This window comes from Tahibacter soli, assembly GCF_025717065.2.
Classification (GTDB): Bacteria; Pseudomonadota; Gammaproteobacteria; order Xanthomonadales; family Rhodanobacteraceae; genus Tahibacter; species Tahibacter soli.
On sequence record NZ_JAOVZO020000017.1, the window covers coordinates 519,045 to 575,445 of the forward strand.

Annotated in this window: 51 protein-coding genes, 2 tRNA genes and 1 pseudogene (1 of these 54 running past the window's edge); 34 read left to right on the top strand and 20 right to left on the bottom strand. The window is 69.1% G+C overall.

Annotated features, from left to right (window positions below; translation table 11 throughout):
- The 5 genes from OD750_RS13425 to OD750_RS13445 form a co-directional block, all read right to left on the bottom strand.
- Positions 1–350 carry the 5' portion of a GNAT family N-acetyltransferase gene (locus OD750_RS13425; RefSeq protein WP_263545746.1) on the bottom strand. Its footprint begins 292 nt before the window's first position, so 350 of the gene's 642 nt are visible here — the first part of the coding sequence; its start codon is at positions 348–350; the stop codon falls past the left edge of the window.
- A 182-nt stretch (positions 351–532) separates the two neighbouring features.
- Positions 533–608, bottom strand: a tRNA-Ile gene (locus tag OD750_RS13430).
- A gap of 124 nt (positions 609–732) precedes the next feature.
- A tRNA-Ile gene (locus OD750_RS13435) sits at positions 733–805 on the bottom strand.
- A gap of 234 nt (positions 806–1,039) precedes the next feature.
- Positions 1,040–1,990, bottom strand: coding sequence for a GAF domain-containing protein (locus OD750_RS13440; RefSeq protein ID WP_336407561.1), 951 nt, complete (start codon positions 1,988–1,990; stop codon positions 1,040–1,042).
- 150 nt (positions 1,991–2,140) lie between these two features.
- The gene (locus OD750_RS13445; protein WP_263545747.1) at positions 2,141–3,586 is read right to left on the bottom strand and encodes a choice-of-anchor Q domain-containing protein; all 1,446 of its coding nucleotides are present in this window, start codon (positions 3,584–3,586) and stop codon (positions 2,141–2,143) included.
- A gap of 112 nt (positions 3,587–3,698) precedes the next feature.
- Here OD750_RS13445 and OD750_RS13450 point away from each other — a divergent pair, with 112 nt between their 5' ends.
- Positions 3,699–5,147 (top strand): S41 family peptidase, encoded by a 1,449-nt coding sequence (locus tag OD750_RS13450; protein ID WP_263545748.1) that lies wholly within the window; start codon positions 3,699–3,701, stop codon positions 5,145–5,147.
- Here the strand turns inward: OD750_RS13450 and OD750_RS13455 are convergent.
- On the bottom strand, positions 5,144–5,908 hold the full coding sequence (locus OD750_RS13455; RefSeq protein ID WP_263545749.1) for a DNA alkylation repair protein: 765 nt from the start codon (positions 5,906–5,908) through the stop codon (positions 5,144–5,146). The genes OD750_RS13450 and OD750_RS13455 overlap by 4 nt on opposite strands.
- Before the next feature lie 128 nt (positions 5,909–6,036).
- On the opposite strand from OD750_RS13455, the gene OD750_RS13460 reads away from it, so the two are divergent.
- The 3 genes from OD750_RS13460 to OD750_RS13470 all read left to right on the top strand — a co-directional run bounded on the left by OD750_RS13460 (position 6,037) and on the right by OD750_RS13470 (position 7,405).
- A complete protein-coding gene (locus OD750_RS13460) occupies positions 6,037–6,420 on the top strand; it encodes an ArsR/SmtB family transcription factor (protein ID WP_263545750.1) in 384 nt (127 codons plus the stop codon).
- Positions 6,417–6,914 (top strand): SRPBCC family protein, encoded by a 498-nt coding sequence (locus OD750_RS13465; protein ID WP_263545751.1) that lies wholly within the window; start codon positions 6,417–6,419, stop codon positions 6,912–6,914. Before OD750_RS13460 ends, OD750_RS13465 begins: the two co-directional genes overlap by 4 nt.
- A 62-nt stretch (positions 6,915–6,976) precedes the next feature.
- Positions 6,977–7,405, top strand: coding sequence for a hypothetical protein (locus tag OD750_RS13470; RefSeq protein ID WP_263545752.1), 429 nt, complete (start codon positions 6,977–6,979; stop codon positions 7,403–7,405).
- A gap of 70 nt (positions 7,406–7,475) precedes the next feature.
- On the opposite strand, the gene OD750_RS13475 is transcribed toward OD750_RS13470, so the two are convergent.
- Positions 7,476–8,111, bottom strand: a complete 636-nt coding sequence (locus OD750_RS13475) for an FMN-binding negative transcriptional regulator (protein WP_263545753.1) — start codon at positions 8,109–8,111, stop codon at positions 7,476–7,478.
- 128 nt (positions 8,112–8,239) lie between these two features.
- On the opposite strand from OD750_RS13475, the gene OD750_RS13480 reads away from it, so the two are divergent.
- The 4 genes from OD750_RS13480 to OD750_RS13495 are packed head-to-tail and all read left to right on the top strand — an operon-like array spanning position 8,240 to position 9,800.
- Positions 8,240–8,707: a tetratricopeptide repeat protein gene (locus OD750_RS13480; protein WP_263545754.1), complete on the top strand. Its 468-nt coding sequence runs from the start codon at positions 8,240–8,242 to the stop codon at positions 8,705–8,707.
- Positions 8,708–8,734: 27 nt separating this feature from the next.
- Positions 8,735–9,154, top strand: coding sequence for a VOC family protein (locus OD750_RS13485; RefSeq protein ID WP_263545755.1), 420 nt, complete (start codon positions 8,735–8,737; stop codon positions 9,152–9,154).
- Between the two features lie 56 nt (positions 9,155–9,210).
- Complete coding sequence (locus OD750_RS13490) at positions 9,211–9,492, top strand: type II toxin-antitoxin system RelE/ParE family toxin (protein WP_263545756.1); 282 nt, start codon at positions 9,211–9,213, stop codon at positions 9,490–9,492.
- 26 nt (positions 9,493–9,518) lie between these two features.
- Complete coding sequence (locus OD750_RS13495) at positions 9,519–9,800, top strand: HigA family addiction module antitoxin (RefSeq protein ID WP_263545757.1); 282 nt, start codon at positions 9,519–9,521, stop codon at positions 9,798–9,800.
- Positions 9,801–9,806: 6 nt separating this feature from the next.
- Here OD750_RS13495 and OD750_RS13500 read toward each other — a convergent pair whose 3' ends face one another.
- The gene (locus OD750_RS13500; RefSeq protein ID WP_263545758.1) at positions 9,807–10,385 is read right to left on the bottom strand and encodes a TetR/AcrR family transcriptional regulator; all 579 of its coding nucleotides are present in this window, start codon (positions 10,383–10,385) and stop codon (positions 9,807–9,809) included.
- A 121-nt stretch (positions 10,386–10,506) separates the two neighbouring features.
- Here OD750_RS13500 and OD750_RS13505 point away from each other — a divergent pair, with 121 nt between their 5' ends.
- A complete protein-coding gene (locus tag OD750_RS13505; protein WP_263545759.1) occupies positions 10,507–11,694 on the top strand; it encodes an acetyl-CoA C-acyltransferase in 1,188 nt (395 codons plus the stop codon).
- Positions 11,695–11,698: 4 nt separating this feature from the next.
- On the opposite strand, the gene OD750_RS13510 is transcribed toward OD750_RS13505, so the two are convergent.
- Positions 11,699–13,285, bottom strand: coding sequence for an MFS transporter (locus OD750_RS13510; protein WP_263545760.1), 1,587 nt, complete (start codon positions 13,283–13,285; stop codon positions 11,699–11,701).
- Between the two features lie 332 nt (positions 13,286–13,617).
- On the opposite strand from OD750_RS13510, the gene OD750_RS13515 reads away from it, so the two are divergent.
- Entirely contained in the window at positions 13,618–15,792 is a 2,175-nt protein-coding gene (locus OD750_RS13515; RefSeq protein WP_263545761.1) for a di-heme oxidoredictase family protein, read from the top strand.
- A gap of 154 nt (positions 15,793–15,946) precedes the next feature.
- The gene (locus OD750_RS13520; RefSeq protein WP_263545762.1) at positions 15,947–16,750 is read left to right on the top strand and encodes an SDR family NAD(P)-dependent oxidoreductase; all 804 of its coding nucleotides are present in this window, start codon (positions 15,947–15,949) and stop codon (positions 16,748–16,750) included.
- Positions 16,751–16,759: 9 nt separating this feature from the next.
- Here OD750_RS13520 and OD750_RS13525 read toward each other — a convergent pair whose 3' ends face one another.
- Positions 16,760–17,524 (bottom strand): SDR family NAD(P)-dependent oxidoreductase, encoded by a 765-nt coding sequence (locus tag OD750_RS13525; RefSeq protein ID WP_263545763.1) that lies wholly within the window; start codon positions 17,522–17,524, stop codon positions 16,760–16,762.
- 122 nt (positions 17,525–17,646) lie between these two features.
- Here OD750_RS13525 and OD750_RS13530 point away from each other — a divergent pair, with 122 nt between their 5' ends.
- Genes OD750_RS13530 through OD750_RS13540 form a run of 3 tightly spaced genes read left to right on the top strand, consistent with a single transcriptional unit; the run spans position 17,647 to position 19,598 of the window.
- Complete coding sequence (locus OD750_RS13530) at positions 17,647–18,549, top strand: LysR family transcriptional regulator (RefSeq protein WP_263545764.1); 903 nt, start codon at positions 17,647–17,649, stop codon at positions 18,547–18,549.
- A gap of 46 nt (positions 18,550–18,595) precedes the next feature.
- The gene (locus OD750_RS13535) at positions 18,596–19,162 is read left to right on the top strand and encodes a Panacea domain-containing protein (protein WP_263545765.1); all 567 of its coding nucleotides are present in this window, start codon (positions 18,596–18,598) and stop codon (positions 19,160–19,162) included.
- Between the two features lie 10 nt (positions 19,163–19,172).
- The gene (locus tag OD750_RS13540) at positions 19,173–19,598 is read left to right on the top strand and encodes a hypothetical protein (protein ID WP_263545766.1); all 426 of its coding nucleotides are present in this window, start codon (positions 19,173–19,175) and stop codon (positions 19,596–19,598) included.
- 38 nt (positions 19,599–19,636) lie between these two features.
- Here OD750_RS13540 and OD750_RS13545 read toward each other — a convergent pair whose 3' ends face one another.
- On the bottom strand, positions 19,637–19,966 hold the full coding sequence (locus tag OD750_RS13545; RefSeq protein ID WP_263545767.1) for a helix-turn-helix transcriptional regulator: 330 nt from the start codon (positions 19,964–19,966) through the stop codon (positions 19,637–19,639).
- Between the two features lie 48 nt (positions 19,967–20,014).
- Positions 20,015–21,466, bottom strand: a complete 1,452-nt coding sequence (pdxR, locus tag OD750_RS13550; RefSeq protein WP_263545768.1) for a MocR-like pyridoxine biosynthesis transcription factor PdxR — start codon at positions 21,464–21,466, stop codon at positions 20,015–20,017.
- A gap of 141 nt (positions 21,467–21,607) precedes the next feature.
- Here pdxR and OD750_RS13555 point away from each other — a divergent pair, with 141 nt between their 5' ends.
- The 3 genes from OD750_RS13555 to OD750_RS13565 are packed head-to-tail and all read left to right on the top strand — an operon-like array spanning position 21,608 to position 24,586.
- Positions 21,608–22,297, top strand: coding sequence for a glutathione S-transferase N-terminal domain-containing protein (locus tag OD750_RS13555; RefSeq protein WP_263545769.1), 690 nt, complete (start codon positions 21,608–21,610; stop codon positions 22,295–22,297).
- Positions 22,298–22,319: 22 nt separating this feature from the next.
- Positions 22,320–24,191 (top strand): EamA family transporter, encoded by a 1,872-nt coding sequence (locus tag OD750_RS13560; RefSeq protein WP_263545770.1) that lies wholly within the window; start codon positions 22,320–22,322, stop codon positions 24,189–24,191.
- 14 nt (positions 24,192–24,205) lie between these two features.
- On the top strand, positions 24,206–24,586 hold the full coding sequence (locus OD750_RS13565) for a cupin domain-containing protein (RefSeq protein ID WP_263545771.1): 381 nt from the start codon (positions 24,206–24,208) through the stop codon (positions 24,584–24,586).
- Positions 24,587–24,599: 13 nt separating this feature from the next.
- Here the strand turns inward: OD750_RS13565 and OD750_RS13570 are convergent, their stop codons facing one another.
- Positions 24,600–26,078, bottom strand: coding sequence for a M48 family metallopeptidase (locus OD750_RS13570; protein ID WP_263545772.1), 1,479 nt, complete (start codon positions 26,076–26,078; stop codon positions 24,600–24,602).
- 234 nt (positions 26,079–26,312) lie between these two features.
- Complete coding sequence (locus OD750_RS13575) at positions 26,313–26,975, bottom strand: TetR/AcrR family transcriptional regulator (protein ID WP_263545773.1); 663 nt, start codon at positions 26,973–26,975, stop codon at positions 26,313–26,315.
- Between the two features lie 271 nt (positions 26,976–27,246).
- Between OD750_RS13575 and OD750_RS13580 the strand changes: the two genes are divergently transcribed.
- The 5 genes from OD750_RS13580 to OD750_RS13600 all read left to right on the top strand — a co-directional run bounded on the left by OD750_RS13580 (position 27,247) and on the right by OD750_RS13600 (position 37,612).
- Positions 27,247–27,819, top strand: a complete 573-nt coding sequence (locus tag OD750_RS13580; protein WP_263545774.1) for an RNA polymerase sigma factor — start codon at positions 27,247–27,249, stop codon at positions 27,817–27,819.
- Positions 27,816–28,811, top strand: a complete 996-nt coding sequence (locus OD750_RS13585; RefSeq protein WP_263545775.1) for a FecR family protein — start codon at positions 27,816–27,818, stop codon at positions 28,809–28,811. Before OD750_RS13580 ends, OD750_RS13585 begins: the two co-directional genes overlap by 4 nt.
- Before the next feature lie 43 nt (positions 28,812–28,854).
- Positions 28,855–31,746: a TonB-dependent receptor gene (locus tag OD750_RS13590; protein WP_263545776.1), complete on the top strand. Its 2,892-nt coding sequence runs from the start codon at positions 28,855–28,857 to the stop codon at positions 31,744–31,746.
- Between the two features lie 254 nt (positions 31,747–32,000).
- A complete protein-coding gene (locus OD750_RS13595) occupies positions 32,001–35,582 on the top strand; it encodes a S8 family serine peptidase (RefSeq protein WP_263545777.1) in 3,582 nt (1,193 codons plus the stop codon).
- Between the two features lie 68 nt (positions 35,583–35,650).
- Positions 35,651–37,612 carry a reprolysin-like metallopeptidase gene (locus OD750_RS13600; protein ID WP_263545778.1) on the top strand — a complete coding sequence of 654 codons (1,962 nt, stop codon included), beginning with the start codon at positions 35,651–35,653 and terminating at the stop codon, positions 37,610–37,612.
- Between the two features lie 13 nt (positions 37,613–37,625).
- Here the strand turns inward: OD750_RS13600 and OD750_RS13605 are convergent, their stop codons facing one another.
- Positions 37,626–38,000, bottom strand: coding sequence for an ArsR/SmtB family transcription factor (locus OD750_RS13605; protein WP_272841953.1), 375 nt, complete (start codon positions 37,998–38,000; stop codon positions 37,626–37,628).
- A gap of 101 nt (positions 38,001–38,101) precedes the next feature.
- On the opposite strand from OD750_RS13605, the gene OD750_RS13610 reads away from it, so the two are divergent.
- From OD750_RS13610 to OD750_RS13625, 4 genes are read left to right on the top strand one after another with little or no spacing between them, the layout of a single operon-like run.
- The gene (locus tag OD750_RS13610; RefSeq protein WP_263545780.1) at positions 38,102–38,998 is read left to right on the top strand and encodes an RNA polymerase sigma factor; all 897 of its coding nucleotides are present in this window, start codon (positions 38,102–38,104) and stop codon (positions 38,996–38,998) included.
- Positions 38,976–39,701, top strand: coding sequence for a hypothetical protein (locus OD750_RS13615; RefSeq protein WP_263545781.1), 726 nt, complete (start codon positions 38,976–38,978; stop codon positions 39,699–39,701). Before OD750_RS13610 ends, OD750_RS13615 begins: the two co-directional genes overlap by 23 nt.
- Before the next feature lie 23 nt (positions 39,702–39,724).
- Positions 39,725–40,105, top strand: coding sequence for a hypothetical protein (locus tag OD750_RS13620; RefSeq protein WP_263545782.1), 381 nt, complete (start codon positions 39,725–39,727; stop codon positions 40,103–40,105).
- A gap of 16 nt (positions 40,106–40,121) precedes the next feature.
- A complete protein-coding gene (locus tag OD750_RS13625) occupies positions 40,122–40,826 on the top strand; it encodes a trypsin-like serine peptidase (protein WP_263545783.1) in 705 nt (234 codons plus the stop codon).
- Here the strand turns inward: OD750_RS13625 and OD750_RS13630 are convergent.
- The 3 genes from OD750_RS13630 to OD750_RS13640 all read right to left on the bottom strand — a co-directional run bounded on the left by OD750_RS13630 (position 40,823) and on the right by OD750_RS13640 (position 46,077).
- Positions 40,823–41,542 carry a GAP family protein gene (locus tag OD750_RS13630; RefSeq protein ID WP_263545784.1) on the bottom strand — a complete coding sequence of 240 codons (720 nt, stop codon included), beginning with the start codon at positions 41,540–41,542 and terminating at the stop codon, positions 40,823–40,825. The two genes, OD750_RS13625 and OD750_RS13630, sit on opposite strands and share 4 nt — an antisense overlap.
- Before the next feature lie 48 nt (positions 41,543–41,590).
- Positions 41,591–44,701, bottom strand: coding sequence for a CHAT domain-containing protein (locus OD750_RS13635; protein ID WP_263545785.1), 3,111 nt, complete (start codon positions 44,699–44,701; stop codon positions 41,591–41,593).
- Positions 44,702–44,784: 83 nt separating this feature from the next.
- Positions 44,785–46,077, bottom strand: coding sequence for a hypothetical protein (locus tag OD750_RS13640; RefSeq protein ID WP_263545786.1), 1,293 nt, complete (start codon positions 46,075–46,077; stop codon positions 44,785–44,787).
- Between the two features lie 395 nt (positions 46,078–46,472).
- On the opposite strand from OD750_RS13640, the gene OD750_RS13645 reads away from it, so the two are divergent.
- From OD750_RS13645 to OD750_RS13665, 5 genes and pseudogenes are all read left to right on the top strand, one after another.
- On the top strand, positions 46,473–46,796 hold the full coding sequence (locus OD750_RS13645) for a hypothetical protein (protein WP_263545787.1): 324 nt from the start codon (positions 46,473–46,475) through the stop codon (positions 46,794–46,796).
- Complete coding sequence (locus OD750_RS13650) at positions 46,796–47,671, top strand: hypothetical protein (RefSeq protein ID WP_263545788.1); 876 nt, start codon at positions 46,796–46,798, stop codon at positions 47,669–47,671. Before OD750_RS13645 ends, OD750_RS13650 begins: the two co-directional genes overlap by 1 nt.
- Before the next feature lie 344 nt (positions 47,672–48,015).
- Positions 48,016–48,198: pseudogene (locus tag OD750_RS27495) on the top strand (hypothetical protein); the annotation flags it as partial.
- A gap of 362 nt (positions 48,199–48,560) precedes the next feature.
- Positions 48,561–48,719, top strand: a complete 159-nt coding sequence (locus tag OD750_RS13660) for a hypothetical protein (RefSeq protein WP_263545790.1) — start codon at positions 48,561–48,563, stop codon at positions 48,717–48,719.
- A 71-nt stretch (positions 48,720–48,790) separates the two neighbouring features.
- A complete protein-coding gene (locus OD750_RS13665; RefSeq protein WP_263545791.1) occupies positions 48,791–49,138 on the top strand; it encodes a GFA family protein in 348 nt (115 codons plus the stop codon).
- A 3-nt stretch (positions 49,139–49,141) separates the two neighbouring features.
- Here OD750_RS13665 and OD750_RS13670 read toward each other — a convergent pair whose 3' ends face one another.
- Positions 49,142–50,131 carry a patatin-like phospholipase family protein gene (locus OD750_RS13670; protein WP_263545792.1) on the bottom strand — a complete coding sequence of 330 codons (990 nt, stop codon included), beginning with the start codon at positions 50,129–50,131 and terminating at the stop codon, positions 49,142–49,144.
- A gap of 45 nt (positions 50,132–50,176) precedes the next feature.
- Positions 50,177–51,403: a GNAT family N-acetyltransferase gene (locus tag OD750_RS13675; RefSeq protein ID WP_263545793.1), complete on the bottom strand. Its 1,227-nt coding sequence runs from the start codon at positions 51,401–51,403 to the stop codon at positions 50,177–50,179.
- 93 nt (positions 51,404–51,496) lie between these two features.
- Here OD750_RS13675 and OD750_RS13680 point away from each other — a divergent pair, with 93 nt between their 5' ends.
- The 3 genes from OD750_RS13680 (at position 51,497) to OD750_RS13690 (ending at position 56,373) form a co-directional block, all read left to right on the top strand.
- Positions 51,497–52,216 (top strand): hypothetical protein, encoded by a 720-nt coding sequence (locus OD750_RS13680; RefSeq protein ID WP_263545794.1) that lies wholly within the window; start codon positions 51,497–51,499, stop codon positions 52,214–52,216.
- Between the two features lie 243 nt (positions 52,217–52,459).
- Positions 52,460–54,121, top strand: a complete 1,662-nt coding sequence (locus OD750_RS13685; RefSeq protein ID WP_263545795.1) for a hypothetical protein — start codon at positions 52,460–52,462, stop codon at positions 54,119–54,121.
- Positions 54,122–54,165: 44 nt separating this feature from the next.
- Positions 54,166–56,373, top strand: a complete 2,208-nt coding sequence (locus tag OD750_RS13690; protein ID WP_263545796.1) for a hypothetical protein — start codon at positions 54,166–54,168, stop codon at positions 56,371–56,373.
- Positions 56,374–56,401 lie beyond the last annotated feature (28 nt).

The window sequence follows — 56,401 nt, forward strand, 5'->3', positions numbered from 1 at the left end:
TGGATTTCCATCGTGTAACCCTCTGGCAGAGGCCTTGCATCGGGGGTTGCGGCTGCCGCGGTCATGAAATGGTTTGCCGGTTGAATCTCCCAGCGAGCGGGCAGCGCGCTTCGCAGCTCTTCGTCGGAGCCGCACAGCTTCAGGTATTGCCGTGGCGCCGTAACCTCATGCGCGATGGCGCGCAACCCGTCGGATAGCCGCGGGAACACCCAGCGCGTCACTTCCTTTTCCGAGTGCGTATCGACCCGGAAGCCGCCGCGATCGTGAACGGGGGCAGGAGAGCCGCGGGCGATGGAATGGGCGGCTTGCCAGGCGAAAAGGAGTTCCGGGTCGATGCGGGGCGGGGTCATGGCTGATCGGGGGCTGGTCGGGCGGGGCGTATGCCTGCGAATGCACGTGCTGCGTCGTGCTGGCTCTCGGTCGCGGCATCGTCGTGGCGTTCGACTAGAGCACTGCGCTGTCGCAGGGGGTGAGACGAAGGTTCGGGGATTGAAACAAGATGCACGTTTTCACCCGCAGAGGATGCGGGGAGTGGTGGGCCCACCAGGATTCGAACCTGGAACCAAAGGATTATGAGTCCTCTGCTCTAACCGTTGAGCTATAGGCCCTTTACTTTCCAACCCTGCCGCTCGTGCACGGAACCGTCCATGGTGCTCACGCCAGCCTCGCCATCCATGGCGAGGCGCTCGCCGGCGCGAGATGCGTTACTTCGCATCTCGCGAAAGCTCCGGCTCGCCCCACCAGGATTCGAACCTGGAACCAAAGGATGATGAGTCCTCTGCTCTAACCGTTGAGCTATAGGCCCTTCGTTTCCAACACGCCGCTCGTACAAGGAACCGTCCACGATGCTCATGCAGTCAGGGTTTCGACTGCCGCGGGCGGCGATTGTAGCCGTATCCGGGCCGTCAGGAGAAAACGGCGCGCCGCTGCGAAACCGGGGTCGCGCTCTTGGTTCTTCTTCGTTCGAGCCGGCAGGCGCGAGACGACGGCGCCACTACGACGCAACGCGCATCACCGTCGGCGACATTGACGGGTATGACTAGAGGCCGAGGGCCGCCGGCTCGCTCTTGATGCGCGTCAGTTCGTCGTCCGCCCGCAGGAAGACGCGTTCGATGCGCTCGGCGCCGCCGTACGCCGCAGCGCTCGCCGCGACGAAGGCCATGCCGTGTCGCGCGGCGAACGCATCGACCCTGTCGCGTAGCGTGCGCTCTTTGCCGCGCGTGTCGTCGCCGTGCAGCACCGCGATGAAGTCGCTGCTGTGGCTCGTACGGTTGACGCTGTCGCCGCTGCCGGGTTCGAGCGCGTCGTGCAGTTCGCGTTCGAGATCCTGCAGGCGCCGTTCGATCGTGCGCTCGCCGAGTTTCAGCGCGTGACCGGCCAAGTCCTGCACCTGGAATATCGCCACCGCGTAGCCGCCGCCCGCCTGCGCGAGATCATCGCGCTCGGGGGCTTCGGCGTGCGACGCTTCGACCTCAGCGAAGATCGCCGCGCGTTCCGATTCCTGCTGCCGCAGCCGCGCGTCGAGCAGCGTCATCGTCAGCCGTGCGAGCGCGCTCAGGCCCGTGCGCTGCGCCGCGTCGAGCGCGCGCGGCTTGCGGTCCAGCACGCAGACCGTGCCGATCGCCGCGCCTTCCTCGGTCACCAGCGGCATGCCGGCGTAGAAGCGCAGCGACAGGTCGCCGGTCACCAGCGGATTTTCCGCGAAACGCGCGTCTTCGCGCGCGTCGGCCACTTCCATGAGCTGTGCCGGCGCGTCGATCGCGTGATTGCAGAACGCCTCGTCGCGGCGCGTGCCCGTGGCGTCCAGGCCGCGGCTCGCCTTGAACCACTGTCGATCGCGATCGACGAGCGACACGAGCGCGATCGGCGTATCGCACAGGATCGACGCGAGCGCCACGATGTCGTCGTACGCGGCCTCGGGAAGGCTGTCCACGACGCGGTAGGTGTCGAGCACGCGCTGACGCGTGGTTTCTTCAAGCGGTTTCGCCATGATGCGTCCTTTCGCGAAGTCGTCCGCACTGTCGTCGCGGCGCCGACGGGAAGCCGAAATCTCGCCGGCGAGGATGCAATAGCCCGCCAATCGCGACAAGCGCGACCGTGTCGGTTCACCCGCCATTGACGACGATCCGTCGGTCCGTCGCTAGCAACCCGCCGGCAGCGCGAACGCATCGCAGAACAAGCGGTCGACGACGCCCGCTTCGTACGCGCCGATGTCGATCGCCGCGCCTTGCGGTCGCGCCGCGCCGCGATAGTCGCTGCGGGTTTCCATCTGCGCGTTGTCGCCGCCGTCGACCGCCGCGCTCGTCGCACCGGGAATCAGCGGCGTCGTACCCGTCGTCGCCTGGTACCGCGGGTCGGCGACGGTGCTGTCGTCCGCATGCCCGCTGAGCGCCTGGATGTTCGTCTGCCATTGCGCGAAGCCGACCGGCGAGAAGAAATCGCTCGCCGCGAACTGCGGCGCCGATGCGCCGGCAAAGTACAGGTTGCGCGAAAATACCAATCCGGCATAGTCGCTCATCGCACTCGACCCGATCTTCACGATCGGCCTTGCCGCGGAGCCGTGCACGATGTTGTGCACGAAGCGGATGTTCGCGCCGGCCTGGCCGATCTCCGATTCGTTCGTCAGGAGGATAGACGCCTGCGCGCTGCGGCCGGTGTCGTAGCAGCTGTTGTTGTAGAACCGCGCGTTCGACGACGACGACGTGACCAGGCACGCCCATGTCGCGCCGACCACGACGTTGTTGCGCACGATGCCGTCGTACGTCTCGAACGGACCGTCGACGAGGCGTTCGGCATCGGTCGACTGCCCCAGCATCAGCGCGTTGCCGTTGTCCGCGCGGCCGATGTTGACGAGGCGATTGCGCTCGAACACGGGATTGCGCGCGTTGCCTTTCGCGTAAATGCCGAAGTCCGGTACGTCGTGCACGTAGTTGCCCGCGACGTGCGTGCGATCGGCGCCGACGATGTCGATGCCTTGCGCGTTGGCGCCCGGCACGACGACGGCCGCGTCCTGCCAGATTTCGTTGCCGACGATCTCGACGTCGTTCGCGGTGCGCACGAGCTTGACGATGTCGGCGGTGCTGCAGCACAGGCGGTTGTTGACGAGGCGCACTTTCGGCGTGTCGATCTTCACGACGTAGCCGTCGCCGCCGCCGCTCGCGCTGCCCTGGATCGTCAGCCCTTCGACGCGCCAGTACATCGGCCGGCAGTCGACGTTGCCGCTGCCGTTGCCGATCGTGTCCTCGTCGCAGTCGGAATGATAGAAGTACACCGTCGGTCCGGCGCCGGTGCTGCGCAGCACCGGCGACTCGCCAGCGTAGGCGCGCAGCACGATCCACGCCGCCGCGGTGCCGGGACGCTGCACGATCACGCGTTCGGTATAGGTGCCGGCGCGCACCTCGATCGCGTCGCCGGGCGCCACGAGCGCGACCGCGCGCGCAATCGTGCGCAATGGGGCTGCAATCGACGTGCCCGGATTCGCCGCGCCGTCGCTGCCGTTCGGCGCGACATACAATGTGGCCGCCGCGGCGCTGCCGCAAAATCCACTGATGGCGACGCCGAGCGGCAATGCGACGCGACGTTTCATGGTGCCTCCTGCAAAGGGGGCCACTATGCAGCGGCGGCTTGCGGCGAAGCGCGACCCTGCTCGCAGTTCCGCGTTCGCTGTCGCGGTCCATTTTGACGATCTCGAGGAAGACATGACCCTGTTTCGCACGATCGGCCGCTGTGTCGCGGTCATGTTCGCAATCGCCGCCAGCGCGAATGCGCAGTCGCCCGCCGACGCGACGCCGTGGCTCGACGATCTCGCGGTGCTCGAATCGGGCCTTGCGCGCTCGTACGCCAACTTCGAATTCAATCTGCGCGAGCGCCGTATCGATCTGCCGAACATCGACCGCACCGCGCGCACGGCGCTCGCGAACGCGCGCGACGACGCGGCCCGGCGCGCGGCGCTCGATGGCGTCGTCGCGGCGTTTCGCGACCCGCATCTGCGCATCGTCTGGAATCCCGTCGCGCCGGACGATGCCGCGCCGTCGCCGGCGTGCCCGGCCGGCTTGCGCGCGCAGCAGGAGGCTTCTACCGGCGTGCGCTTCGACCGCCTCGACGGCTATGCGCCGCTGGCGTCCGACGCCGCGCGCGACTACAAGGCGGCGTTGTACCAAAAGCCCGGCACGCGCACGCGCTACGGCATCGTGCGCATCGGCGCGTTCACCGAGCGTGCGTTCGGCCGCGCCTGCGCAGCCGGCGCGGCAGCGATCGGCGTCGCGCCCGACGCGCCGTGCGACGCCGCGTGCGAACGCAGGCTCGATATCGCAGTGGGCCGCGTGCTGAACGATTCGCTCGCCGTCGCGCTCGACGAACTGCGTCGAGGCGGCGCCGATCGTCTCGTCGTGGATCTCACCGACAACGGCGGCGGCTCGGACTGGGTCGAAGCGGTGTTGCGCATCGTCGGCGGCCCGGTGCGCGCCGCGCGCGTGGCGATGCTCAAGCATGCCGCGTGGCGCGCGCAGCTCGATGCGCAGCTCGCGCGCATCGACGCGGCGCCGGACGACGAACGCGCTGCGATCGCGCCGGTTCGCGCGGCGCTCGCGCGCGACCGCGCCGCACTCGCGGACGACTGCGACCTGTCGGCCGCGTGGACCGATCGCGACCTCGCGCTCGGCGCCAGACCGCTGCCGTGTTCGACGCTCGTCACGGGCTCGCTGCATTCGACGGGCTACGCGCCGCACGTCGCGCCGAGCGCGCGGGAGGCGAGCGACATCGACGTCATGCGGTTCGTCGCGCGACGCTACGGCGCATATCGCGAGCGCAAGCCGATGCTGCCGGTCGCGGTGCTCGTCAACGCGAACACGCATTCGGCAGCCGAACTGATGGCCGCGGCGCTCAAGGATGCGGGGCGCGCGACGATCGTCGGAGAAACGAGCGCCGGTGCCGGCTGCGGTCAGTTCACCGACACCGGAACGGGATTCGCGCTGCCGCGCAGCGGCGCTGCGGTGCATGCGCCCGATTGCGCGCGGCTGCGTGCCGACGGCAGCAACGAGCGTCGCGGCGTCGCGCCGGACGTCGCCGTGCCGTGGGGGCCGTCCGACAGCGCGTATCAGCGTGCCGAAAAAATGGCGGCGGCGTTGCAGCGGCTCGGTCGCCGCTAAGCGGGCGTCTTTCGCTTCGCCGCCAGGCGCGCGACGACCTTCGCGTTCGTCAGTTCGCGCAGCGCATCCTTGCCGATCCACCGCGTATGCGCCTGCTGCGAAGCGCCGAGCCGTTGCGCCAGCGAAACCGCGTCGCGATGCAGCGCTACGCTGCGACGCCCGATCGACCGCAGCGCCCAGTTCACGCCCTTTTTGACGAAGTTGCGTTCGTCGTCGGCCGCGCGTTCGATCCAGTCGAGGCTCGCGCGAAACGGCGCGTCGTCGCCGCCCTTGTGGTGCAGCGCCATGCTCGCGACCAGCGCGAACGCGGCGCGCCTGACGAATTCGTCGCGGCGCGTCGACCACGCCTCGGCGCGGCGCCACGCGAGCGGCGAGCGGTCGAACAGCGTGAAGCACAGCGTGTCGCAGACCGCCCAGTTGTCGAAGTCGCGCGCCCAGCCGTCCATCTGCGCGGCGGTCAGCTGTGCCGGATCGGCGACGTAGGCGGTCAGCATGCGTGCCTCGTACACGCCGGTTTTCCACAACGCCGCCGCGAGGTCGTGGTTGCGGCCGAACGATTTCGCGATCGCCTGGATGTCGCGCATGCCGACGCCGAGCGCGCGGTCGGACGGAATCGCGTAGCGCGCCATGCCGTCGCGCGTCGCCTTCGTCGCGCGTCGCTCGAGCTGCGCGAGCGCGTCGGCGACCTGTTCGGACAGCGGTCGCGTATCGGGCGCTCCGGTTTTGGACGCGCGCTTCGTCGGTGCGGTTGCTTTGTTCACTTTGCGGGTCTCGCGAACCGGGTCGCCGAAGTCTACCGCCGTGCCCGGCGCCGGAGTGCGCAGAAAGTGCTTGACAGGCGTCCCCGTCGTACATAACTTATGGGTTATACAACCTTTGAGTTATAGAAATGACGACCGCCCGAACCCTCGACAGCACGTTCGCCGCCCTGGCCGACCCGACGCGACGCGCGATCCTCGCGCGGCTATCGCTCGGCGAGGCATCGGTGAACGAGCTGGCCGAACCCTTCGCGATGAGCCAGCCGGCGATATCCAAGCACCTGAAGGTGCTCGAGCTCGCCGGCCTCATCTCGCGCGGCCGCGACGCGCAGCGCCGGCCGTGCCGCATCGAGGCCGCGCCGCTCGCGCAGGCGAGCGGCTGGCTCGACAACTACCGACGATTCTGGGAGCACAGCTTCGCGCAACTGGACGATCTGCTCGAAGAACTGAAAGCCGAGCAAGCCGCCGCAAAAAAATCCACCAAACGTCGAAATACCAAAGGAGACAAAACATGAGCGCCGCCAAGCCCCTGTCGATCGCGACCCCCGGCGATTGCGAAATCGTCATCACGCGCGAATTCAACGCGCCGCGCGAACTCGTTTTCGACGCGATGGGCGAAGCCCGTCTGCTCAAGCGCTGGTTCAACGGCCCGCCGGGCTGGACGCTCTCGGTCTGCGACGTCGACTTCCGCGTCGGCGGCAAGTATCGCTTCGTCTGGAACGGCCCCGACGGCGTCGAAATGGGCATGGGCGGCGTACACAAGGAAATCGTGCGGCCCGAGCGTGTCGTGCGCACCGAAATCTTCGACCAGGACTGGACCGGCGGCGAAACGATCGGCACCGCCGTGTTCACCGAGCGCGACGGCCGCACGACGCTGACGACGACGGTCGTCTATTCGTCGCGCGAGGCCCGCGACGCGGCGCTTCAGAGCGGCATGGCCGAAGGCATGGAGATGGGCTACCAGACGCTCGATGCGTTCCTGGCCGATCAGATCGCAGCCGGCGCGTGATCGGCAGCGGCGGCGCGCGGTGCGCCGCCGTTCTTTTCCTTGTCGTTTGACGGAGAATCGCAATGGCTAGCGCAACGCTCGGCACCGGCTCGCAGCCGGCACGCTACTGGGCCAGCATCGGCGTCATCGTGCTCGGCGTGCTCGTCAACGCGATCCCGGCGATCGCGATCGACGAAGTGTTCCATCGCCTCGAGGTGTATCCGGCCTGGGGCGAACCGATGTTCGATCCGTCCGACAATCTGCTGGCCTTCAGCTACCGCCTGCTGCTTGCGGTGGCGAGCGGCTGGGTCGTCGCGCGCCTCGCGCCGCGCCATCCGATGCGTCATGCGCTCATACTCGGCTGCGTCGGCGTCGTACTGTCGACGCTCGGCACGTTCGCGATGATGGGCTATGGACCGTTGTGGTATCCGCTCGCGCTGGTTGCCATCAGTCTGCCGGCGTCGCTGCTCGGTGCGCGCCTCGCGCTGCGCCGCGCGAGTGCGGCGACATGAACGCTTCGGTGCGCATATCGATGCCGAACGAGCGCGAAGTCGTGCTCGAGCGCGTGAGCCGTCGTCGCGGTTACCGGATCTCGCGCATCGCCGCGCCGACGGCTTGCGCATTCGCGTCGCCTTCGGCATCGAGTCCGTCGGCGGCGCCCACGCGATCTTCCACGGTGCGGTTCTGTCCCAGTTTCCACTTTCCCTCGATCCGCGCGATCGGCAGGCGCAGGCCGACGATGCCGCGCAGCTGCGTGCGCACGTAATCGTCCGGCGCGTCGGATACGCGCCAGCGCTCCGTGCGATGCGCCTCGCGCGCATCGGTGAGACTTTCCAGCAGCCGCAGCAGCGCGTCGGGTTCGTCGAATGCTTCGAGACGGCCGTACGCGTGCACGACGGTATAGTTCCACGTCGGCACCTCGCGATGATGCGCGGCCTTGCCGGGATACCAGCTCGGCGACACGTACGCGTGCGGGCCCGCGAAGATCGCGAGCGACGTGCGCGCCGCCGCCGCGAGCCGCCAGTGCGGATTGCCGCGCGCGACGTGGCCGACGAGCACGCCGTTCGGATGCGCCGCGTCTTGGAGAAGATGCAGCGGAATATGGCTCGCGAACGGCGCGTCGCCGTCGTCGGTGACGAGCGTGGCGAACGGGTTCGCGCGCACGAACGCGTGCAGTACGTCGAGGCGGGATTCGGCGAAGGCGGAAGGCGTGTACACGGCGGCTCCCGATGTGAGGGAGTTCCAGCGTAGCGCGCGCCGCGACCGCTGAAAGGAGCCAATGCGCGGCGACGCGCAGGCGCCTCTGTGCGGCGTATGATCGGCCTTGCCGTGGAAGGGGAGCCGCGATGCTCGAGGAAACGCTGTTCAACGCCGCCGACGCGGCCTACGACGCAGCCGACTATGCGACGGCGTTCCGGCTGTTCACGCAATGCGCCGAACTCGGCGAAAGCGCGGCCATGTCGCGTCTCGCGCTGATGTGCGACCTGGGGCACGGCGTGCCGATCGACATCGAAGCGGCCGTCGCCTGGGATCTGAAGGCGATCGAGGCCGGCTGCACGTCGTCGATGTTCAATCTCGCGGTCACGTTTCGCCGCTGCGGGCAGATACGTTCGTCGCGACTGTGGTTCGAACGCGCGCTCGACGCCGGGCACGGCGAGGCCGCGATCGAACTGGCGAAGCTCTACAGCGTCAGCGACCGCGAAGCCGACACCGCGATCGCGTACCTGCGCCGCGCGCTCGAATTCGACGACCTGATCGACGACGACCGCGCCGAAGCGCAGGAACTGCTCGCGCGCGATCCGCGCGACTGGTGAGCCGCCGCCGCTAGAGAAGAGACGACGATGACCCTGCGCGACAACCGCTCGATGCCGGGCGCGAGCGTGATTCCGGAACTGGCGTATCCCGACGTGCGCGAGGCCGCGCAGTGGCTGTGCCGCGCGTTCGGTTTCGTCGAGCGTCTGCGCATCGGCGGCCATCGCGTGCAGCTCGTGTACGGCAACGGCGCGATCGTCGTCGTCGGCGCGGGCGACGCGCCGTCGACGACGCATGCGACGCACCGCGTGATGGTGCGCGTCGACGATGTCGATGCGCATTACGCACAGGCCGTGCGGGCCGGCGCGCGAATCGCCGGTGCGCCGACCGACTATCCGTACGGCGAGCGGCAGTACGGTGCGATCGATCCTGGCGGGCACGCGTGGACGTTCTCGCAGTCGATCGCGGACAGCGATCCGGCGAGCTGGGGCGGCGAACTCTTACCCTAGTCGCGGCGACGCAAATTACGCTTGACGTATTACGATAAGCGTAATACGTTGGACGTATGGGAATTCAATCCTTTGACTGCAAGGACACGCAGGAACTGTTCGAAGGCGGCAGCCCGCGCCGCTTCCGGGCGATCACGGACATCGCCGAGCGCAAGCTGACGCAGCTCGACGTCGCGAAGACATTGGATTTTCTGCGCTCCCCGCCGGGCAACCGGCTGGAAGCCTTGCGGGGCAATCGCAAAGGCCAGTTCAGCATCCGGATCAACGATCAGTTCCGCCTTTGCTTCGTCTGGACCGACGCGGGTCCGGCCCGTGTCGAAATCACCGACTATCACTGACTGCCATGAACCGTCCGATCAATCGCATGCGCGCCATCCACCCCGGCGAAGTGCTGCGCAACGACTATCTCGCGCCGCTCGGCATGAGCGCGAATGCGCTCGCCGGTCATCTGCGCGTGCCGGCCACGCGCATCCACGAAATCGTCAACGAACGCCGCGGCGTCACCGCCGACACCGCCGAACGCCTCGCGCGCTTCTTCGGCGGTGACGCCGCGTCCTGGCTGCAGATGCAGGCGCTGTACGACCTCAAGACGCTGGCGACGCACGACGAGATCATGCGCTCGGTCATCCCGATGAACGCGGCCTGACAGCCGCTACGTCGCCGAGCCGCGTTCGAGTTCGGTCGCGGCGGCGTCGAGGATTTCCTTCGACAACGCCGCGTCGCCGACCGCCCGCGCGAGCACGAGCGCGCCGACCATGCCGGCCAGCGTCGCCGCCGCCTTGCGCCGGCGCGTACTGCGCAGGCGATCGGGCAGCAGCCGCGCGACGCCGTCGATCATCCGCGTGACGGCTTCGCCGATGCCCGTACGCACCGCGTCGCTCTGGCGCGCCGCGTCGGTGCCGATCATCGCGAGCAGGCAGCCGCGGTCCGGCGCGTCGCGATGGCGTTCGGACAGATATTCGCGCAGCAGCGCGGCGAGCGGCCGTTCCGGCGCATCGTCGATCACCTGTCGCCAGCGCCGCGCCGATGCGGCGAGCGCGGCGCGGCTCGCCTCGTCCGCGAGATCGTCCTTGGACGCGAAATGCCGGTAGAAGCCGCCGTGCGTGAGGCCGGCCGCCTGCATGATGTCGGCGATGCCGACGCCGTCGTAGCCGCGCTCGCGGAACAGCGCGCCGGCGACGTCGACGATGTTTTCGCGATTCTGCGCGGCCTGTTCGCGGCTGACTTTCATCGCGCATCTCCTTCGGTGGCGGGTTGACGCGATTATATGACGGGCGTCATCATTGAGTTATTGATGATAGTCATCATCTAAGCGGCAACGCACTCAAGTGGACACAGCAAGCGAGACTGCCATGAACGAACACGATCCCGTCGTCATCGTCGCCGCCGTGCGCACGCCGCTCGGCCGCTTTCTCGGCGACCTTTCGCCGCTGCCCGCGCACGCGCTCGGCGCGCACGCGATACGCGCGGCGCTCGCGCGCGCCGGCGTCGCGCCCGAGCGCGTCGACGAGGTGCTGATGGGTAACGTGCTGTCGGCCGGGCAGGGGCAGGCACCGGCGCGGCAGGCCGCGCGTGCGGCCGGACTGCCCGACGCCGTCGGCGCCACGACGATCAACAAGGTCTGCGGTTCGGGCATGAAGGCCGCGATGCTCGGGCACGATCTGCTGCTCGCGGGCTCGGCGCAGGTCGTCGTCGCCGGCGGCATGGAATCGATGTCGAACGCGCCTTATCTGCTGGCGAAGGCGCGCGGCGGCTACCGCGTCGGCCACGACGTCGTGATCGATCACATGCAGCGCGACGGCCTGGAAGATGCCTACGAAGCGGGCCGCGCGATGGGCGACTTCGGCGAATCGGCCGCGCAGGCCTACGGCTTCACGCGCGCCGACCAGGACGCCTACGCGTTCGAAACGCTGACGCGGGCACGCGCCGCCGTCACGGAACGCCGCTTCGCCGACGAGATCGTGCCGGTCGCGGTTCCCGCGAAAGGCGGCGAAGTGCTGATCGAGAACGACGAACATCCGCTCAAGGTATCGCCCGATCGCATCGCGACGCTGAAGCCGGCGTTCAACCCGCAAGGCACGATCACCGCCGCGAGCGCATCGGCGAACGCCGACGGCGCGGCCGCGCTGGTGCTCACGCGCCGCTCGATCGCGCAGCGCGAAGGCTGGCCGGTGCTGGCGCGGATCGTCGCGCACGCGACGCACAGCCAGGAACCGGCCTGGTATACGACCGCGCCGATTCCGGCCGTGCGCAAGCTGCTCGACAAGGCCGGCTGGCGCATCGACGACGTCGATCTCGTCGAGATCAACGAAGCTTTCGCCGTGGTCGCGATGGCCGCGGCGAAGGACCTCGGTATCGCGCGCGACAAGCTCAACGTCAACGGCGGCGCGTGCGCGCTGGGCCATCCGATCGGCGCGACCGGCGCGCGGCTCATCGTCACGTTGCTGCATGCGCTCAAGGCGCGCGGCGGCAGGCGCGGCGTCGCGGCATTGTGCATCGGCGGCGGCGAGGCGACGGCGGTCGCGATCGAACTCGTCTGACGGTTCAGCCATGCGGCGCCAGCAGGTGCCGCACGAGCGGCGGTTCCGCGCCGATGTGGAACCGCCGCGCCTCGGCGGCGAGATCGGCGTCGGCGGCCGACGCGCGTTCGTGCTGGCGCAGATGCTCGGCCCACGATTCGACGAGAAACCATTCGACGATCCGCTCGGGGTCTGCCGCGTCTTCGGCGACGCCCCACTGATACGCGCCGTCGCGCCGGCGGCCTTGCGCGAGTCGGCGCAGCAGCGAGAGGAACGCGGGCTGGTCGGCGTGCGCGACGCGGTATTCGATCGTGACCATGACCGGCCCGCGATCGTGTTCGACCGGCACCGCGACGAGCGGATCGGGCAGGTGGTGCGCCGGTTCCAGATCGGCCTCGCCAGCGGGCAGTGCGACGCGATGCAGCGCGAGCGCGGCGAGCGCGAGGCCGGCGCCGCCGATGAGCAGCGTCGCGGCAAGGCCGCAGCGCTGCGCGACGAGACCCCAGACGAGACTGCCGGCCGCCATCGCGCCGTTGAACACCATGAGGTAGATCGCAAGGCCGCGACCGCGCACCCAGTTCGGCAGCACCGACTGCGTGACGCCGGCAAGCGTCGTCAGCGCGACGATCCACGCGACGCCGAGCGCGAACAGCAGCGCGATCGCGAGCCACTGCGGCGGCGACGACGCGAGCGCGCCCAGCACGCCGGCGGCGACGAGCGACGCGGCGAGCATCAGCCCGTCGGCGTCGAGTTTCGCGCGCAGTCGCGGCAGCCCTATCGCGCCGGCGATCGCGCCGATGCCGACCGCGCCGAGCAGCACGCCGTAGAAACCCGCGCCGCCGCCGAGCATCTGCCGCGCGACGAGCGGCAACAGCGCCCACGCGGAACTGGCGAATGCGAAGAACATCGCCGCGCGCAGCAGCACGACGTGCAGCTCGCGGCTGTTGCGCGCGTAGCGCAGCCCGGCGCGAAACGCGCCGACGAAGCGTTCGGACAGGTCGTCGGCACCGCGCCGCGGCCGTCGCCACCACACGAGTGCGGCAATGACGACGACGTAGCTGGCGACGTCGGCGCCGTAGACGACGCCGGCGCCGAAATGCGCGAGCGCAAGACCGCCCGCCGCCGGGCCGATCGCGCGCGCGATGTTCACGCCGAGCGAGTTCAACGCGACGGCGCTTTTCAGTTCGGGGCGCGGCACGAGTTCGGGCACGATCGCCTGCCAGCTCGGTGCCGACAGGGCGGCGCCGATGCCGCCGGCGAACGTCAGCGCGATCAGCGCCTCGACCGTGAGCCGGCCGCTCGCCGCGAGCGCGAACAGCGTCGCGCTGACCGCGGCGAGCCAGAGCTGCGAAAAGATCAGAAAACGACGGCGATCGAGGATGTCCGCGAGCACGCCGGCCGGTATCGCAAGAAGAAATACCGGCAGCGCGGCGGCGGTCTGGACGAGCGCGACGGCGGTCGGGCTCGGCGACAGGCCGGTCATCAGCCAGGCGCTCGCGACGTCGCGCATGAACGTGCCGGTATTGCCGAGCACCGTCGCGACCCACAGCACGGCGAACGTCGTCTGGCGCAGCGGCGCGAACGCGCCGGCGGCGGGCGCGGGCGTCGTCATTGCGGCGTTCTGCTGTTCGGCATGAGGGCTTTCCGTGTCGTAGCGGCCCGATCCAGTGTAGCGACCGCGCCGCCGCCGCCCACTACCCGAACGGGTATCGCGCTCCTCGCGCACACGATTCCACGTTTCCACCGAGGTGTGCCCGTTTGACCGTCGGACAACGTGACGCGCGTCACCGAATCGGCGTCGTCGTTTGGACGTCCAAACCGACGCTGCGTCGTTCGTCGGCCGCTTTGCTCCGTTCGTGCTTTGACGCACGAAACGGACGCTTCCGTACGGATATTGTATCGATCCAATCCGTATCGCCGACGGCCGGTCGCAAGGAGCCCACCGTGCATCCGCTATCCAGAACGCTGCTGGCCGTCTGCCTGTGCACCGGCGTCGCGAACGCGTCGACGACCGCGCCGGCCGGCACCGCGCCGCCGTATTCGCGACTCTTCGAACAAACGTATACGCCGGCCGAATCGGTCAACTGGTACGTGCAGCCCGACGGTACGATCGTCACGTTCGGCAGCGGTCGCGCGCGCTCGCGGCACGAGTCGGAAAATATTTTCTATACTTTTCCGGTGCGCTATCACGAGCACCGCGCGTTCGGCTTCGAGATCCACGACCACGTCGCCGCCGGCGGCAACTCGGTCGACATCTACTATTCGCCGCAATACGCGCACTACCGGCAGCCGGAGTGCCGCTCGGCGTATCGCTTTCCGTATCGTGCCGCGTTCAACAACAACGCGACGTTCGATCCGGTGCCCGTCGTCGCGGCGAACCCGGACGGCACGGGGCAGAAATGGGTCTGCCACATCCGCCGCAACGCGCACAGCGGCAGCGACGGCGTGCTGCGCGTCGGCGACTGGATGGAAGTGGAATTCCAGCAGTTTCTGGGCCTCACCGACAGCGATCCGGTCGTGCAGGGCCAGCGCGTGTACTACACCGACACGTACCGCTTCCGCATCGGCTATCCCGGTCTGTACATCGAAGAAAACGACGTGCTGAACGCGCGCGTCAGCGCCGGCGGCGCTGCGACCGCACCGTGGGTGCGCGCCGGCGAATCGGTCGACCAGGACCAGGTGATCTCGCGCCAGGGCGACATGCTGACGTACCGCGACGACGCGGGGCAGACGGTGACGCACCGCATCCTCGACGGCACCGAGACGTACGACAACTACATCGTCGACAGCGGCCCGGCCGATTACACGAGCTTCACGCGAGAAGCGCTCAACACGCGCTACCCGACGCATCGCGATTTTCTGACCGGCCGCCGCTTGTTTCACAGCTCGTTCAAGACCGGCGCGCACTTCGAATCGGGCAATCCCGCGCTGACGACGATCGCGGGCCTCGCCGGCGGACTCAACGTGCAGGAGTCGTGCACCGCCTGCCATCTGCACAACGGCCGCGGCAAGGCGACCGCGCCGGGGCAGAACCTGTCGACCGCCGTGATGAAGATCGCCTCGGGCCGGCTCGATGCGCAAGGCCGGCCCGAACCGCACTACTACTACGGCAATACGCTGCAGTCGCGCTCGTTCAACGCCGCGATCGCGGCGGAACCCGCGGTGCGCGTCGACTACGTCGCGCGGCCCGGTGCGTACGTCGACGGGCAAACGTATACCTTGCAAAAACCGGCGTACACGTTCGTCGGCGGCGACGATCGCCTGTTCGCGTCGTCGTTCGCGGCGGACGATCCGCCGAGCCGCGGCATCGCGTACTACTCGGCGCGCATGCCGCAGACGATCGCGGGCCTCGGCCTGCTCGAAGCGATCGACGAGGAAACGCTGCTCGAACGGCACGATCCGAACGACGCCGACGGCGACGGCGTTTCCGGACGCGTCGCGCTCGTGCCCGATACGTCGGGCGCCGCGCCGAAGATCGGCCGCTTCGGCTGGAAGGCCGACAAGTCGAGCATCCGCCAGTTCGCGGCCGTCGCGCTGCGCAACGAGATCGGCGTGAAGTCGCCGCTGTTCGCGAGTCTCGACTGCGGCACGGCGCAGACGGCGTGCGCGACCGCGGCGCAGAGCGCCGCGGCGTTGACCGAGGCCGACCTGCAATTGCTGACGACGTATACGCAGATGATCGGCGCGCCGTCGCGGCGTCCCGACGAAATCGACCGGCCCGGTGCGATCGCCGGCGAGGCCGTGTTCGCCCAGGCGCGCTGCGGCGCGTGCCACGCGCCGGCCATGCGCACGGGCTATCGGCATCCGCTGGCCGAGCTGCGCGGGCAGGACATCCGCGCGTACACCGACCTCTTGCTGCACGACCTCGGCGACGATCTCGCCGACGGGCTCAGTCCGAACGCCGCCGACAATCGCGAATGGCGCACGCCGCCGCTGTGGGGCCTCGGGCTGACGCGCGTCGTGAACGGCGAGGTGCGCCTGCTGCACGACGGTCGCGCGCGTTCGATCGAAGAAGCGATCCTCTGGCACGGCGGCGAAGCCGCCGCGAGCCGCGACGCGTTTCGCGCGCTGCCGGCCGCGAGCCGCGCGCAGCTCGTCGAGTTTCTTGAAACACTGTAGCCGCTCGCGCCGAGCCGCTCGTACGCACGGGCTCGGCGCACCGGAGCCCGCTCGGTCCCCCCCGGTCGAGCGGGCGTTTTCTGCATAGCGTCTGCGCCCTGCCGCAGACGCGTTTTGTATAGAGTCGTCGCTCTTGCACCGGTGAGGAACGACGATGCTGCTGACGAACAAGACGGCGGTGGTCTACGGCGGCGGCGGCGCGATCGGCGGCGCGGTGGCGCGGACGTTCGCCCGCGAAGGCGCGCGCGTGTTCGTCGCCGGGCGCACGCGGCGCAAGCTCGACCGCGTGGTCGCCGACATCGTCGCGGCCGGCGGCGAGGCGAGCGCGCACGAAGTCGACGTGCTCGACGCGGCGTCGGTCGAGGCGCACGCCGACGTCGTCGCCGAACGGGCCGGTGGCATCGACATCGCGTTCAACGCGACCGGTTTCGTACACGTGCAGGGCAAGCCGCTCGCGGCGCTGTCGCTGGCCGAATTCGAGCACCCGGTACACGCGTACATCCGTTCGAACTACCTGACCGCGAAGGTGGTCGCGCGGCACATGACGGTGCGTGGCGGCGTCATTCTCATGATCACGACGCCGGTCTCGCACATGGCCGGACCGGGTTTCATGGGGCACTGCGTCGCGCTGGCCGGCGTCGAGGCGATGATGCGCCACCTCGCGGGCGAGCTCGGCGCGCACGGCGTGCGCGTCGCGTGCATCCGCTCGCACGCGATCGCCGACGCGATCGCGCCGGAACTCGAATCGGGCACCCGCGAGGTGTTCGCGCAGATGGCCGAACCCGCCGGCCTGACGTTCGACGCGATGCTCGACGGCGCGGCGCAGAGCACGCTGCTGCGCCGCCTGCCGCGACTGGAAAACGTCGCCGCGACCGCGGCGTTTCTCGCGTCCGATCGCGCCGGCCCGATGACCGGCGCGATCGTGAACCTCACCGGCGGCATGTTGCTGGATATGTGAACAAGTTCGTTACAGGAACATGCCGCCCGATGCCTCGATGCGCTGCGCGTTGATCCAGCGGTTGGCCGGCGCGAGCAGCGAGGCGATCACGCCGCCGATGTCGTCGGGCAGGCCGACGCGGCCGAGCGCGGTCTGCGAGGCGACGAATGCGTTGACCTGCGCGTTGTCGCGCACGGTGCCGCCGCCGAAGTCCGTTTCGATGGCGCCCGGCGCGACGGTGTTCACGGCGATGCCGCGCGGGCCGAGTTCCTTCGCGAGATACCGCGTGAGCACTTCGACCGCACCCTTCATCGCCGCGTACGCGGAATAGCCCGGCAGCGAAAAGCGCGCGAGGCCGCTGGAGATATTGACGATGCGTCCGCCGTCGGCGATCAGCGGCAACAGCTTCTGGGTGAGGAAGAACACGCCCTTGAAGTGCACGTTCATGAGCGTGTCGAATTGCGCTTCGGTGGTGTCGCCGAACGCGGCGTGCTCGCCGACGCCGGCGTTGTTGACGAGGTGGTCGAAACGGTCGCGCTGCCAGTGCCGCGCGAGCGCATCGCGTACCGCATCGGCGAATGCGTCGAACGTTGCGCTGTCGCCCACGTCGAGAGAGAGCGCCACCGCACGGCGACCGAGCTTTTCGATCTCGGCGACCGCCGCGTCGGTTTCGGCGCGGTTCGAGCGGTACGTGAGGATCACGTCGCCGCCGCCGCGCGCGACCTGGATCGCCGTGTTGCGGCCGAGGCCGCGGCTGCCGCCGGTGACGAGCGTGATCGGGGTATGCGTGTTCATGGAAATCCTTCGGGTGATTGCGGCCGATTGCCGTGACGCGCAATCTATTGGGCGACGAACGATCGATAAACTGGCAAGAATCGATCATTGTGTTCGTAGAATCCGAACAATAGAGCGCAGGCATGAACCGACTCGATGCGATGCAGGTGTTCGTGCGCGTGGCGGAACTCGCAAGCTTCACGCGCGCGGCCGAAAGCCTCGGCTTGCCGAAAGCGAGCGTGTCGACCGCCGTGCAGCAACTGGAAACCGCGCTCGGCGCGCGACTGTTGCAGCGTACGACGCGGCGCGTGGAGATGAGCCAGGACGGCCGCGCCTTCTACGAGCGCTGCAAGGATCTGCTCGCCGACATGGACGAGCTGCAGGCGATGTTCCAGCAGGGGCCGCGCTCGCTGCGCGGCCGGTTGCGCGTGGACATGCCGAGCGGCGTCGCGCGCTATTTCGTGATTCCGCAGTTGCCGACATTTCTCGACGAGCATCCGCACCTCGAGATCGAGCTGTCGAGCACCGACCGGCGCGTGGATCTCGTGCGCGAAGGCTTCGACTGCGTGCTGCGCATCGGCATGCCGGCCGAGCCTCACCTGATCGCCAGGCCGCTCGGCCGCATGCGCATGGCGAACGTCGCGAGTCCGGCGTATCTGCGCGAATACGGCACGCCGCAGCGCATCGACGATCTCGCATCGCATCGCCTGATCCACTACGTGCCGACGCTCGGCGCGAAGCCCGAAGGCTTCGAATATCCGCACGGCGACGGCTATGCGAACGTGCCGATGGCCGGCGCGCTGTCGGTCAACAATGCCGAGGCCTACGAGGCGGCGTGCCTGGCCGGCCTCGGCATCATCCAGGCGCCGGAAGTGGGCGTGCGGCACCTCGTGCTGCAAGGTGCACTCGTGGAAGTGTTGCCGGATTTTCGCGCCGAACCGATGCCGGTGGTGCTGCTGTACGCGAACCGGCGCAATCTCTCCAAGCGCGTGCAGGTGTTCATGCAGTGGCTGGGGGAGGTGGTGCGGCCGTATGTTGCGGTATGAACGGCGCCTGCACTAACCTGACACATAGAGCATTCGGAGCCCGCACATGATCAAGTCCCACGAGCGGGAGAAGCTGATCAACGTTGCCGTCTATTTCGCGTCGAATACGGCGTATTGCGGCAAGACCAAATTGATCAAGCTGCTGTATCTGCTCGACTTCGAGCATTTTCGTCAAACGGGGCGCAACGTTACCGGTCTCGAGTATCGCGCCTGGAAGCTTGGTCCTGTGCCGACGGCGTTGTTCCAGGAATGGATGGCGCCGGAGCCGGATTTCGTCGCGGCGCTCGACATCGTTCCGGAAAAGGTACTCGACTTCGAACGTTTGAGAGTGGTTCCGCGCGTGGAATTCGACGATCGTCATTTCACGCGCCGCGAATTGCGCCTGATGGACGAACTTGCGTGCAGATTCCATGACGAGCTGACCAAGCCTTTGGTGAACTATACGCATATAGAGCTGGGTCCCTGGGCGAAGATCTGGGACGGCGGGCGCGGCAACAACGAGCGCATTCCGTACTCGCTCGCCGTTGCCGACGACGATCCGCACGGGCAAGCGGTGCTCGAAGCGGCGGAAGATTATCGAAATATACTTTCCGCTATCGGCACGGCGCATTGAGGTTCGGTCGATGCAGGTAGGGGAAATCTATCGGCACGCCGAGTTCTATAACGATCCGATGACGGGCGCCTTGCTGCCCAAGTATCTTGTCGTACTCGCGTTGCCTGACGGCGGAGACATCGTTGCTCGTCTCATCACCAGCCAGCACGAAGACGCGCGACCGAAGCAGCCGCCGTGCCATCACGGTGCGCCGTATCCGGGCTTCTTCTTCGGTGTGATTGGCGAACCGTTGATGAAGAACAGCTGGCTCGACTTGAGACCGTTCGACGATCTGGACATCGACGTGTTTCGCGGTCGGCTCCGAAAAGGCGTGATCACGCGAATCTGCGTGCTCGACAATAAGGTGCTGCGAGCGGCACTGGAGTGCGTGGCGAACGCCGACGACACGACACGCTGGCAGGAGCGTTGTATACGCGATGCGATGGCGAAGCTATAGCGAGCGATACGAAAACTCGGCGCTCGACTCGCGCAACGTCAGAAATCCAGCCCGTCGTCGGCCGAAGTCTTGCGCCGCATTCGCCTGCGGCCCGAGCGCAGCATCGCCAACGCATCGACCTTCGGCACGAACGACTCCAGCATGCCGAGCCGCTCGAACACGCCGAGCCACGCGCCGAGCGCCACGGCGACGTTGCCGTGTTCGATGCGCAACATCGTCTGCGGGCTGATGCGCGATCGTTCGGCGAGGTCCGCCTGCGTCCAGCCGCGCGCGATGCGCGCCTGACGCACGCGTTCGCCGAGCAGCACCGCCTGTCGTTCGACGGCGGGTGTCGCAAACTGTGCTTCGATGCGGCCGGTGCGTGACATGGCTATCTTTGGTGATATTTTATGGGCATAAACTATCACCAAATATAGTCAGCGGCCAGCACCGAGCGCCCGCCGCAATGCCGCGAGCGCCGGCCCGATCTTCGCCTCGTCGATCGCCCCGAACCCGAACACCAGCCCCGCCGGTGCGCCCTTGCCGGCGTGATACGCCGCGAGCGTGCCGATACCGAGCTCGCGCGCGTGCTGCGCAAGCTTCGCGACATCGGCCGGCTTGCGCGCGAGCGTCGACAGGTGCAGGCCCGCGCTGGCCGGCAACACGGTCAACCACGGCGCGAAGTCGGTCGTCAACGCGTCGAGCAGCGTCTGCCGACGCTGCGCGTAGATCCCCCGCATGCGGCGCACGTGCCGTACGAGGTGGCCCTCGGCGATGAACGCGGCGAGCGTGTCCTGCGCGTGCGTCGCGCAGTGCCAGTCGGCGCAGCGCTTCGCCGCGACGAGCGCCGGCCGCGCCCATGCCGGCGCCACGACGAAGCCGAGCCGGATCGCCGGAAATAGACTTTTCGAAAAAGTGCCGACGTAGAAAACGCAATCGGCGCGATCGAGCGTCTGCAGCGCGTCGAGCGGTCGGTCGCCATAGCGAAACTCGCCGTCGTAGTCGTCCTCGACGACGACTGCGCCGCTGCGCTGCGCGAACTCGAGCAGCGCGGTGCGCCGGCGCGTCGACAGCGCGACGCCGAGCGGAAACTGGTGCGACGGCGTGACGTAGACGATGCGCGCGTTCGCCGGTATCGACTCGACGACGAGCCCTTCGGCGTCGACGCGCACCGGCGCGAACGCAGCGCCGGCCGCCGCGAACGCCGTGCGCGCCGGCGGATAGCCCGGATTCTCCATCGCGACGACGGTGCGGCCGGGCGTGACGAGGATGCGCGCGACGAGATCGAACGCCTGCTGCGCGCCGGTCGTCACGACGACATCGTCGCCGCCGCACGAAACGGCGCGCGCGAACGAGACGTGCCTCGCGATCGCCTCGCGCAGCGCCGGCTGCCCTTGCGCATCGTTGTACGAGGCCGGGCCGCGCGACGCCGTGCGCAGCGCGCGCGCGGCGAGCCGGCGCCAGACGTCGAACGGAAAACGTTGCGGATCGGGTACGCCGAGCTGGAAACGCGCCTGGCTTGCCGGTTGCGATGTCGGACTCGGTCCGGGCGGCGGGTCGCGCCAGAACGCCGCGAGGCGCTTGTCGCCCGTCGGGTCGGTCTTGGTCGTCCGGCGTTCGGCGCGCTGCGGCACGACATCGGCGACATAGATGCCGGAACCGGCGCGCGATTGCACATAGCCTTCGCCGAGCAGCAAGTCGTACGCGGCGACCGCGGTATTGCGCGAAATGCCGAACGCGGCGGCGAGCGCGCGCGTGGCCGGCAGGCGCAGCCCGGGTTTCAGGCGGCCGTCGAGTATCGCGCCGCGCAGCTGCTCGTGCAGTGCGCGCAACAGGCGACGCGAGCCGGCCGGCGGAAGCGCGATCGGAAACGCAAAAACTGGATCCATAAAAATATCCGGTCGTGGCGCTTATAGCATGCCACACGTGCGCCTAAGCTCATGCTCGAAGAAACGATTGGCCGAAACCGCTTGCCGTCGTTCGCCGCCGCAGGAAGGCGCGACGCGGCGCCCCCTTGCGAGGACCGACTCATGATCGACCTGTACTACGCCCCGACGCCGAACGGCCTGAAGGCCCGGCTGTTTCTCGAAGAGGCCGGCATCGAATACCGGCTGCACGCGGTGTCGTTGTCGAAGGGGGAACAGTTCAAGCCGGCGTTTCTCGCGATCTCGCCGAACAACAAGATTCCGGCGATCGTCGATCATGCGCCGGCCGACGGCGGCGAGCCGCTCTCGTTGTTCGAGTCGGGTGCGATCCTGCTGTATCTCGCGCAGAAGACCGGCCGGCTGATTCCCGACGACGCGCGCGGTCGAGCCGAGGTCACGCAGTGGCTGTTCTGGCAGATGGCCGGTCTCGGGCCGATGGCCGGGCAGATCGGCCACTTCAACGTCTACGCGCCCGAAAAGGTGCCCTACGCGATCGATCGCTACACGCGCGAGACGGCGCGGCTGTACGGCGTGCTCGACGCGCGACTGGCCGATCGCGAATTCGTCGCCGGCGCGTTTTCGATCGCCGATATCGCGTGCTACACGTGGATCGTGCCGCATGAAGCGCACGGCCAGGATCTGGCCAATTTTCCACATGTCCGCCGCTGGTTCGACGCGATCGTCGCGCGTCCGGCGACGCGGCGCACGTATGCCGGCGTCGGCGAAACCTACGGCCGCTCGGCCGCGCCGCTCTCCGACGAAGAACGCAAAAACCTGTTCGGCCGCACGCGCTGAGCGAGGGCACCGAGGACTTCCGATGAAACGTTCCGACATTGCCGAACTGCTGCTGCTCGCCGCGCTGTGGGGCGCGTCGTATCTCTTCATGCGCCTGGGCGCCGCCGAGTTCGGCGCGTTCGCGCTCGCCGGCGTGCGTTCGCTCGTCGCCGTGCTGATCATGGTGCCGCTCGTCGCCTGGCGCGGCGAGGTCGGCGTCTGGCGCACGTATTGGAAAGACATTCTCGTCGTCGGCTTCACGAATTCGGCGCTGCCGTTCGTATTGTTCAGCTTCGCGGCGCTGAGCATCGCCGCCGGCCTGTCGGCCGTGATCAACGCGACGGTGCCGCTGTTCGCCGCGCTGATCGGCTGGCTGTGGCTCAAAGACCGCCTGACGCCGACGCGGGTCGCGGGACTCGCGATCGGCTTCGCCGGCGTCGTCTGGCTCGTCGCGGGCAAGGCGAGCTTCAAGCCCGGCGCGTCGCACGTCGGCTGGGCGATCGTCGCCTGTCTGGCCGCGACGTTCCTGTACGGTTTTTCCGCGAACTTCAGCAAGCGCCGCCTCGCCGACGCCGCGCCCGTCGCGGTCGCGGCCGGCGGCCATCTCGTGTCGGCGGTCGTGCTGTTCGTGCCGATGCTCGCGTTGTGGCCGGCGACGTCGCCGTCGCCGCGCGCGTGGAGCGCCGCGCTCGCGCTCGCCGTGTTCTGCACCGCGTTCGCGTATGTGCTGTATTACCAGTTGATCGCGAATGTCGGCGCGTCGCGCACGGTTACCGTCGCATATCTGATTCCGGTGTTCGGCGTGCTCTGGGGCGCGCTGTTTCTCGGCGAATCGTTCACGCTCGACATGGCGCTCGGCTGCGCGGTGATCCTTGTCGGCGTCGCGCTGACGACCGGGCTCGTCGCGCTGCGTCCGAAGCTCCTCGCCGCGGCGTGCGCATTCGTCGTCTGCCTGCCGTCGCCGGTGCGCGCGAACGAAGGCCAGGCGCGCGCCGAGGCCGCGGGCCGCTCGATCGTCGGCACGCCGGCGCCGCGCGCGACGCTGACGACGCTCGACGGCGGCCGGATCGATCTTGTCGCGCTGTACGGCCGCAAAGCCGTCTATTTGAAATTCTGGGCGACGTGGTGTTCGCCGTGCCGCGAGCAGATGCCGCACTTCCAGCACGCATTCGACGCGGCCGGAGACGACCTCGCGGTGATCGGCGTCAATGCCGGCTTTTCCGATCCGATCGAGGACGTCCGCGCGTTCGTCGCCGAAAAACATCTGACGATGCCGACGGCGATCGACGACGGCGGTCTCTCCGAGGCGCTGAATCTGCGCGTGACGCCGACGCACGTCGTGATCGGCCGCGACGGTCGCGTCAAGTACGTCGGGCATCTTGCCGACGCCAGGCTAGATGCGGCGCTCGTCGCCGCGCGGGCGCCGGCCGCCGACGTCGTTGCCGCGACCGCGCCGGCGGCGACGGTGCGAGTCGGTGTCGGCGACGCGCTGCCGGCGCTCGATGTGCAAACGCTCGCGGGCACGAGGTTCAAGCCGATGCCCGGCAGGCGAACCGTGCTCGTGTTCCTGTCGCCGTGGTGCGAGTCGTATCTGGCGACGACGCGGCCGAACGTGTCGGCGAGCTGCCGCGCGGTGCGCGAGGAAACCGAGCGGCGCGTCGCGCTGGGCGGCGCGACGTGGCTCGGCATCGCGTCCGGCCTGTGGGCCGATCGCGACGATCTCGTGAAGTATCGCGACGAGAACAAGATCGCGCTGCCGCTGACGCTCGATGCGTCGGGCGACCTGTTCCGCCGCTTCGGCGTCGCGAGCGTGCCGACGGTCGTCGTCGTCGACGCGCAGGGCCGCATCGCCCGGCGCGTGGAAGGCCGCGACGCGAGTGTGCGCGACGCGCTGGCCGCCGCATTGGCGCAATGACGGGAGTAGTGGCCATGTTCACTTTTGCTGCCGCGGTGCTGTCGTTCGCCGGGCTGTGCGCGTCTGGCGGCGCGTCGGTCGACGACGTGTACGCGGGCGACTTGCCGAACGCGCCCGGCAAGCGTCTGTCGGTGGTCACGGTAACGTATCCGCCCGGCGCGAAATCGGCCCCGCACCGGCACGACGCGTTCGTGTTCGCGTACGTGCTGTCGGGCCGCGTGCGCAGCCGCGTCGACGACGGGCCGGTGCGCGAATACGCGGCGGGACAGAGCTGGACCGAGACGCCGAACGCGCTGCATGCCGTCAGCGAGAATGCGAGCGCGACGGAGCCGGCGACGTTTCTCGTGGTGTTCGTCGCCGAACCTGGCGCGGCTTTGAGCGCACCGGCGCGTTGAGCCGCGTCGAGCGCTACTCGTCGTGCGTATCGGCGGTCCGGACTTCCTTGCCGCCGATGCGCACGTTCTTCCCGATGTTCACGTTGTCGCCCACGTGCACGCCGTCGGCCGGCGCGGTCGCCGTCGGTTTCAGGCCGAAGTAGGCGCTGAGCAGGCTCGTGTCGCCGCCGACCGCGGCGAGCTTCGCGTGGCGCGCCCACCAGTTGTGGCCGATCAGGAAGTCGTAATACGTCAGGCCGTGCGCGGCGAGCACGTCGCGTTCCGCCGCGGCCTGCTGCGCGTCGTCGAGATTCGGCGCGCCGCGTTCGCGCATGGCCGCGAACAGCGCGCTCGCGACGTCGAGCGGATACGGCGGATCGAGCTTGAGCGGCGCGCCGGATTCGTACGAGTCGGCGAGATCCTTTCCCCACGGCGCGAGCTTGCCCTGCGTCGCGCGGAAATAGCCGGCGGAGAAGCGCGTGCGCAGCGCGCCGTACTCGCTCATGCGCGCCGTGTAGCCGTCGCTGATCGCGGCGTACTTCGCGTCGGTCAGCCGGTACCGCGCCAGGAGTGCGGGCTTGCCCTTGTCGCCGGCGTAGACGAGTTCGTTGCTGAGCGCGGCGAACGTCGCGAAGTCGACGCCGTCGATCGGCGCGAGCGCGGCGGCAGGCGGTTCGGCGTCGTTGCCGCGAACCGCCGCGGCGACGCGCGCATCGCGGTCGGTCCTGATCGCGCCGTCCGCCTCGGCGAGCGCCGCGTCGGAGACGAGCGGCTGCGCGTCGCGCGCGAGGAGATCCGGCGGCGGCGCGAGTTTCGCGATCAGCTTGTCGGCCGCGTCGTAGCGCTTCTTGCCGGTCGGATGCGTCGACAGGATCGCCGCGCGCCGGCCGGTCATCGCGCCGATTTCGCGCTGCAGCCGCAGCATGCCCTGCGGGTTGTAGCCGGCGTCGATCATCCAGCCGATCGACAGGCGGTCGGCTTCGAGTTCCTGGCTGCGATTGAATTTCAGCGCGAGCAGATTCGCGCCGACGCCGACCGCGGCGCCCGACACCGCGCCGGCGAAATCGCCGCTGTCGCGCCCGATCTTCGCGCCGACGACGGCGCCCAGTATCGCGCCGAGCACGCGCACGCCTTCCTGCTTGCGCCGGCCGGCGTTGATGTGATCGGCCTTGTGGTGCGCGAGTTCGTGACCGAGCGTGGCGGCGACGGCGTCGCGATCGTCGCCGAGGTTCGCCAGCAGCCCTTCCTGCACGACGACGAGCTTCTCGCCGTCGACGATCGTCGCGTACGCGTTGATGTCGGGATCGGTCGAATATATGAGCTTGGCTTCAACGCCGGAGACGCGCGCGAGATCGGCGTAGATGCGTTCGAGTTCGCGCGCCTGCGCGCGCGTCGGCGCATCGGTGGCCTGCGCGGCGAGCCGGTCGACGAGATAGTAGTCGGCGGCCCGCGCCGACGCGGCGGCCGCGAGGCCGAATGCCACCACCGACAGGATCGTCCCCCAACGAGTCATGCGCGTCTCCCGGATGTCGGGCGAGTCTAACGACGCCGACCGGTCCGACCGAACGTTGCCGTTCGGTCGGACCCCGGAAAAGCACAGGCCCCATGCAGGGGGCCTGTGGACGCGGCGTGTCGAATGGGGGTAGGTCGGGCCCTGTCCGGGGGGATGGGTAGACGTTGGACTTGCGACCGTTGACGACACGCCTGACGCGGTGGCGGGCAATGCCCGCCGTTGTTGGGGGGGCGGCTAAGCGGAATTGATGCGGGCGCCGCGACTGTCGGCGCCGAAATACGGCGGCGATGTCGACAGGTCGTGCATCAGGAGGCGCAGGCCGGACTGGCAGCGCGTGCGCATCGTTTCGGAACTGGCGGTTTCGGGGGCGTGCGGTTTGAGCAGCCAGTCGAACACGACCGGACCGAACGTCAGCAGCAGCATTTGCGCCGGGCGCCAGTGCGATTCGGCGTCGCGGCGCAGGATGCCGGCGCGATACATGCGCGCGAGCGTCGCATCCATCAGTTCGAGCAGGCGTTCCATCAGCGACGTGTCGGCGATCGCGACCTGGTCGAACACCGCCCGGCGGATGTACGAGCGCACTTCCGGGCGCGTGCCGATGACCTCGCCGATCGCCTCGGCCATGCGCGAGGCCACCTCGTCGACCGAGCGCATCGTCGTTGCGAGTACCGAATCGATCGCTTGTTCGAAACTGGCGAGCACCGCGTGATCGACCGCGAGCTTGAGCTGTTCCTTGCTGTAGAAGTGGTGCGTGACGAGCGACAGCGAAACGCCGGCGCGATGGGCGATCTGGCGCAGGGACGTGTTGGCGTAGCCGCGCACCGAAAACAGGTGCAATGCCGCGTTGCGGATTCTGGCCTTGCCGGTCAGGTCGGAAATCTTGTCACTCGCGCTCACGATCTACCTCTCGAACGTTCTGGCTCACGACACGGACCTGTGTCGCTCCGCCCGTGTCGAGTACTACGCAAGGGCATGCCTACCCCCTACCTCCTGTACGGACAAATTCCGAAAAAAAACCCAGACGCATGCGTATGCACCGCATGGCTGCTCGCGATTCGCGGTTGCGGGTCAACATTTGTCTCGACCCCGGCAGTTTCCATTGGACCGGACGGGGGGAGCCGCTAGGCTCGACGCACGCGACACGCAGCGCCCTTTCGCCCGCCGATCGATGAGCCGCACCGAACCGACATTGACGTTGATCTCATCGACGCCGCGCACGGCGCTGTTCGAACGTTTCGTGTCGGATCAGCGCGCCGCGCTGCTGGGTTTTCTGCGCCGGCTGACGCATTGCGACGCCGACGCGGAGGACATTGCGCAGGAAAGCTTTCTCGGGCTGGTGCGCTACCGCGAGTCGGAACCGGTCGAGGCGTGGCGACCGCTGTTGTTCCGGATCGCCCTGAACGCGTTCAACGACCGGCGGCGCCGCGGCGCGACGCGGGCCGACGGCGCGCACGTGAGCCTCGACGATGAGATCATGGACCTGCCGTCGTCCGATGTACCGCACGAAAAGCGCATTGCGGACCAACAGGAACTTGCGCTGATCCGCGAAACTATCCTGCAGTTGCCCGAGCGGTGCCGGCAGATCTATCTGCTCAACCGCATCGAAGGCATGAGTTACACCCAGATCGCCCGGCACTGCGACATTTCGGTCAAGGCGGTCGAAAAACAGATCACGAAGGCCCTGGCGACGCTGCGCGAGCGCGTCGATAAAATGGCGGCCCGAGCCCCGGAGACGACATGAAGTCGCAGCACATCATCCACCTGGAAGACCCTGCCATGCCGGATTCGGCCGAGGGGTGGGTCGCGCGTCTGGCGTCGCCCGACGTCACCGGCGCGCAGATCGCCGCGTTCGAGGCATGGTGCGAGGCCAATCCGGACAACCGCAACGACTACGTCCGTGTGGAACGCCTGCATACGCGCGTGCGCGAGCTGTCGCGCGATGCGCTGATCGGCGCCGCCGCGCGCGCGGCGCGGCGCGACGGCGCCGCCGGCCGTACGCGCCGCCTGCGCCCGCTCGCCTGGGCTGCCGCCGCCGCGTCGATCGCGCTCGTCGCGTTGACCGCGACCGTGCAGTGGCGTGCCGAACCCGCGCAGCGCTATGACACGCGCGTCGGCGAACGCCGTGAAATCCTGCTCGACGACGGTACGCGCGCCGTGCTCGATACGAATTCGGCGATCGCCGTGCGCTACGGCGCCGACCGCCGCGCGCTGACGGTCGAGCGCGGGCGCGTCGAAATCGACGTCGCCGCACAGCCGGGCCGCCCGTTCGTCACCTATGCCGCCAACAGCACGATCAACGATATCGGTACGCGATTCCAGGTGGCGCACGCGGCCGACCACGTCCTCGTCACGCTGCTCGAAGGCGAAGTGTCGATCGCGACGCCGGAATCGGGCGCCGCGCCGACCGTGCTCCAGCCCGGCGCGCAGGCGCGCGTCGACGCGCGCGGCGGTATCGCCGCGAGCGCGGCCGACCTCGACGCCGCGAACGGCTGGACGCGCGGCGAACTCGTGTTCAAGAACCGCGCCCTGGCCGACCTCGTCGCCGAAATGAACCGCTACGCGATCGCGCAGATCCGACTCGGCGATCGCGCGCTCGACGGCATCGCCGTCAGCGGCGTATTCCATGCCGGCGACCAGGATGCGCTGATCAAGGCGCTGGAAAGCGGATGGTCGCTGCGCGCGGATCGCGTGTCCGACCGGGAAATCGTGCTGCGCGCACCGCCGCGCCGATGAGACGGTGACGCGGCGCGCGTTTCGAATCGATCGCGGCAAGGGAATGCTGCTGGCGGCGCTGTGCGCGGCGCCGTTTTCGTACGCGCGCGCGCAGCCTGCGCCGGAGCCGGCTGCGACGGCCGGTATCGAATATCGCATCGCCTCCGGGGCGCTCGCCGACGCGCTGACCGCGTTCGCGCGGCAAAGCGGCCTGCAGATCCTGTTCGACGCGCAACTCGTGTCGGGCCGCCGCAGCGACGGCATCGACGTGCGCGCGTCGGCGCGCGATGCGCTGACCGCGCTGCTTGCCGGCAGCGGGCTCGTCGCCGAACCGGTCAACGCGAACACCTACGTGCTCAAGCCGCAGCCGCGGCCGGCCGCGCCGAAGATCGCGCGCGCGCCGTCGCGCGCGCCCGAGGCGGCGCCGGCGACGACCTCGCTGCTGCCGGTGCAGGTGACCGGCTCGCATATTCGCCGTGCCGAATGGGAGAGCGCGTCGCCGATCAGCGTGATCACGCGCGAGGAGATCGAGCGCAGCGGTTTGCGCACGCTCGTGGACGTGCTGCGCACGCAGCCCGGCATCGAAGTGGCGATGCGTCCGGAAGTGATGGCGGCGTCGCCGGCCGCCAACTACGCGTACGGCGGCGCGGCCGGCGCGTCGACGGTCGGCATGCGCGGCCTGGGCGCGCGCGCGACGCTGGTGCTCGTCGACGGCCGCCGCATCGCGCCCTACGCGCTGACGCTCGGCGGCGCGGGGCAGGTGGTCGACCTCAACGCGATTCCGGTCGGCCTCGTCGAGCGCGTGGAAATCCTGCGCGACGGCGCGTCCGCGATCTACGGCGCCGATGCGATCGGCGGCGTCGTCAACATCATTCTGCGCCGTTCGTTCGACGGCGCGCAGGTGGCGTTCGACTACGGCGTTTCCGGCCGGGGCGACGCGCATCGCCGCGGCGCCTCGGCGACGCTCGGCGGCGACGACGGCGCGTCGCGCATCTTCATGCATGCCGACTGGTCCGAGCGCGACCCCGTCACCGGTTCGCAGCGCGACTGGTACACGCTCGACCGGCGCTCGCACGGCCTGGGCGACAATCGCAGCCTGTATTCGTTTCCCGGCAACTATCTGTATCTCGACGACAAGGACCAGGTGCGGATCGCGCCGCTGCCCGGCTGCGCGCCGCAACTGCTCGACGAGGACGGCCTGTGCCGTCTCGATGAGGCAAAGTATACGACCATACAGACGAGCCAGACGGTCAAGTCGCTGTTCGTGCGCGCGAGCCGGGACGTCGGTGCCGCGACCGAGCTGCACGTCGACCTGCGCTTGTCGGACGTCGACCAGCGCCAGGAGGCCGCGCCGTTCGCGGCGACGTTCTCGATTCCGCCCGGTGTCGCCGGCAGTCCCAATCCCGACTCACCGGTGATCGTGCTGTACTCGTTCGCCGACGTCGGCTCGATTCGCGAGGCGACGCAATCGCTCACGCGCGCGCTCAATGTCGGCGCGAAGGGAGCGTTCGACAACTGGCAGTGGAACGCCGACCTGTCGCTGCAGGGCAACACCGTGACCGATCGCATCGACGGTTTCCTGAAGCCGAGCGAGGCGCTGCGCCTGTTCGTCGCCGGCGACTATCGTTTCGGCGGGCCCAACTCGGCCGAGGCGCTCGCGATGCTGTCGCCGTCGCTGCTGCGCAAGGGGCGCTCGTCGCTGTCCGAATTCGTCGCGAGCGCGAGCGGCCCGGTGTGGGAGATGCCCGCCGGCACGGCGATGCTCGGCCTCGGCGCCGAGGCGCGCCATGCGCGCGTCAAGGACGTGCCCGATCCGCTCCTGCGGTCGGACGACCGCCTGTTCGGCGAACGCAGCTACGTTCAGCGCGCGAGCAGCAACAGCGCTGCGGCCTACGCCGAACTCGAGCTGCCGATGACGCGCAAGCTGACCGGCGAGGTCGCGTGGCGCTTCGATCGCAGCCAGAGCGTCGGTTCGGCCGTCTCGCCGAAGCTCGGATTGCGCTGGCGCGCGACCAACTCGCTGCTGCTGCGTGCGACCGCCGCCGAAGGCTACCGTCCGCCGACGCTGCTCGACCTGAATCGTCCGACGGTGTTGAGCGAACAGCGCGAGCTGCTCGTGCCGGCGCAGCTCGGACCGTGCGCCGACCCGGTCGATGCGCAGCCGCTCGCCGAGGCCGGCAGCGTGCAGTGCCGCCTGCGGATCTTTTCGGCCAGCAATCCCAAAGGACTCAAGGCCGAAACCTCGCGCAGCCACACGATCGGCTTCGTCTATGCGCCGAACGACGATTTCAGCGTCGGCATCGACCTGTACGACATCCGGCGCCAACAGGAAATCAGCGTGCTGCCGCTCGAATACGCGCTGCAGCTGCCTGGCGAATTTCCCGGGTTTCTGCTGCGCGACGAGGCGGGCCGGCTGCTCGGCCTCAAACGCTATCCGGTCAATCTCGGTCGCACGCAGACGCGCGGCGTCGACGTCGCGACGCAGTACCGTTTCCTGCAGAGCGGAAAATCGACGTGGGTCGCACGGTTCGACGCGACCTATGCCGACCGCCGCGAAGCGCAGACACGCAACGACGTGCCGCCGATCCGCCTGCTCGGCTACGACTCCAACCCGCGGCTGCGCGCGCGGCTCGGTCTCGATGTCACGCATACGCCGTGGACGGCGACGGCGAACGTCACCTACATCGGCGCGTACCGCAACACCAGCTTCGCCGGCGACGAGCTGAGCTGCGCCGGAGCGCCGTCGTCCGAGGCGCTGTGCCGCACGCCAGGTTTCGCGACGCTCGATCTCGGCCTGCGCTACGAGGGCTCGCCGCGCTGGAGCGCGGCGTTCAACGTGCTCAACGCGCTCGATCGCGAACCTGTATACAACGGGTTGAATTCCGCAAATTACAATATTCTGTTCGACGATCCGGTCGGACGCTATTACTCGCTGACCCTCAACTACCGCTTCTGATCCGCACTCAGCCCGAAGGCGCATGCCGATTGCGTCCGACGATTGAGAGGGCGTCGTCGCCGATTCGTCCCGAAAGTGCGCGCACTGAACGTCCATGCGCGTCTGTTCAGTCCACTGCGCCACCGCATCCGTTCGTCCAGGCTGCTCCCTTCGTTCGCCGCTAGATTCCGTGCGTTCTGGTGCGTCCGGGGATGACTCGAGTCCTGCCGCATCAGCATTCCCGTGTCGTTGCGCCATTCGTTGCAGGAGTCGAAATGTCTTCGTCGTTCGCAAAAAAATCCCTGGCCGTCGCGGTCGGGCTCGTATTGTCGGGCTTGTCCCAAGCCGCCACCGTACATACGCGCGCGGTCGCGCCGTCGCCGCCGTCGCCCGCGGCGATCGCCGCCGCCGCCGGCGATAGCAGCCGCCTGCTGCTGCGTGCCGGCATCGTCGATCCGCTGGCGCAGCGCATCGAGGCGGGTTCGGTCGTCGAGGGCCTCGCCGACGCGCCGGCGCAACCGCGCTACGCGATCGTGCAGTTCGGCAAGGCCGGCGCCGACGCGCGCCGCGCGCTCGAGGCGAGCGGCGTGACGTTTCTCGGCTACGTGCCCAACAACGCCTACTACGTGCGCCTGAACGGCGCCGACCTCGCCGGCGTGCGCAGCGCCGCGGGCGTGCGCTGGGCCGGTGCCGTCGCGCCGGGCCTGAAGATCGATCCGCGCCTGTGGGCGAGCCGCCGCGCCGAACTCAAGGACCGCGGCGACGCGCGCTACGACATCGAAATCGAAACGTTTCTCGGCGAAGACCCGGCCGTCGTGACGAGCGCGCTGCGGCGCGCCGTGGCCGACCTCGACATCGCGCACGTCGACGCCGACGCTTCGGCGCCGCGGCGCGTTCGCGTGTCGGTCAGAGCCGGCGACATCGACGCGACGCTCGTCGCCGCGAGTGCGCTCGACGCCGTGCAGTTCGTCGCGCCGTGGGCCGAGCCCAAGCTGATGAACGCGGGCTCGATCGGTGCGATCCAGGGCAATGCGACCGCGGCCTGCGCCGGCACCGGTGCGGTCTGCGGCCCGACGCCGCTGTGGGATCACCAGCTGTTCGGCACCGGCCAGATCGTCGCCGTCGCCGACTCCGGCCTCGACGCGGACGAAGCGTGGTTCACGACGCTCGACCGCGGCACCGGCACGCCGACGACCGCGATCACGCCGGGCAGCTCGCCGGTGCCGCCGGCGACCGGCGCGACGTTCGCGAACAACAAGGTGTTCGCGTATTGGGTGCAGCCCGGCGCGACCGCCGGCGACAACAACCGCACGTGCCGCCCGGGCGCGGCGCCGACCGGATTCCACGGCACCCACGTCAACGGCACGGTCGCGGGCGACGCGGCCGGTACGTTCGGCGCCAACAACTATGTCGCGTCGACGCCGCTCGCCGCGAACCACGATCTCGCCGACGGCATGGCGCCGAACGCGCAGCTGCTGTTCCAGGACATCGGCAACGACACCAGCGGCTGCCTGCAGATCAACGACTGGCCGAACACGCTGCGCCAGGCGAACGCCGGCGGCGCGCGCATCCACAGCAACAGCTGGGGCGGCCAGACGTTCGGCGCGTACGAATCGCGCGACGTCGACGTCGATACCGTCACGCGCGAGAAGGAAGACCTGCTCGTCGTGATCGCCGCCGGCAATGACGGCGACCTGACCGCCGCGGAGGGCTGCCCGGCCGCGAACGTCGTCGGCAGCGTGTGCATCACGTCGATCGGTTCGCCCGGCAACGCGAAGAACGCGCTGACCGTCGGCGCGCTGCTGCACGCGGGCACGACGACGCTGCAGGCGTTCTCCAGCCGCGGTCCGACGACCGACGGCCGCATCAAGCCCGACATCATGGCGCCTGGCACGTCGATCGTATCGGCGGCCGGCGACGCCACGATCACCGCGACGATCCAGGCGCCGGTGACGAGCACGAAGAGCGGCACGTCGATGGCGACGCCGACGATTGCCGGCAACACGGCGCTCGTGCGCCAGTTCTTCACCGAGGGCTTCTATCCGCGCGGCGCGCGCAACGCCGACGACGCGCTCAATCCGAGCGGCATGGCGATGAAGGCCGTGCTGATCAACGGCACGCGCGTCCTCGACAACTGGCCGAGCATGGACACCGGCTGGGGCCGCGCGTGGCTCGACGGCAATCTGTGGTTCGCCAACACGCTCGCCGGCGGCGACGACACGCGCCGCCTGCGCCTGTTCGAGCGCACGAACGCGAGCGGCCTTGCGACCGGCGACAGCAACAGCTACACGATCGCCAACGTGCAGGCCGGCGCCGAACTGCGCGCGACGCTGACGTGGTACGACCTGCCGGGCGTGCCCGGCGCGGCCGCATCGCTCGTCAACAATCTCGATCTCGAAGTGACCGGTCCGGGCGGCACCGTGTACCGCGGCAACGTGTTCGCGGCCGGCGTCTCGACGACCGGCGGCGCGGCCGACGCGGTCAACACCGTCGAGCAGGTGCGCCTCGCCGCGCCGGCCGCCGGCAGCTACACGTTCCGCGTGATCGGCGCGTCGGTGCCGGGCAACGGCGCCGAGCTGTCCGAACGCCAGGGCTACGCGCTCGCGGTGTCCGGCGCGTTCGGCCTGCCGGACGGTCCGGCGTTCGCCGCGCCGACGAGCCTTGCCATCGCGAGCAACAACGCCTCGGGTATCGGCGTCGGCTTCGCCGCCGCGGGCGGCGCGCAGGGCTTCCAGCTGTACCGCGCGAACGGCACGTGCGCGACCGCGGCGGCAGGCGATTTCCGCCTCGTCGCGACCGGCGCCGCGGCGCCGCTCGTCGACGACCGCACGACCGGCGGTTTCCAGTACGCCTACAAGGTGCGCGGCGTCAGCAACGACGTCGAAGGCACGGCGTCGGCGTGCATCGACGTGACATCGGCCGACACGTGCAGCCTGATGCCGAGCGCGTTCGGCATCACCGGCGCGAACGGCCGCGGCGCGACCTGCGGCGTGACCGTGAACTGGGCCGCCAGCCAGTCGTCGTGCCCGGCGTCGAGCGCGATCACGTACAAGGTGCTGCGCAGCGATTCCCCGGCGTTCACCGCGCCGCAGACGATCATCGCCAACCTCGCGAGCCCGACCTGGACCGACACCGGCGTCGTCAACGGCCATCCGTACTTCTATCGCACCGTCGCGACCGATGCGTTCGGCAACGAGCGCACGTCGGGCGTCGTCGGCACGACGCCGAGCGGCGCGCCGGGTCCGGACCCGCGCCGCTACCTCGACGACGCCGACACGAAGGTCTACGCCAAGCTCGAAGGTTCGTGGATCATCGCCGATACCGCGGCGGCCGACGGCACGCACAGCTATCACACGGGCCCCGACGGCTCGGCCAGCCCCAACTGCGCGGCGCTGCGCACCGAGAAGCTCGCGGTGACGGCCAATTCGGTGCTGAGCTACAACGCGCGCTACAACCTCGAGTCGGAGTGGGACGGCGTGGTCGTCGAAATCTCGACCGACGACGGCGCGACCTGGAACGATCTGCCGCCGGCCGGCGGCTATCCGTCGACGTTCGCGCAGACCGGCAGTCCGCCGGGCAACCTGTGCGGCTATGCCGCGACGCACGGCGCGTTCAACGGCGCGACCACCGCGGCGTCGAACGCGGGTCCGAACGAAACGCCGCCGGCGAACGTCGTGTTCAAGCCGTTCACGAGCAGCCTCGCCGCGTATGCGGGACAGAACGTGATCGTGCGCTGGCGCGTATCGAGCGACGCGAACACCGACTTTGGCGGCTTCTGGCTCGATACGGTGCGCATCGGCGACGCCGACATCGTGTTCGACGACGGCTTCGAAACGTCGAACTACGTCTGTCATTGAAAGTGGCGTGGTAAATAACCGGGCGGCGGCAAGGTTCGCCGCCCGGTTTTTTTTGCGTCGGGGGAGATATGCACACGCTCGCATCGACCATGCTGACGGCCGCGCTATGGCTTGCGCCGGCCGTTGCCGCGCAGGCCGCGAACCCGTGGACCGACGCGCCGTCGGCACCGCTGCCGGCCGGCGGCCCGCAGCCGTCGCGCTACCGTGCCGTCGCACTCGACCTCGCCGCCGTGCGTGCGCAACTCGCCGCGGCGCGCGCGAACGGCGCGGCGATCGACCTCGCCTTGCCGCTGCCCGAGGGCGGCGAATCGACGTTCGTACTGGCCGATTCGGGCACGATGCCGGCCCCGCTCGCGCGCAAGTACCCCGACATCGTCAGCCTCGCCGGCGCCGACGCGAACGGCCGCCGTGCGCGCGTCGACGTCTCGCCGCTCGGTTTTTCCGCGATGGTGTTCGACGCCGACGGCCGCTGGGTCGTCGTGCCGCAGGCCGGCGACGCCGCGCGGTACGCCGTGTTCCGCGGCGATGCGATGCCCGCGCGCGGGCCGTTCCGCTGCGGCGCGACGGGACCTCTCCGCTCGACGCTCGCCGAAGCGACGCGCGCGGCCGGCGCGCCGGGGCCGGTGACCGGCACGATGCGGCGCAACTACCGCATCGCGGTCGCCGCGAATTCGTCGTACGTCGCCGAGGCCGGCGGCGGCACGCGTCCGGGCGGCCTCGCGGCCGTCGTCGCGGCGATCAATCGCGTCAACGAGGTGTACGAGGCCGAGCTTGCGATCCACATGACGCTCGTGGCGAACAACGATCTCGTGATCTATCCCGATCCGGAAACCGACCCGTATTCGAACGACGAGGACGCGACCTGGCAGAACGGCCCGAACCTCGACGAGGCGATCGGCAATGCCGCCTACGACATCGGCCACGTGTTCACGACCGCCGGCGGCGGGCTCGCGGGCCTCGGCGTCACCTGCGAGGAAGGGCGCAAGGCCGAGGGCTCGACCGGCCAGCCGCATCCGGTCGGCGATCCGTTCTTCATCGACTTCGTCGCGCACGAGATCGGCCACCAGTTCGGCGGCTCGCACACGTTCAACGGCTGCAACAATCAGAGTTTCGGCGCCGAGTACGAGCCGGGCAGCGGCAGCACGATCCAGGCGTACGCCGGCATCTGCGGCGCGGAAAACCTGCAGGCGACCACCGATCCGTATTTCCACGCGAAAAGCCTGCAGCAGATGACCGACTGGGCCGACGGCGCCGGCGGTACCTGCGCGCAGTCGCAGCCGAACGCGAACCGCGCGCCGGTGATCGACACGTCGGGGCTGCCCGTCGGCAAGGCGATACCGGCGCTGACCGCGTTCGCGCTGACCGGCAGCGCGACCGATCCCGACGGCGACGCGCTGACCTACAGCTGGGAGCAGTACGACCTCGGCGATCCGTCGCCGCTCGGCGCGGGCGACATCGGCAACGGGCCGATCTTCCGCTCGCTGCCGGCCACGGCGAATCCGACGCGCTACTTCCCGCGCCTGTTGACGGTGCTCGGCGCCGCGTTTCTTCCCGGCGAAGACATGCCGACGACCACGCGCGATCTCACGTTCCGCCTGACCGTGCGCGACAACCGCATGCCGGGCGGGCGCAGCGCGAGCGCGCAGGTCGGGCTTTCCGTGATCGGCACGGCCGGGCCGTTCGCGGTGACGCTGCCCGACATGACGGTGCTGTGGGGCCGCGGCGAAACCCGCAATGTGGGCTGGGACGCTGCGGGCACGCGCGCCGCGCCGATCTCGTGCGCGAGCGTCGACATCGCGCTGTCGACCGACGGCGGACTGACGTTCCCGAACGTGCTCGCGACACAGGCGCCGAACGTCGGGCTCGCCTCCGTCGTCGTGCCGGACGTGCCGGACACGGGCAGGGCGCGCGTGCGCGTGCAATGTTCCACGAATGTGTTCTTCGACATTTCCGACGAGAACTTCCAGATCGCCGCGACCGGCACGCCCGACCCGCCGGTCGACGCGATTTTCGCCGACGGCTTCGAGTAGCCGGCCGGCGGCGTCAGTCCGGCGCCGCCAGCCGGTTCAACGTGCGCAGCATGCCGACGAACGCGTCGACGTCGAGTCGCACGTGATGTTCGCGGCCCGACTTCTCGATCGTCACGAGCCCTTCGGCTTCGAGCCGTCGCAGGTGGTACGACGTCAGCGCGAGCGTGGATTCGGTCAGCGTCGCGATGTCGCCGACGCTCATGGCCGGGTACGTCGACAAGAGCGACAGCGTCGCGCAGCGCAGCGGGCTTGCGAGCACCGTGGCGAGATTCGACTGCCGGTTCGCGTCGTCCATCACACGGCGCAGCCGCGCGGCGTCGAATTGCGCCACTCTGACGCGGGCGCCGTTGCCGCTCCTTGCGTTCCCGCGCGCGTCCGCGGCGGGCATTTTCGCTTCCATTGAAAACAGTTCCACGGATGGGGCCGGCTCATTTCAGACAATGCGCGGCCCGCGTTCAATACGCCACCGTCACGTTCGACGCCGATTTGATGCGTTCCGAACGCGCTGCGAATACGCGCCGGGACCGCGTCGCGCGTCCGGGCCTCCTGTCCGATCCGACAGGTGGGCGGGCACATCGGCGTCTCACGGCGAGAGAATTGCGCGTCTGCCGTCACCTGCTATCCATGGCTACGATCAGCGAACCTGTCTGCGCCCTGCCCGAAACCGCCTTGCGCGGCGCGATCGCGCGCCTCGCGGCGGCTGGCGGCGCCCAAGCGCGGATGGCTATACTGCCCACGGGATCTCGCCCCCGCGGACCGCGTAGCGCCATGCTTTCCGAAGACTCGACCGGCAGCCCGAGCGCGCGACTGATCGAGCGGATCCGATCGGGCGATCGCAATGCCGAGCGCGAATTGTGGCTCGCCCATGCCGCGACCCTCACGCTGATCGTGCGCCGCCGCACGCGCAATCCTGACCTGACCCAGGACGTCGTGCAGGAGACCTTTCGCGTCGCGATCGGCCACCTGCGCGCCGGCCGCATCGAAAAGCCCGACGCGCTCGGCGGCTTTCTGCGCGGCATCGCGCTCAACGTCCTGTCCGTATCGCGCCGCAACGACCACCGCGAAGCGCATCTGGACGACGACGACTCGCACGTCGAACTCGTCGACGAAGGACGCAGCCCGTTCGAAACCGTCTCGCTCGCGCAGCGCCAGGAGTTCGTGCGCAAGCTGATCGCCGAGCTGCCGATCGAACGCGACCGGCAGCTGCTCTGGCACTACTACGTGCTCGACGAAGAAAAAAACGACGTCTGCTCGTCGCTCGGTTTGACCGCAGGCCATTTCGACCGCGTGCTGCACCGGGCTCGCACGCGTTTTCGCGAACTTGTCGAGCGCAGCGCCGACAGCCGCCAAAAGGAGGTTGGCCATGCCGACTACATCGACCGCTGACTTGTTGCAGCGCAAGCTCGCCGATCCGGCCGAGCGCCAGCGCCTGATCGCCGCGTACGTGCGCGAAACCCTGCCGCCGGACGTCGTCGACGCGTTCGAAACCCGGTTGTTCGACGCGCCCGATCTCGCGGCCGACGTCGCCGCCGAAGCGTGCCTGCGCGACACGTACCGCTCGATGAGCGCCGACGAGGCGCTGATCCGGCCACTCGTCGCCCAGACGCCCCGCCGCGAACGCCGCATCGGCCTCGCGCTGGCCGCGGGCCTCGCCGCCGGCGCATTGCTGCCGAGCCTCATGTGGTGGCGCGCCGAACAGCGCGTGTCGTTCGCCGAACTCGGCGCGGCGCCGCGACCGGTCGCCGAGTCGGTCGCCGTGTTCGCGTTGACCGGCGCGCGTCGTTTGGAGACGCAGGCGCCGGCGCAAAACGTGCCGCTGCCGGACGCGTCGCGTCTGGCGCTGCAGGTGCCCGCGCCGAACGAAAAAGGTCCGTACCGCGTGCGCCTCGTGCGCGACGGCACGCCGCAGCCGATCGCCGAGGCGATCGTCGCGAACGACGACGAGGGCTATCTCGGGTTCGGCATCGAGACGGCCGGCCTGCGCGGCGTCGCGTCGGCGAAGCTCGTCGTCGACGTGCGGCGCGGCGACGAATGGGTCGCGAGCGGTGCGTATCCTTTGAATTTTGTCGCCGGCGCGGAGCGCCGGTGACGTCTACGCGGGGAGAGAGAAAAATGTCGGCACAACTTCAATTCGACGGCTGGCCCGATCACATCGCGGCGACCGCCTGGCGCTTCGAGCGCGTCACCACGACGCCGTCGCGCCGGGCGCTGCTGCTCAAGGGCGACAAGCTGATCTTCCAGTACACGAGCGCCGACCGCAGCACCGCGGAAGTCGTCGTGCTGCAGGGGCCGGACGGCCTGGTCGACGCGCACGGCGGACCGATCAAGCTCAGCGTGACCGACCCCGCCGCCGCGACGCTCGAATACCGCTCGGAGAGCTACGGCCGCGTCATGTCGTTCTACGTCAGCGAAGGCAAGCTGATCTACCGCGCGATGTACGAATGCGAACCGCACTGCCACCCCGACGAGGGCGGCGAGGGCGATCCGTGGTGAAACCCCGGAGGGCGGGGTGAGCGCGGACGCGCGCCGCTGTTGGCAGACGGCGACGCGCGCCTGCGCAATCCCCATTCCCCGCGATCAGGTCCATGCGCGCGGCGGCGAGTGTCTCGTCGCCGCGTGGCGCCCGCGAGCCGATGCCGCGCCGCGCATTCTTCTGTCCGCGCCCTCCACCGCGTTTCTCGTTTCGCCGCGGCACGTGATGACCGCGGCGCACGCGTTGCCGCCGCAAGGCGATCCCGATGTCGTCTACGCGTTCGGCTACGCCGCCGACACCTTTCGCGCCGCCGAGCGCGGACTGCCGGCGTACTTCGAGCTGCGGGCCGCGTCGGTGTTCCGCGTGCGCGCGGTCGAGCGGCGCGTGCTCGGCGTACGCGAAGGCGACTGCGCGCTGATCGAACTCGAGCGCGACGTGCCGGCCGACGTCGCCGTGCCGCTGACGTTCGCGTCGCGTGAGCCGCAGCTCGGCGAGCCCATTGCACTGGCCGGTTGCGCCGACGGACAACCGGTGGCGATGCGCGACGGCAGCGTGCTCGGCTTCGACGCGATATGGCTCGATCACGACGTCGAAGCGGGGCCGGGCTGGTCCGGCGCGCCGGTGCTCGATGCGCAAGGCGGCGTGCTCGCGACGCATACCGGCACGGCGGTCGGCGCGGCGCTGGCGGCGAGCGCGGTCGCCGGCGGCGTGCGGCGGATGCGCGGCAGTCGCGTCGTCTAGCCGCGCGGCGCGACCGAGACCGCCCGCGTTTCGGCGGCCTTCTGCGGCGACGGCTTCGCCTTCAATCGCGCGAACGCATCGACCGCGAGCGCCATGCCGACCAGCGCCACGATCCACAGCATCGCCTCGCGCGCGCCGCGCTGCAGCGACGCGCGCCAGCGTTCGAAGCGTTCGCGCAGGCGCCGTCCCGCGAGTGCGTGCAGCGCGACGAGCGCGAGCGGCGGCGCGATGAAGATCGCGTTGTAGACCGCCAGCAGCGGCAGCCACTGCGGCCACGACAGCTGCGCCGACGTCATCAGCGCGAGCGCGCCGAAATACGGAAATGCCGTCGTCAGCTCCACGGCGGTGATCGTCACGCCGAGCAGCCCCATCCCGACGAGGCCGGCGCGGCTCGGCTGCCTTTGCGGCGGCGGGTCCGACGCGCTCGCCTTCGGCGCGAACACGCCGTAGCCGAACATCGCGACGCCGAGCACGAGCTGCGCACCGAGCGCGACCGGGTGATCGAACCAGTGACCGAACGCCTGCGCGAACGAGCCGAATCCGAGCATCAGCGCGACGCCGAGCACGAGGTAGGTGATCGCGATGCCGGCGACGTACGCGAGCACGCGCGGCACCGGCGACGGCTGCGACAGCCAGTACAGCGCGACGGCGAGCGCCGACGGGTTGATGCTGTCGACGAGCGCGAGCCCCAGCACCGGTATCGCGGTGTCGAACATGGCGTCTTCCGGATTGGCCGAAACCGCGATTGTGCGCGATCGGCCGCGCTACTGCGCGCGCGCGGCGAACGCGACGAACCCGGCCCACAACGCCGGATGGTTGTAGCGCTCCGAGCCGACGCTCTGGTGCTGCGCGCGCGCCACGGCCGCGGCCGGCGTCGCGCCGTCGGCGAGCGCGCGGTAAACCGCTTCCATGAACGCGACGCTGTCGCGGTCGCCCACCTGCCACAGCGGCGCGATCACGTCCGGCGCGCCCGCCGCGAGCAGCGCCTGCGTGAGGCCCACCGTGCCCGCCGCGTCGATGCGCGCGCCGCCGGCGGCGTCGCACGCGCCGAGCACGACGAGATCGGCCTTCACGCCCTGCTCGACGATGTCGTGCCAGGTCAGTACGTCGAGCCCGCGACCGCCGGTTTCCGAAGCGATCAGCAATGCCGAAAGGCCCGGCGTGTCTCGGCTCGTCAGGCCGTGCGTCGCGAAGTGGACGATGGCGCCGGGCCGCGCGAGCGCCGCGAGCGCGCGGTCCTTGGTGAACGCCGCGCCGACGTGCACTTCCTGCGGCGCCGGGCGCCACAGCCGGGCGATGCTCGCCGCTTCGAGCCGGCTGCCGGGCAGGCGCGCAAGGCCGCTCGCACGGACGGTGGAGGCCGCGCCGCCCGGCGGGGTCGGGTCGGCGAACGCGTACAGCGGATGCGCGCGGCAGCAGTCGCGGCGCGCGCGCGCGGCCTCGCGCGAGCTGCCGAGCACGACGATCGCCGGCCACGCCGCGTCGGCCGGCGGCCGTTCGATCAGAAGAATCGGCGGCATCGCGGTGAGCGCGCCGTCGAGCACGACATACCAGTTCTGCGCGTTGCCGGCGATCGTCTCGTCGAGATCGATCGCGTCGCGCAATTCGCGTGCGCGCTGCTGGATGGTCTGTGCCGGCGACGACGTTTCGGGCAGGAGCCGCGCCATCTCGCCGGCGATCGCCGTTGCCTGCGCCGCGTTCGTCGTATGGCGCTCGACGAGGCCGCGCGCATCGAGCCGCCACGCGAACGTGTTCTCGTCGCCGACGAACAGCGCGAGCAGCGCCGTGTCGCGCGGCCAGCGCGTCGCGTCGACCGATGCCGCGTCGCTCGCGCCGGCGCCGGCCGCGACGCCCTGTTCGACGCGCGACAGCAGGTCGGCCATGACCACCGGCTCTGCCTGCTGTTCTTCCGGCGCGAGAATCTGCCAATGCCGCCGTACCGCGTCGTTGAGCGCGGCGAGCGTCGCGCGCCGTTCGGCCGGGTCGGCGCCGGAAGCCGGCATCGCGCCGAGCGCGGCCGAAGCGCGCAGTTCCTCGGCCCACGCGTAGCGCTCGCGCCGCGCCGCTTCGCCGTCGCCGCGCACGGACAGCGACAGCGTCAGCACGCGTTCGAGCGCGCGCCGCGCACGCGAGACGTAGTGCGCGCGATGCAGCGGATAACTTTGCAATTGTGCAACCACCAGCATGCGCCGGATCGCGTCGCGGTACGCCGTCAACGCGCGCGCCGGATCGTGGGCGGCGTACGCGGCGTCGGCGTCCACTTCGCCCGCTTCGATGGCGAACAGCGGATCGCGCGCCTGCGCGGCTCGTCGCGCGACCTGCGCGCCGGCTTCGCGCGCGGCGGCGAGGTCGCCCTGCGCGAGCGCGATGCGCGCGGCGATCAGGTCGAGCCGCTGCATGCTCGCGTAGAAGCCCTGCTTGCGCACCGCGTTGCGCGCGGCGGCGAGCGCCTCGCTCGCGGCGGCCAGGTCGTTGCGGTCGAGGGCCAGCTCGCCCTGCAGGCCGCGCGCGTCGGCGAGAATGCTCGCGTTGTCGGCCGGATCGAGCAGCCCGATCGCTTCGCGGATCGCGGCTTCGGCCTTGTCGCCGTTGCCGACCTGACGCTCGAGCGTGCCGAGATCGACCAGCGTGAGCGCCGCGCGCGGCCGGAAACCGCCGGCACGATAGCGTTCGGCGGCTTCCGTCAGGTACGTGCGCGCGCGCTCGGCGTCGGCCAGCAGCAGCGCGCCGACGCCGAGCTGGCGCAGCACGTTCGCGGTGAGGTTCGCATCGCCCACGCGCTCGGCGAGCGTGCGGGCCTGTGTCAGCGCGGCGAGCGATTCGCCGAGGCGGCCTTCGCTGCGCAAGAGCTTGGCGCCGACGATCGACGCGATGAGTTCGAACCGGGCGGTGCCGGCGCGCCTTGCCAGCGCGATCGCGGCGTCCACGTTCTGCCGCGCGCGCCCGTAGCGGGCCAGTTCCAGGTTGAGGTCGGCGAGATTGGCGAGCGAGTTCGCTTCTTCGCCCGTGTCGCCGGCCGCGTGATGCAGCGCGACCACGTCGCGGTAGCACGTCGCCGCGGCGTCGGTCGCGCCGAGGTCGCGCAACGTCAGGCAGCGGTCGTTGCCGGCCTGGCGCTTCAACGTCGGATCGAGCGCGTTCGCCGCGATGGTCGCGAACGCGGCTTCGGCCGCGGTCAATTCGCCGCGCCGGCGCAGCTGGCGCGCGGCGCCGATGTCGGCCCACTGCGCGCGCACTTCGTCGTCGATCGCGCGCCACGCGCTAGCGGCGGCGCGATACGCATCGTAGCTCGCGTCGACGTTGCCGCGCCGATGCGACAGAAAGCCGCGCGTGTGCAGCGTCTGCGCCGCGAACCACGGCGGCTGGCCGGCGCTCGAGACCGCCGCATGATCGAGCAACGTCATCGCCTCGGCGCGCGCGGCTTCGCGCGCCGGACGCGCAAGGCTCGCGTCTTCGGACGCGGCGAGCTTAGCGCCCGCCTGCGCCAGGAGCTGCAGGCCGGACGTATCGCCGGTGCAGTACAGGTGCACGCGAAACGCGCCCTTGTCGACCGACTTGGCGCGCGCGCGCACGCCGATCTCGGCGCGCGGCGGACGCAGCGCGATCGGCTCGAACGCGCGGCGCGCCGGCGGCAGGTCGATCGTTTGCGCGTCGGAGGCCAGTTCGATGTCGACATCGCGCTCCTCGAGGACGAGCAGTGCGCCGGGCGCGACGTCGTCGACCGCGATCGTCGCCGGCAGCCGCAGGGCGACGTCGCCGGCCGGCGCGGGCCGCGCGCACGACAGCGCGAGAGCGCCGTCCTGCGCCGCGGCGGCGGACGCGGCGGACAGGAGCACCAGCGCAAGAAGAGCGGCTGTCGCACGAGGGCAGGTCATGCGCCGATTGTCGGCCAGCGTTCGGGCCTGCGTAAACGGCGCGATGTCTCAATAGTCATTTCACGACATCGCCGGCGGCGGCGTTACTGGAATCCGTTCGCGAAAATCCGGTCGGCGTACGCCACCGCTACGCACGGGCTGACGCGCGACGTCGCGTCGACGAACAGGTCTTCCTGGCCGACGCCGGCGATCGCCGTCACCGAGGAATAGCCCGGCGCGACTTCGCTCGTGACGAAGCGGAGCGGCGCATGGCCGCCGGCGTCGGTCGCGATGTCCGCATAGCCGAGAAAGTGGCCGGTTTCACCGCCGCGCGGCGACGTGCACGCGCGCGTGTTGCCGTAGAGTGCCACGCGGCCGGGCCGGTTCGGCGCGCTGTCGAACGCGCCTTCGATCACGAGTTCGCCGTTGACGACCGTGGCGCGTTCGATCGTCGGATGATTGAGGCATTCGTTCGCGCCGGCGTCGGCGTCGCCGGGATCGTTCGTGAGCGAGCAGTCGCTTTCGACCGCGGCGTAGTTGACGCCGTTGCCGTAGATCCGCGAGACGACTTCGAGATATTCGATGCCCGGCGGCGTATTGCTGATCAGGTACACGCCGCCCTTGCCGTTGCCGGCGATGACGTTCTGCAGCGCGCGCGAATAGCCGCCGATGCGCGACAGGCGCGCGTTCGTCACCTGCACGCCGTCCCAGCCGTTGCCGAGCACCGGCGCCGCGTTGCGGTCGGTGCCGATCAGGTTGCCGACGACCGCGTTGCGAATCGAACGCTCGCCGTACAGGAGTACGCCCGACCACGTATTGCCCGAAACGAGGTTGCGGTCGGTCGCCGTCGTCCCGCCGATCACGTTGAACTCGCCGGCGACCGTCACGCCCCAGCGATTGGGCTTTGCCGTGACGCCGTCGGGTTCGACGCCGACGAAGCTGCCGCGCAGGTTCACTTCCGCCGCCTCGCGGTCGATGTAGAGCCCCGAGCCCGTCGCGCTGTTGACGAGCGACACGCCGCGAATTTCGGTCGGGCCGCGCGTGACGTAGAGCGCGTGCCGGTCGCCGCCGCCGGCGTCGATCACGATGCGAATCTGCGCGTTCGTGCCTTCGCCGAGCGTGTTCGCGCTCGAGCCGGGCTGCGTATAGCCGTCGATCACGACCGGCTGCGTGATCTTCAGTTCCGAGCCGAGCACGATGCGTCTGGGCTGCGCCGGATCGCCGGGGATGTCGAAGACGATCGTGTCGGTCGCCGCATCCGCGTTCGCGAGCGCGACCGCGCGGCGCAGGCAGCGATCGGCGAGCGTGCAGGTGTCGGCGGTCGAATCGACGACGTACGTCGCGGCGTTCGCGCCGCCGCAGGCGAGGGCGATCGCCAGAAACCCGATGTGTCGCATGATGACTCCGTTCGCAAGGTCTTTGCCGGCTTCGCTGCCGGTGCCCCGAAAGGACGGGATCGGGTGACCGATCCTGTCAGTCCGGCAGACGAGGGCCGGGCAGTCGCTCCGTGGCGCGTGATAGGCGGCGCCGCATTTGTGCGCTAGTTCCGTTCGGGCACTTGATTGCCGGGCCTCGCCCGGCGATACGACGGCGCGCCGCACCTGCTAGCGGCGCATCGCCGCGATGCGCACGTCGAACGCTCAGGGGTTCCGTGTGCGACGCGAGCCGGCAATCAAGGCCCGTTGCGAGCTCTGCCGTGCCGCCGCGATCTTCGCGGTGCGTGTTCGTTTTCTCCGACTCCTACGTTTGCTGACTCGAAGCCGTCGTGGTGGACGGTCTTGAGAGAGAGCGAATGCAACGCGAACCTTTCAAAGCGCGCGGCCCGGCGCCGCGCGGCGAGCGCGTGCGGCTGCACGCCATTCCCCTGATCGCACTGGCCGCGCTCGCCGCGGGCGATGCGCCGGCGCAGTTCTCGATGAACGCGCACGCGATCGTTTCCGCCGGCGGCACGATCCGCTCCGCTGGCGGCTGCTACGCCGTCGCCGCGACGGTCGGCGAACCGGCCGGCGGCCGCATCGCCGGCGGCGCGTTCGCGATCGACGCCGGCTTCCAGGCCGGCCCCGGCCGGGTGCGCGGCGACCAGCTGTTCCGCGGCGGCTTCCAGGAGTGCATCTGATGAATACGTGGCGAAAAATTCTACGCGGCGCCGCCGCCGCACTCGTCTTCGTGGCCGCGTCGGCCTGGGCGCAGCCGGTGCCCCAGCTGCCGGACTTCGTCTACCAGGGCCGGCTGACGCAGAGCGGCGCACCGGCGAACGGCAACTTCGACCTGACGTTTGCGCTCTTCACGCTGGCGAGCGGCGGCACGCAGGTCGGCGCGACCGTCGTGGAGAACGACTATCCGGTGACCGACGGCCTCTTCACCGTGTCGCTGAGCTTTCCCGGCGCATTCGCGGGCACGCAGCTGTTCCTGCAGGTGACGGTCGAAGGCACCGCGTTGTCGCCGCGCCAGGCCGTGGCGACGGCACCCGTCGCGCAGTACGCGCTGTCGGGCGTCATCGGCGGCGCCGCCGGCGGCGATCTTGCCGGCACGTATCCGAATCCGTCGATCGGTTTCGGCGCGGTGACGAACTCGAAGATCGCCGCCGGCGCCGTGACGAACAGCAAGCTCGCCGACGCGTCGGTCACCGCGTTGAAGATCGCTACGGGTGCGGTCGGCACGTCGGAAATCGCGAACGGCGCCGTCGGCACGTCGCAGATCGCGAGCGACAGCATCACGCGCGGCAAGATCGCCGGCGGCTACTCGAACGGCGCGATCGCCGTGACGGTTGCCGGCAACGACTGCAACGAATACGACATCGGCGTGCCGGGCGCGCAGACGAACGACATCGCGATCTTCAACCTGCAGGGCAGCGCGAACCTGCCGCCGAACATGTTCATCCAGGCGATCAAGGTGCCGTCCGCGGGCCTGGTGACGATACGCGCCTGCAACGTCGGATCGACCACGCAGTCGACCGGCGACATCGGTGTCTACGTGCTGACCTTGCGTTGACCGTGTTGCGCTGAGCGCTTCCGCGCAGCCGAAGGATACCGCGGCCTCGCGCCGCGGTATCAGTCGTTGCGCGAACGCCGTTTTCGTCGCAATCGGCCGATGTCTTTCAACGCGATTGCGCGTCGACTGCGGGCCCTGCCAGGAGCCCGAACGATGCCGCGACACCCCGCTCCCTTCCGGCGCCGCCGCTGTTTCTCGTCGCCGGCGCGGCATCGGCGCAACTGCCCGATGTCGAACCGAACGTCGGCCTCAAGCGCCTTGACAGCGCCGGCCAGCTGGTCGGCGGGCACGTGCGCGCGCTCGCGCGCCAGGCCTGCAGCCGCATCCTCGTCGGCGGCGACTTCGTGCAGACCAGCACGGGCGTCGCGCGCACCGACATCCTGCGCCTGAAGCGCGACGGCACGCTCGACCCGGACTTCGAGGTCACGGTCAGCTCCAACGGCGCCACCGCGATCAACGCGATCGTCGTCGAAGGCGACTTCGTCTACGTCGGCGGGCGTTTCGAAAAAATCAACAACGTCGCGCGCAGCAACATCGCCAAGCTCACGCACGACGGCACGGTCGTGGCGGCGTGGTCGGCCGACTGTCGGGCCGACCGACGTCGTGCACGCGATCGCGGCCGGCGGCGGCAAGGTCTGCGTCGGCGGCGATTTCAGCGCGCACGACCTGTGGGACGTCGGCCGGCTCGACGCCGCGACCGGCGCGATCGACCTCAACGGGAGGCCGCAGCCGAACACCGCCGTGCGCGCGCTCGAACTCGTCGGACCGTGGCTCTACGCGGGCGGCAGCTTCACCGGCACGACGCCGGCCGCGTACGCGCGCCTCACGCGTCGACGCGGCGGGCATCGGCGCGATCGACGCGAACTGGCGCCCGGGCGCCGACGCGAACGTGCTGGCACTGTACGCGGACCGCGCCCGCGCGCGGCTGTACGTGGGCGGCGAATTCGCCGACGTCGCCGCGACGCGTCGCGACGGCCTCGCGCGTTTCGGGCAGATCGTCGACCCCGACGTGATTTTCGCCGACAGCTGGGAGATCCAGAGGCGTTAGGGCGATCGCGCCTTGCGTTCGCGCGCGCGGCGCGGAACACTGCGCCGCGCATCGCAACCCCGGAGTCGAGCATGAGTCATCAAGGCAGCTGTCATTGTGGAAAGATCGCATTCGAGTTCGACGGCGAGGTCGGCAAGGCGATCGAGTGCAATTGTTCGTTGTGCAGCCGTCGCGGCTACCTGCTGACGTTCGTGCCGAGCGCGAACTTCACGCTCAAGACCGACGCTGAGAACCTGTCGACGTACCGGTTCAACAAGGAAGTGATCGCGCACCATTTCTGCGCGACCTGCGGCTGCGCGCCGTTCGGCGAAGGCGCCGATCCGCAGGGCAACAAGATGTTCGCGGTGAACCTGCGCTGCGTCGAGGGCATCGATCCGGCCGGGCTGTCGGTCCAAAAGGTCGACGGGCGCAGCCGCTGATTCTTAGCCGAACCAGCCGCGCCGCGCGGGATCGGCGGCGCGGACTTCCAGCCACGCCTGCGCCCGCTCGCGCCCGAGCTCGCGCAGGCGCTGCAAGAATGCCGCGTGGGTATTGAGCGGCGTACGCGCCGCGCCCGCGCCGAACGATTCCTCGGGCTCCACCAGGTGCAGCTGCAGGCCGCGCAGGCGCCGGCCGAGCCAGGCGACCGGCATCGTGCCGTCGAGGTTCTGCCGCGCGCGGCGCAGCATCGCCACTTCGCGCAGGAACGTCGTCGAGAAGCCGAGTTCGGCCACGCGCGCGGCGATCTCGCGCGCGCTCGTCGGCACGAGCGCGTGTTCGCGCGGCTGCACCAGCACGCACAGCACGTCGCGGCTCGCGCATTCGTACACGAGCGGTTCGAGCGCGGGATTGCCGGCGTAGCCGCCGTCCCAGTAGGCCTCGCCGTCAATGACCACGGGCGCGAACAACTGCGGCAGGCACGTGGAGGCGATGAGCGCGTCTTCGTCGAGCCGCGCGTTGTCGAACAATACGAGCGCGCCGTCGCGTACGCGCGTGGCGGCCACGAACAGCTTGAACGGCGCTTGCCGGCGCAGGCGCTCGAAGTCGAACAGCCGCGCGACGATCGCGCGCAGCGGATTGATGCCGAGCGGATTGATCGTCGTCGGCGCGAAATGCCGCGACATGCCGGCGAGCCACGATTGCAGTCCGAGTCCGGCCGGCCCCGCGAACGCCCATTGCAGCATGCCGTTCTGGTGCGCGACGGCGTCCCAGAGCGCGGCGAGCGTCGCGCGCGCGCCGTCGCGGCCGTCCTCGATCCACCCTTGCGCGAGCGCGACCGCGTTCATCGCGCCGCTGCTCGTCGCGCTGATCGCTTCGATCGACAGCGCGGGCTCTTCGAGCAGGCGGTCGAGCACGCCCCAGGTGAACGCGCCGTGCGCGCCGCCGCCTTGCAGCGCGAGCGCCAATGTCAGATCGCGGGCGAGCGTAGCCATGCGTCGATCATGGCGCAGGTTTGCGCAACGCAGCAAACCGCGACGCTACGATTTCGCGACGGTTTCCTTGAACGGATTGCGCTGCGGCGCCTCGTGCGGCGCCACGCGCGCGAAGATTTCGCGCACGAGCGCGTTGACCGCCGGCACGCGATGGCGCAGCCACACGTGGCTCGAATGCGCGGTTGCGCCGAGCGACGCCTTCGGTTCCATCGCGGTACGGCCGAAGCTGAGTTCAGTGCAGCGCAGCTCGATCGCGTCTTCCACGAGCGTCTGCAACAAGCGCAGATACAGCGGCACGTTCGCGTTCACGGCGTAGTCGAAGCCGACGTAATAACCGAGCGCGCGCTCGCCGTCCTTGATCGTCGTGATGAAGCCGACGATGGTCTCGTCGTTGCGGATCAGCGTGCAGCGGAAGCGGTCGGCACCGGCCAGGCGCGCGAGCGCGCCGAAATAGCCGGGCGGCAGCGCCGACAGCCGCGTGCCGGCGCGGCTTTCGACTTCGCCGTACAGCGCGTGCAGCCGCGCGTCGTGCAGGGTCGCGTCGGCGTTGCGCTCGACGCGGTAGCCCGCGTCGTCGACCGCCTTGACGATCTTCTTCGCCTTGCTGCGATAGTTCGACGTGAGATCGGCGAGATAGTCGTCGAAGTGCCGCCAGTGCGCGCGGATCGGCATCGCCATCTCGGCTTCCGTCTGCATCGGCCGATAGCTGAAGTCGCGCAGCGGCTGCGCGGCGGACGAACGCGCGTCGTCGAGATCCTTGATCATCACGTAGTCGATCTGCCCGTGCAGGCGATCGGCGCGGCGAATGCGGTACAGCGCTTCGGCGACGCCGTGCCATAGCGTGCCGGGGTCGACGTCCGGCGCGAACGCGAGCCCGTGAAAGCCGCTCGACACGAGCGAGCCGCACACGAGGAGGCGCGTCTTTATGCGATCGAGCGCGTTCTTGCGCACGCGTGAATCGGGCAGGTTGGCGAGCTGGCTGCCGCGCACCTCGAGCACCTGCGCCGCGAGCGCGACGATCGGTGCTCCGTCGCGGTAGACGAGCGCGTAGCGCTGCTGCATGCCGTTCGGCGCGTGCGTTTCGAGCAGGCGGCGATAGTCGCGCGACATGAAGAACGACGCGTCGCGCGCGAGGCTGTCCCAATGCGCACCGTTCAAGAAGTCGACGCGATCGGCGAGCGCGCACGACAGGCCGCTCGGTGTCGCGCGCTTGTCGTGACGGCCGATCGCGGCCTTGACGTTGTCGACCGCGCGCTGTAATCCCTTGGCCATGACGATCTCGCGAGTGAGGTTGCGCCGATGGTAGCCAAACCCCGCGCGGCGTGCCGACGCGTGGAAACACTTCCACATCACGTCGGAGGTTCCATGCGCTACGCATTCGCAGTCGGCCTGCTGTTCGGAACGTTCGCGGCGAGCGCCGTCGCGCAGGAAGAAAAGCTCGAAACGATCGTCGTCACCGGTTCGCGCCTCAGCTATCGCGATCTGCTCGACACGCCGGCCGTGTCGATCCGCCGGCCTGGCGACTATCTCCTGCTCGGCGTCACGCTCGTCAACGACACGCGCAACGAAACCGCGCGGCACGACGAGATCTACGCGACGATCCGCAAGATGGCCGCGACCGCCGGCAAGCGTTTCGATCTCGTCTACGGCGATACGTTTCTTACCGTGATCGGCGGCGCCGGCGACGACAAGATGCCGCTCGGCAAAGACGACAAGCGCCCCGACGTCAATCGCGCGCAGCTGTTCGTGCGCGCCTCGATCGGCGGCGATCCGTCGCGCGCCGAGGCGCTGACGCGCGACCTGCGCGAATTCGTCGCGAAAGCCGAGCGCGTCGGCCGCACCGAGATCGACGCCGACACCGAAACCGCGCTGAGCTTGACGCGCCCGGAGCGATTTCGCTACGACCTCGTCAAGGCGATCGCCGACGACACCGCGAAAGTGCGTGCCGAACTCGGCGCCGGCTGCGAGGTATCGATCGAGGGCTTGAGCACGCGCATCGAATGGCAGCGCGTGTCGGCGTCCGAGCTGATGCTGTACATCCCGTACACGATGAAGATCGAGGGGTGCGGTCCGGCGAAGACGTAAAGACCGCGCCGCAGCGGCGAGCGACGCCTCTAAGGGAAGCGGGCGGAGGGTCGTCGGTTGCTTCCCGTCGTCGTTCGGGCCGGGTCCGCTGCGGCGCGGTCTTGAGCCAAGGACGGAAAGCAATGCGGAAAGCTGGCACAGCCATGGCTTGCAGTGCCGCGCAATCCCTGCGTGCGAGGAATCGCACGGTCGCGACAGCTAGGGATGCCGTCGCGGAGGCGACGTGCGACTTGGGGAGTGCGCATGGACATTCGCCGGCTCGTCGTTGCCGTTGGTTGGGTCTGGAGTTTCGCTATCGGCATGCCGGCGATCGCCGGCGATCGCGAAAAGGCGGCAGGTGACTGCGCGGTCGCGCTGTTGTGTTCGGAGAGCGAAAAAGCCGACGTAGCGTCGACATGCCTGGGCGAGTTCCCGACGTTCGCGGAGGGTTGCCGCTCGACGCTCGGCGAGTTCGCCGAACGCGACAAGGGTGCGACCGATGTCAGCCGCGCTTTGTCCGCGATCACGTCGAGCAGTCCGGAACGGCGCGATGTCGCGCTCGCGTCGCACTGCGACGTCGGTAGCGACTGCGCGCGCGTACTCGATGTCGCCGAGCCGAAGCCGTTGCTGCGATTCGTCGAAAATCAGTGCCGGAACATCGATGCGGCGATCTGGCGCCGCCGCGCCGGCCTGGATCCGCATGCGCCGGACGAATCGACGCTGCGGCGCTGCGCGCTCGCCGTCAAGCGACTGGAGCGCGCGTCGACGCAGGCATCCTGGAGTCGTGCTCAACAGCAGCGCCGCGATGCGTTGATCGAACACTGTGCGGCTGTCGAAACGTGTCAGACCGGCGCGGCGGATCGTTGCGACGACCTGCCGCTCTGCGTGGCAGCCGTCCACAAAGCGACTTGCGACGGTATTTCCGGTTGCACGGACTGGTTTCGCAAACGCGCGAACGCGTGGCAGCGACAGCAGCAATTGGACGAACGCAACCTGCAGGAGCAGGAGCTCAAGCGCAAGCGGGAAACGGAGGCCGCCGCCGACCGGCTCGCCGAAGAACGCAGAGCGAACCGCGCGCAGCAGCTTGCGGAGTTCGTTGCGCAGGGTCAGTACGCGCGACGCACTGCATCTGAAAGGGAGAGTGCCGACCGATATCGCGAAGCCTACGAGCAGCAGGGCAGGCGACTGGCGGAGCTGACGGAACGCCAGATCACTTCCCTGGGCGGCTCCTTCGACAGGTTGAACGACACATTCGGACGGATCGCCTCCGTGTTGGGCGCAACGAAGGATCCCTCCGGCGAAGTGCGGCCGCAGCTCGATCCCGATCAGCCGATCGACACGATCTATCCGACTGCGGAGAAGATCGAATATGCGATCGTGACGCTGCCCGATCCCCGCGTACCGCGGCATCGACGCAGCTACGAGATGGCGTTGCGCGCGATGATCGCGGGCCTGGCCGACGACGACTACGTACTGGATCGCTACTATTTTCCGTGGCAGGACTACAGCGGAAAGCTGGCCGATGCGGGCGACCGCTGGACGTCGGCCGACCAGACCGACGATGGCAGGCACGGCGTGCTCGTGTTTCGCCGCGACAACTGGCGCACGTCCGCCGTCGGCTGCGGCAGGACGAGCGTGCGCGTGTTCTACGTCGTCGCCGAAACGGTGACCTATGGCGTGCAGAACAAGGCGATGCGCAATGCGCTCGTGCGCGCAGCCGACGAGGTGCTCGGCAATCCTGCGTATCCAAAAACTGCAAGCAAAGACAAAAGGATCGAAGCATCGCCCTGTGTGCCCGTCGACTCGCAAGTGGTGCACAGCTACCTCGATGTGCCGACAGTCGTCGGCGAGGCGATGTTTCGACCGGAAGAAAAAAACGGGACCATACGGTCTTCGTCGTCGGTCCGACGTTTTCGAGTTCGCTGAGCAGCATCAAGGCGGCGGCGGACGACATTTACGGTCATGAGCGCGTGGTCGTACCGGCCAAGGTCCGCGCGTACGTGGCAACACTGCGGCGCAAGATCGAAGCGGTCGAGAAAAGCGCGGAGGTCGCGGCGCAGGTGCCTCAGTTGCCGGTCTTCAAGAAACTGCTGCGCGGTGCCGATCGCATCGTCGAGTCGAGGTCGGCCGAGACGTTGCCATGTCCTCTCGCGTCCGACCGAGAATCCGCGAATGACGCCAAGGACCTGCGGGACGTCGCGCAGAAGATATGCGTGTATTTCATGGCCGAGCGCGGCCGCGACTCAACCGAAGGGCGGCAGTTGCCGAACATCGAGAAGACCGAGGTGCGTGCCGTCAGCGTCTCGACGACGGTCCAGTCGAACCGCGAGATCAATCTTGCCGGCGGTGCGGAGGATTCGCGCTTTCGCTTCGTCAGTGTCGCCGTAGGCGATGAGTACAAGCTCGGCGAAATACTCAAGAACGTCGACGTCGACAGGATTGCCATACTGTACGAATCCACTTCGTTCGGGCGTGGTGCAGCACAGACGCTGCAGGATCTCGTCAAAAAAAGAGATGACGGCCTGCAACTGACGCACGCGGCGTTTCCTCCGAATATCGCGAGCCTGCGCAAGCGCATGCGCGACGCCGACGAGGCGAACCGCAAGAAATTCGGCATCGTCAGCCTTGCCGCCGACAACGTTCATCTGCCGATCGAGGAAACCGCCGAGAACGGCAATGAATACCCCGATGGCGGCCGCTCGGCGCTCACGCTCGCTTCCGCGGATCTGCATCTACGGCAACTGATCGATGACTTGAGCCGCCGCAAGCGGCCGGGACTTGTCATCGTTGCGGCGACCGACGTGCGCGACAGGTTGTATCTGTTCGATCGCATCGGCCGCGAGCTGCCGGAGGCGCGCCTGGTCGATCTCGAAGCGGATCTGCTGCTTGCGCATCCCGACTATGTGCATGCGACGCGTGGCGCGTTGATGCTCTCGTCGACGACGCTCGTCGGCGACGACCTCATTGCGCCGAAGGACGCGTCGAAAGACGACGTGAAGGATTCGCCGTTGTGTCCGCAGGCGGCGAAAGGCGGCGGTGCGATGCTGAGTTTCGACAGCGACCGGCAGGCGCTGATGTACTGGCTGATGCGCTGTCTCGACGCGACGATCGTGCGCAGCGACACCGTCGTTCCCTATCGTATCGGTCGGGCCGGCCCAATCCGCGAGAACGCGGGTTCAGTACTGTCAATGCGCGGCGGATATGCGGCCGGACCGGCGAAGGCCTACGGTTTCGTATTGCTTGCAGCGATGCTGGCGCTGCTGTTGCGCATCGCGCAGCGGACGACGTACGTCATCGAGCCACCCGACTCGGCGTTGCCGCTGGGCGCCCCCTGGTGGGGCGCAGGTCTAGTGAACTACAAGGTCATCGGTTTCTGGTGCGCGTCCTGTGCCGGTGCTCTGCTGTTGTTCTTTCCGCTGGGCGTGCAGAATCCCTTGGTTCCCGTTTCGTTTGTTCGCGCGCTCTCGTCCTCGACCGCCGAGCCGCTGCTGCGCTTCATGCAATGGTCGTTCGCCGCATTGGCTTGCGGCTCGCTGATCTTCGCGTTCGCAATCAGTCGTCGGCTGCGATGCTGGGTGCGTTATGCCGAGCATCTTGTACGTGCAGCCGGCGGCGACGAACTGCACGATTGGTCCACGATTGCCGGTTCGAAACCGCGTTTCGTGTCGACGCCGATACAGGCGGGCCTCTCGACACTGTTGCTCGATGCACCGAACTTCACGCCGCCGGACAATGCGACGTGGCGCGGCCGGCTCGTCGCCTTCGAGGCCGGCTTTGGTGACGATCTTGCGGCACGCATGGCTTTGCGCGAGCTTTTCTGGCCGAGCCTGCGCACGCTGGCGCTGGCGGGACTCGCGATCCTGGTGTCTTGCGTCGGCATTCTCATGCTGTCGCTGCTCTATCCTGTGCCCTACCGCGGGGTACCGATGACGCTGGGGCTCGTCGTCGCCGTGCTCGCGACGATCCACTACGTCGGCAACACGATCGCATTCGAGCGCAGCAGCCTGCTCAGCCGCCTGTTCTGCGGCACCGACAAAGGCTTGCAGCTGTCGACGCAGTTCATGGCGGTCGTACTGAGCCCGGTCGTGCTGCTGATTCTTTCGATCATCGCCGCCGATCAGCCGGGCGTGCTCGAGTGGAGCGGCGGACTGGCGAAGATACTGACCGGCGGCCGCTAGCGCCGGGACCATCGCACAGAGGGAGGAT

Bases quoted from the DNA above. Each gene is read 5' to 3' on its own strand.
- OD750_RS13630 (WP_263545784.1), bottom strand. From the start codon at position 41,542: ATGTTCGACACCGCGATACCGGTGCTGGGGCTCGCGCTCGTCGACAGC.
- OD750_RS13640 (WP_263545786.1), bottom strand. From the start codon at position 46,077: ATGCGACACATCGGGTTTCTGGCGATCGCCCTCGCCTGCGGCGGCGCG.
- OD750_RS13485 (WP_263545755.1), top strand. From the start codon at position 8,735: ATGACCCTGCGCGACAACCGCTCGATGCCGGGCGCGAGCGTGATTCCG.
- OD750_RS13480 (WP_263545754.1), top strand. From the start codon at position 8,240: ATGCTCGAGGAAACGCTGTTCAACGCCGCCGACGCGGCCTACGACGCA.
- OD750_RS13645 (WP_263545787.1), top strand. From the start codon at position 46,473: ATGCAACGCGAACCTTTCAAAGCGCGCGGCCCGGCGCCGCGCGGCGAG.
- OD750_RS13605 (WP_272841953.1), bottom strand. From the start codon at position 38,000: ATGCCCGCCGCGGACGCGCGCGGGAACGCAAGGAGCGGCAACGGCGCC.
- OD750_RS13600 (WP_263545778.1), top strand. From the start codon at position 35,651: ATGCACACGCTCGCATCGACCATGCTGACGGCCGCGCTATGGCTTGCG.
- OD750_RS13505 (WP_263545759.1), top strand. From the start codon at position 10,507: ATGAACGAACACGATCCCGTCGTCATCGTCGCCGCCGTGCGCACGCCG.
- OD750_RS13465 (WP_263545751.1), top strand. From the start codon at position 6,417: ATGAGCGCCGCCAAGCCCCTGTCGATCGCGACCCCCGGCGATTGCGAA.
- OD750_RS13545 (WP_263545767.1), bottom strand. From the start codon at position 19,966: ATGTCACGCACCGGCCGCATCGAAGCACAGTTTGCGACACCCGCCGTC.
- OD750_RS13540 (WP_263545766.1), top strand. From the start codon at position 19,173: ATGCAGGTAGGGGAAATCTATCGGCACGCCGAGTTCTATAACGATCCG.
- OD750_RS13555 (WP_263545769.1), top strand. From the start codon at position 21,608: ATGATCGACCTGTACTACGCCCCGACGCCGAACGGCCTGAAGGCCCGG.
- OD750_RS13520 (WP_263545762.1), top strand. From the start codon at position 15,947: ATGCTGCTGACGAACAAGACGGCGGTGGTCTACGGCGGCGGCGGCGCG.
- OD750_RS13460 (WP_263545750.1), top strand. From the start codon at position 6,037: ATGACGACCGCCCGAACCCTCGACAGCACGTTCGCCGCCCTGGCCGAC.
- OD750_RS13595 (WP_263545777.1), top strand. From the start codon at position 32,001: ATGTCTTCGTCGTTCGCAAAAAAATCCCTGGCCGTCGCGGTCGGGCTC.
- OD750_RS13610 (WP_263545780.1), top strand. From the start codon at position 38,102: ATGCGTTCCGAACGCGCTGCGAATACGCGCCGGGACCGCGTCGCGCGT.
- OD750_RS13450 (WP_263545748.1), top strand. From the start codon at position 3,699: ATGACCCTGTTTCGCACGATCGGCCGCTGTGTCGCGGTCATGTTCGCA.
- OD750_RS13565 (WP_263545771.1), top strand. From the start codon at position 24,206: ATGTTCACTTTTGCTGCCGCGGTGCTGTCGTTCGCCGGGCTGTGCGCG.
- OD750_RS13445 (WP_263545747.1), bottom strand. From the start codon at position 3,586: ATGAAACGTCGCGTCGCATTGCCGCTCGGCGTCGCCATCAGTGGATTT.
- OD750_RS13680 (WP_263545794.1), top strand. From the start codon at position 51,497: ATGCGCTACGCATTCGCAGTCGGCCTGCTGTTCGGAACGTTCGCGGCG.
- OD750_RS13685 (WP_263545795.1), top strand. From the start codon at position 52,460: ATGGACATTCGCCGGCTCGTCGTTGCCGTTGGTTGGGTCTGGAGTTTC.
- OD750_RS13665 (WP_263545791.1), top strand. From the start codon at position 48,791: ATGAGTCATCAAGGCAGCTGTCATTGTGGAAAGATCGCATTCGAGTTC.
- OD750_RS13495 (WP_263545757.1), top strand. From the start codon at position 9,519: ATGCGCGCCATCCACCCCGGCGAAGTGCTGCGCAACGACTATCTCGCG.
- OD750_RS13615 (WP_263545781.1), top strand. From the start codon at position 38,976: ATGCCGACTACATCGACCGCTGACTTGTTGCAGCGCAAGCTCGCCGAT.
- OD750_RS13510 (WP_263545760.1), bottom strand. From the start codon at position 13,285: ATGACGACGCCCGCGCCCGCCGCCGGCGCGTTCGCGCCGCTGCGCCAG.
- OD750_RS13580 (WP_263545774.1), top strand. From the start codon at position 27,247: ATGAGCCGCACCGAACCGACATTGACGTTGATCTCATCGACGCCGCGC.
- OD750_RS13675 (WP_263545793.1), bottom strand. From the start codon at position 51,403: ATGGCCAAGGGATTACAGCGCGCGGTCGACAACGTCAAGGCCGCGATC.
- OD750_RS13530 (WP_263545764.1), top strand. From the start codon at position 17,647: ATGAACCGACTCGATGCGATGCAGGTGTTCGTGCGCGTGGCGGAACTC.
- OD750_RS13490 (WP_263545756.1), top strand. From the start codon at position 9,211: ATGGGAATTCAATCCTTTGACTGCAAGGACACGCAGGAACTGTTCGAA.
- OD750_RS13535 (WP_263545765.1), top strand. From the start codon at position 18,596: ATGATCAAGTCCCACGAGCGGGAGAAGCTGATCAACGTTGCCGTCTAT.
- OD750_RS13570 (WP_263545772.1), bottom strand. From the start codon at position 26,078: ATGACTCGTTGGGGGACGATCCTGTCGGTGGTGGCATTCGGCCTCGCG.
- OD750_RS13670 (WP_263545792.1), bottom strand. From the start codon at position 50,131: ATGGCTACGCTCGCCCGCGATCTGACATTGGCGCTCGCGCTGCAAGGC.
- OD750_RS13500 (WP_263545758.1), bottom strand. From the start codon at position 10,385: ATGAAAGTCAGCCGCGAACAGGCCGCGCAGAATCGCGAAAACATCGTC.
- pdxR (WP_263545768.1), bottom strand. From the start codon at position 21,466: ATGGATCCAGTTTTTGCGTTTCCGATCGCGCTTCCGCCGGCCGGCTCG.
- OD750_RS13560 (WP_263545770.1), top strand. From the start codon at position 22,320: ATGAAACGTTCCGACATTGCCGAACTGCTGCTGCTCGCCGCGCTGTGG.
- OD750_RS13650 (WP_263545788.1), top strand. From the start codon at position 46,796: ATGAATACGTGGCGAAAAATTCTACGCGGCGCCGCCGCCGCACTCGTC.
- OD750_RS13590 (WP_263545776.1), top strand. From the start codon at position 28,855: ATGCTGCTGGCGGCGCTGTGCGCGGCGCCGTTTTCGTACGCGCGCGCG.
- OD750_RS13470 (WP_263545752.1), top strand. From the start codon at position 6,977: ATGGCTAGCGCAACGCTCGGCACCGGCTCGCAGCCGGCACGCTACTGG.
- OD750_RS13525 (WP_263545763.1), bottom strand. From the start codon at position 17,524: ATGAACACGCATACCCCGATCACGCTCGTCACCGGCGGCAGCCGCGGC.
- OD750_RS13440 (WP_336407561.1), bottom strand. From the start codon at position 1,990: ATGGCGAAACCGCTTGAAGAAACCACGCGTCAGCGCGTGCTCGACACC.
- OD750_RS13635 (WP_263545785.1), bottom strand. From the start codon at position 44,701: ATGACCTGCCCTCGTGCGACAGCCGCTCTTCTTGCGCTGGTGCTCCTG.
- OD750_RS13585 (WP_263545775.1), top strand. From the start codon at position 27,816: ATGAAGTCGCAGCACATCATCCACCTGGAAGACCCTGCCATGCCGGAT.
- OD750_RS13620 (WP_263545782.1), top strand. From the start codon at position 39,725: ATGTCGGCACAACTTCAATTCGACGGCTGGCCCGATCACATCGCGGCG.